We start from the raw sequence: 54523 nt of genomic DNA, 5'->3' as shown, positions 1-54523 counted from the left end.
GACGCGCAGTTCGTGCTGCGGCTGCCCGATCGCTGGAACGGCGGGCTCGTGGTCTCGGGTTCGCCCGGCGTGCGACGGCAGTACGCGAACGACCGCGCGATCGGCGACCAGGTCCTCGCCGCCGGTTACGCGTTCGCCGCGACCGACAAGGGCAACACCGGAGCCGACTTCCACACCGACGGACGGCGGCCCGGCGACGCGCTCGCCGAATGGAACTCACGCGTCACGCAGTTGACCCTCGCCGCGAAGGCCGCCGTCGCCCACCGTTACGGGCGTCTGCCGAGCCGCACGCTCGCGGCCGGGATGTCGAACGGCGGCTACCTCGTCCGCTGGCAGCTCGAGAACCGGCCATGGCTCTACGACGGCGGCATCGACTGGGAGGGCACGCTTTGGCACGAGGACGGCCCGAACCTGTTCACCTTCCTCCCGCCCGCGATCAAGGCCTATCCCGCGTACCTCGCCGGTTCCGCCCGGGCACACCAGCGGATTCTCGACACCGGTTTCGCGCCGGGCTCGGAATTCCTTTGGCCGTACCACAATGACGTCTACTGGGGGCTGACCCAGCGCATCTACCAGGCCGAATTCGACCCGTCGTCCACCGGGACCGACTACGACTACGCCGCTCGTCCGCCGTCGGTGCACCGCGCGGTCGAGCGGATCTCTCTCACCGGCCGGATCGGCAAACCGCTGATCACCCTCCACGGCACCCTCGACACGCTCCTGCCGATCACCCGCGATTCCGACGTCTACCAGCGGATGATCGCCGATCAGGGCCGCGCCGGACTCCAGCGCTACTACCGGATCGTGGACGGCAACCACGTCGACGGCCTTTACGACGCCTACCCGGACAAACTGCGCCCGATCGGCCCGTGCTTCCGGACGGCGTTCACCGCGCTCGAAGGCTGGCTCGACGGCGTCCGCCCGCCGTCCTCGGCGACGATCCCGCGCGCGAGCGGCGACCTCGCGAGCTCTTGCGCACTAAACTGATCTCATGGAATTCCAGGACGTCGTACGACGCCGTCGCATGGTCCGGAAGTTCACCGACGAGCCCGTCGCCGAGGCGAGCCTTGAGCGCATCCTGCGCAACGCGCTGAAAGGTCCCTCGGCCGGATTCTCACAAGGACAAGGATTTCTCGTCCTGACCGGGGAAGAACTCGCCAAATTCTGGGAGTTCGGAGCCAGCTGGGCGCCGGAATCCGTGACCACGGCACCGGTCGCGATCGTGCCGCTCTCGGTCAAGAACGCCTATCTCGACCGCTACGCCAAGCCCGACAAGGGTTTCGCCGAAGGTGACGACTCCTGGTGGCGCGTGCCGTATTGGGACGTCGACACCGGGATGGCGGCGCTGCTGATCCTGCAGACCGCTGTCGACGAGGGTCTGGGCGCGGTGTTCTTCGGCCTCGCCCCCGAAAGCGTGGAGCGCCTCCACGGCGAGTTCGGCGTGCCGGAGGATCACGATCCGATCGGCGTCGTGGCGCTCGGCCACGGCGACGAGCCCGGCCCGTCACCCGGCTCGTCGGCGACGACGGTCGCTCGACGCGACTTCTCCGACGTCATCCGGTTCGGTCATTGGTGAGACGGTGCAGCCTGAGCGCGAGCTGGAGTTCCAGCGCGCGCTCGGGCGTCTGCCACTGCTCGCCCAGCAGCGAAGCGATGCGGTCCAGCCGCTGTACGACGGTGTTGACGTGCACGTGAAGCAGGTCCTTCGCCCGCGTCAAGTTGCCGCCACAGGCGAAATACGCCCGTAAAGTGCCGATCAGATCCGTGCCGCGGCGTTCGTCGTAGTCGAGGACCGGGCCGATCGTGGCCGTCACGTACGCGTCGAGATCGGCGTGTTCACCGAGGAGCAGCCCGACGAACCCGAGGTCTGCCATGCTCGCGCCTTCACCCTCGCGGCCGAGGGCGAGCAACGACGCGACACACCGCGCGGCCTCCGCGTGCGCCTCGGCAAGGGCTCGCGGCGAGGTGGCCGGTCCCGCCGCGCCCACCGTCACCGGGCAGTCCATTGTGGACGCGAGTTCGGCGGCGGCGGACCGGGCCAGCGCGCCGGCGTCCTCGCCGCGGACCAGCAGGACGACCTCGTCGGCGTGGACACCGACCAGGTCCGCGTGCCGGGCGGCGGCCATGGCCAGCCGTCGCCGGGAGACGTCGTCGGAATGCGCGATCAGCACAGCGTGCGACGTCGATAAGTCGACCCCGAGGCGGCGACCTCGCGCCAGCAACGCGGCGGGATTGCGGCCCGGTGCGGTGAGCAGATCGGACAGCAGTTCTCCGCGCACCTCGTCTTCGGCCCGCGCGACGGAACGCCGCTGCATCAGCAGTACCGCGGTGACCACGCCCGCCCGCTCGAACAGCCGCCTGTCGGCCTCACCGAGGGACCGCCCACCACCCAGCACCAGGCTGCCGAGGAACTCTTGCCCTGCCTGGACCGCGCACAACCAGCCGTCCTCAGTGGACACCGCCCGCCCGCTCGCGCGTGATGCGGACACGGCGGCGCGCGAGAGGCTCAGCTCCCCGCCGGTCCTGGCCAGGACGGCACCGTCCGCGTCGTAGACCGCGATCCCGCCGCCGAGCACGTCCGCGACCGCGGCGGCGACCTCGGCCAGATCGCCGCCGCGCAGCACGAGATCCATCAGCCGGTCGTGCGCGTCTTCGGCGCGGCGCATCGCGTCGTTGTGCGCGCTGATCGTCGCGTTGGCGGCGTTCAGCTCGGCGACCGCGCGCCGCGTCTCGTCGAGCAGATGCGCGTTGTCCAGCGCGATCGCCGCGTGGTCGGCCAGCGACGACAGCAGCGCGACCTCTTCCGGCGAGAACTCGCGCGTGGTCCGATCCGAGGCGAACAGCACCCCGATGACCTTGCTGCCGATCGCCAGCGGCACCCCGAGGATCGCTGTCAGCCCCTCGTCGAGCACGCCGGTGTCGATCGACGAAGTGTGGTGGAACCGCTTGTCGTTGAAGTAGTCCGCCGTCGCGTACGGCCGCGCGGTCTGCGCGACCAGCCCGCCGAGCCCCTCGCCCATCCCCAGCACGATGTCCTGGAACAGCGCGGAAACCGAACCGTCGGTCACGCGGACGTAGGTGTTGCCCTCGGTCTCGTCGTTGAGGCTGAGGTACGAGACGTCCACGCCGAGCAGTGCCCGCGCCCGCCGCACGATCGACCGGAGGACGGCGTCCGGATCGTCCAGCCTGGCGAGGTCGCTGGCCGTGTCGAACAACGCGGCCAGCTCCGCCTCGCGCCGCCGGTGCTCGGCGACGGTGTCCCGGATCCGCAGCGCCAGCTCGGTGGCCCTCGGGTCGACGGGGACGTGCGCCAGCCGCTCGCTGCCCGCCCCGGAGGCGAGCAGTTCGAGCAGCCGGTGCAACTGCGCGGAACCGTCCACAGCGGTCATGCTGACACGTGACCGCGCTCCGTGAGAACTTCGGAGTGCAGGGACTCCCCCTTGGTCTCGCGGGCGGCGAGCAACGCGATCACCGTCAGCGCGCACATCGCGACGACGTAGAGCGAGACCGGGACGGTGCTGCCGAATTCCTTGAACAGCGCGACCGCGATGAGCGGCGCCACCGCGCCCGCCGCGATCGACGACAGCTGCCCGCCGACCGAAAGGCCGGTGTAGCGGACCCGCGTCGGGAACTGCTCGGAGAAGAACGCGGCCTGCGGGCCGTACATCGCGCCGTGCAGCACCAGCCCGATGGTCGTCGCGAGAATGATGACACCGGAATTCTTCGTGTCGAGCATCGCGAAGAACGCGAAACTCCACACCGCCATCCCGATCGCGCCGAACAGATAGACCGGGCGGCGGCCGATCCGGTCGGAAAGAATGCCCCACAAGGGAATGGTCAGGAAATGCACGGCCGAACCGATGAGCACCGCGTTGAGTCCCGCGGATTTCGGCAAACTCAATCCGGTGGTGACGTAAACCAGAATGAACGCGGTGATCACGTAGTACGAAACGTTCTCCGCCATTCGTGAACCGATGGTGATCAGCACCGCGCGCCAGTTGTTCCGGAACACCTCGACGACCGGCGCGTGCTCGGGCGCGCTCTTCTCTTGCGCCGCCAGGAAGACCGGCGATTCGCTGACCGCGAGCCGGATCCAGAGCCCGATCACCACGAGGACCCCGGAAAGCAGGAACGGGATCCGCCAGCCCCAGCTGAGGAACGCCTCGTCGGACTGGGTCGCGGCGAGGATCGCCAGGACCGCCGTCGCGAGCAGGTTCCCGCCGGGGGCGCCGCACTGCGGCCACGACGCCCAGAACCCGCGGCGTTTGTCGTCACCGTGTTCGGAGACGATCAGCACCGCGCCGCCCCATTCGCCGCCGAGGGCGAAACCCTGGACCAGCCGCAGCAGCGTCAGCAGGATCGGCGCCAGCACGCCCACGGTCGCGTAGGTCGGGAGGATGCCCATCGCGCAGGTCGAACCGCCCATCAGCAGCAGGCTCAGCACCAGCAGCTTCTTGCGGCCGACCCGGTCCCCGAAGTGCCCGAACACCAGCCCGCCGACCGGCCGCGCGAGGAAACCGACGGCGTAGGTCAGGAACGCGAGCAACGTGCCTGTCAGCGGATCGTTGGTGGGGAAGAACAATTTGCCGAACACCAGCGCCGCGGCGGAGGTGTAGAGGAAGAAGTCGTACCACTCGATCGTCGTTCCGATCAGGCTGGCACTGACCACCTTCGCGATCGAGCCACGGGGTTGCGTGGTCACCGGGGACGTCCTTTCTGGAGGGTTCACGCGGCGGTCCAGCCGCCGTCGAGGGGGATCGAGGTACCGGTGACATGGGCGGCGTGGTCGCCGGAGAGCCAGAGCACGCACGCGGCGACGTCCGCGGGTTCGATGAGCCGCTTGATCGCCGAACGGCGCAGCAGGACCTGCTCGATGACGGCGTCGCGTTCGAGGCCGTGTTCTTCGGCCTGCGCTTCGAGCTGGCCGGTGACCAACGGGGTCCGGACGTAGCCGGGGCTGACGCAGTTGCTGGTCACCCCGTGTTCGGCGCCTTCGAGCGCGGTGACCTTGGAGAGTCCTTCGAGCGCGTGCTTCGCGGTGACGTACGCGGACTTGAACGGGCTCGCGCGGAGGCCGTGGACGCTGGACATGTTGACCACGCGACCCCAGCCGCGGTCGTACATCGGCGGCAGCACGCGGCGGATGAGCAGGAACGGCGCGGTGACCATGAGCGCCTGGAGACGGGTGAACGTCTCCGGCGGGAACTCGTGGATCGGCGCGATGTGCTGGAAGCCGGCGTTGTTGACGAGGATGTCGATCTCGGCCGGGAGGGTCTCGATGGCCCGGGCGTCGGTGAGGTCGGCGACGTGCGCGATGCCGTCGACCTCGGCCGCCGCCTTCTCGACGGCGTCGTCGATGTCGACGAGGTGGACCTTGGCACCGGCGCGGGCGAGCGCTTCGGCGCAGGCCAGGCCGATCCCGCTCGCCGCGCCCGTGACCAGCGCGGACTTACCCGCAAGATCGCTGTGATACGCACCACTCATGCCCGACGACGTTAGGTCGCTCCAGGCACTTAAGCCATGTGGTTACTCGCTACACCTGCTCCAGACTCCATGTCGACTCACCCCACCCCCGCGTTTCGTCCTCTGGTTGCGGTAGTTCGTGCTGCCAACTACCGCAACTAGAGGACGAAACACGCGATGTCCGGTCGCGTCCCGAACCTCAGGCTCGCCCGGTGCCCCCAAGCCCCGCAATGAACGGGCCTTTCCTTGCAAATTTTGCAAGGAAAGGCCCGTTCCTAGCGCCAGCCGGAGGGGCCCGAGGCGGACAGCCGGGGACCCGGGGGTCCGGTTGCGAAGAGGGAGGGAGAGAGGGTGTCTCAAGTCACGCGTTTCGTCCTCTGGTTGCGGTAGTTCGTGGTGCGAAGTACCGCAACTAGAGGACGAAACGCGAGGAGGGAGGGGGGTCAGCCGGCGGCGTCTGAGATGGACTTCGCCTCGCGGGCGCCCGCCTCGAAGGCTTCACAGGAGAAGAGCAGCCAGGACCGGACGCCCTCGGGAGTTCCCTCCGTAAAGGCCGAAGCGGCTTCGAGGTACTTCGGCACGCGCCGGAAGTACGCGACCTCAGGCACCGTCAGCGCCTTCGGGTCCAGCCCCGTCGCCACCGCCGAGAGCCGGGCCGCAGCCCGCGCGACGATCCCGTCCGCCGAGCCGAAAGGCTTCAGCGCCAACAGTTCCCCGTGCACGACGGCGGTGAGCACCGGTCCGGGGACCGACGTCGCGCCGGTGACGAGTTGCGCCAGCATCTCCAGCCGCGGCCCGACGTCACCGGACGACCGCGGCCGTCCCAGCGCGTCGAGATCGGCCACCAGATCCGACGCGGCGAGGACGTGCAAGCGCGCCAACGCCTGCAGCGGCGCACGCCGCCAAGCCGGGAGCAGCCCCTCCAGCGCTTCCGCGACGCGCAACGCGCCCGCCAGCACCGGATCGGTCACTTCGCCGGATTCCGGCAGTTCGGGCGCCGCACCCTCGATCCCGGCCGACGCGCGCGCCGACCGCACGGACGCTTCGGCGGCCGTCGCCGCGCCGCCGCGCAGGTTGGCGGGCAGCCGGTGGACGGCGAACACCGCGTCCTGCGCCGATTTCGCGGCCGCCGCGACACCTTCGAGGTCCAGCAGCGGCTTCAGCGGATCCGTCACGCGTCCAGCACCTGACCCTCGCGGCGCACGACCGGCGCCTGCACCGACCACGGGAAGTTGATCCACCGGTCCGTGTGCTTCCAGACGTATTCGCACTTGACGTCGGAGCGCGGCTTCTCGTAGACGACCGCGCAGCGCACCTCGGCGACGTGGTCCGCGCAGAAGTCGCGGACCAGCTTCAACGTCGCGCCGGTGTCCGCCACGTCGTCGGCGACGAGCACCTTCTTCTTCGTCAGATCGACGACGTTCGGCACCGGCGGCAGCATCACCGGCAGGTCGAGGCGCTGATCGACGCCGGTGTAGAACTCGACGTTCATCACGTGCAGGTTCTTCACGTCCAGCGCGTAGCCGAGCGCGCCGGCGACGAACAGCCCGCCGCGCGCGATCGACAGGATCAGGTCCGGCTCGAACCCGTCGTCGGCGACGGCCTGCGCCAGCTCCCTGCCGGCCGTTCCGAACAACTCCCAGGTGAGCTCTTCCCGCTCCTCGGCCATGCGCGCCTCGCCTTCTCGCTCGTTCCCGCGAGCATAGGCAACGCCTCAGTGGCCTTCTCGAATGCTTCGAAACTGGCTATCCAGCAGGGCCAATGCCGGACGTAGCGTCAAGATCGTGAACGACTGGAACGACCACGCGACCCTGGCGAGCGAACGCGTCCGCCTCGAACCGCTCACCCGCGACCACGCGAAGGGCCTGTTCGAAGCCGGATCCGACCCCGCGATCTGGACCTGGCTCAGCCTCCGACAGCCTCGGGACCTCGCCGAGGCCGAGGCGATGGTCGACGGCATCCTCGCCGACACCGACCGCCGCGCCTGGGCGCAGCTCGACGCGCACACCGGCGAGGTCGCGGGCACGACGTCGTTCTACGCGATGAACGCGCGCCACAAGATCATTTCCCTCGGCTACACCTGGATCGGCTCCGCGTGGCAGCGGACCGGGCTCAACCGCGAGTCGAAACTCCTGTTGCTGCGCCACGCTTTCGACGATCTCGGCGCGAACCGTGTCTCGTGGGAGACCGACATCAACAACCTCAAGTCGCAGAAGGCGATCGAACGCCTCGGCGCACAGCGGGAAGGGGTGCTGCGCGCGCATCGCGTCCGGCCCGACGGAACCGTCCGTGACACCGTTGTCTACTCCCTCACCGGACCAGAATGGCCGGCGGTCCGTACCGCTTTGTCCTCAAGCGGATGAATGCCGCGCGCAACCACGATGCAACCTTTTACTTCGCGTCGTAACGTCGATAGCGTGCCAACGGGCGTGAAGACACGCGAATCACAGGAGGCATCGCACCATGACCGAGCAGTCGCCGGCGCTGGACAATTTGCTCACGGAGAGCAGGACCTTCCCCCCGAGTGAGGCTTTCAGCGCGCAAGCGAATGCCACCGCCGACTTCTACGCCGAAGCCGACGCGGACCGGGAAGCGTTCTGGGCCAAGCAGGCCGAGCGCCTCCACTGGGACACGAAGTGGTCGCAGGTACTGGACTGGACCAATGCGCCGGTCGCGAAGTGGTTCGTGGGCGGGAAGCTGAACGTCGCCTACAACTGTGTCGACCGCCACGTCGACGGAGGACACGGAGACCAGGTCGCCATCCACTGGGTCGGCGAGCCCGGCGACAGCCGTGACATCACTTACGCCCAGCTGAAGGACGAGGTTTCCCGGGCGGCGAACGCCTTCGAGTCCCTCGGCCTCACCGCGGGCGACCGCGTCGCCATCCAGATGCCGATGGTGCCCGAAGCGATTTTCGCGATGCTCGCGTGCGCCCGCATCGGCGTTCTGCACAGTGTCGTCTTCGGTGGTTTTTCCCCGACAGCGCTGCGATCCCGGGTGGACGACCAGGCGGCGAGGATCGTCATCACCACCGACGGCCAGTACCGCCGCGGCAAGGCCGCGCCGATGAAGGTCAATGTCGACGAAGCGCTCGAAGGCGCCGAATCGGTCGAGAAGGTCATCGTCGTCCGCCGCACCGGCGACGAGGTGCCCATCACCGAAGGCCGCGACCTCTGGTGGCACGAACTGGTCGACGGCCAGTCCGCGGAGCACGCGCCGCAGGCGTTCGACTCCGAGCACCCGCTCTTCATCCTCTACACCTCCGGCACCACCGGGAAGCCGAAGGGCATCCTGCACACCTCCGGCGGTTACCTGACCCAGGCGGCGTACACGCACCACAACGTCTTCGACCACAAGGCCGGCGAAGACGTCTACTGGTGCACCGCCGACATCGGCTGGATCACCGGGCACACCTACATCGTCTACGGGCCGCTGGCGAACCGGACGACGCAGGTCGTCTACGAAGGCACGCCGAACACCCCGCACGAGGGCCGCCACTGGGAGATCGTCCAGCAGCACAAGGTCTCCATCTACTACACCGCGCCCACGCTGATCCGCACGTTCATGAAGTGGGGCAACGAGATCCCGGAGAAGTACGACCTCTCCTCGCTGCGCGTGCTGGGCAGCGTCGGCGAGCCGATCAACCCCGAAGCGTGGATCTGGTACCGCGAGAACGTCGGCGCGAACTCGGCGCCGATCGTCGACACCTGGTGGCAGACCGAGACCGGCGGGATCATGATCTCGCCGCTGCCGGGCGTCACCTCCACGAAGCCGGGCTCCGCGCAGAAGGCGCTGCCGGGCATCTCGGCGAAGGTCGTCGACGACCAGGGTGTCGAGGTCGGCAAGGGTGGCGGCGGCTACCTGGTGCTCGACAAGCCGTGGCCGGGAATGCTGCGCGGCATCTGGGGCGACGAGGAGCGGTTCCGCGACACCTACTGGTCGCGCTTCCGCGACCAGGGCTACTACTTCGCCGGTGACGGCGCGAAGTACGACGCCGACGGCGACATCTGGCTGCTGGGCCGGGTCGACGACGTGATGAACGTGTCCGGGCACCGCATCTCGACCACCGAGGTCGAGTCCGCGCTGGTCTCGCACCCTACGGTCGCCGAGGCCGCCGTCGTCGGCGCTTCCGACCCGACCACCGGACAGGGCATCGTCGCGTTCGTCATCCTGCGCGGCAACGCCGTCGACGGTGGCGACAAGGCCGTGCAGGAACTGCGCAACCACGTCGCCAAGGAGATCGGGCCGATCGCGAAGCCGCGGCAGATCCTGGTCGTGCAGGAACTGCCGAAGACGCGGTCCGGCAAGATCATGCGCCGCCTGCTGCGCGACGTCGCCGAGAACCGCCAAGTCGGCGATGTCACCACGCTGGCCGACTCGTCCGTGATGGACCTGATCTCTTCGGGCCTGAAGTCGGGCAAGTCCGAGGAGTAGCCACTCGCGCGTGCAATGAAAGGCCCGTTACTTGCAAATTTTGCAAGTAACGGGCCTTTCATTGCATCGGTCAGGCGGGCTCGACAGCCAGCCAAAGCTCACAAGTGGCGGTCCCGAAGTCGTCCGAGTGCTCCAGGATCGTGACGATCGACGGTCCCGGCCGCAGCCGCCACGGGTTGGACGGGAACCACTCGGTCGCCGTCGCCGCCCACACCTTCTGCAGCGCCTCCGGATGCGGGCCGTCGGTACGGAAGACCGCCCACCGCCCGGACGGCACCTCGATGACGTCGAGATCGCCGGGGGCGTCACCGGTGACGGCGACCCCGTGCAGGTAGGTCAGCTCGGCGCCGTCCGGGTCGAGGGCGTCGCTGACCTGCAGCAGGCCCGGCGGCTCCGTGTCGCTGAGCGCTTTCAGCCGGGCGTGCGCCTCCGGCGGCAGGGCGGTGATGTGCCGCTGGATGTGCGGGTTGACGCCCTCGTGGACCATCGGGACGCGGGTCGCGTGCCCGACGAGCCGGAAAGCGGGCCGATCGACGATACGGGTTTCCATGGGGATGCTCCCTTCGACGCTCAGGCGGATCCTGAGCCGCGGTTGTGTGCGAAGGGGGCCTCCGTCGCGGCGGACGTCACCGGGACCGGCGCCGTGGACCGCCCGGAACGCCCTGCCGAACGCCTCGGTCGAGCCGTAGCCGTACCGGACGGCGATGGTCAGCAGATCGTCCTCACCGCGGACGACGTCGGCGACGGCGGCGGTCATGCGGCGACGGCGGACGTACTCCGACAGCGGCATTCCCGCCAGCGACGAGAACATCCGGCGCAGGTGGTACTCGGTCGTGCCGAGCGCACCGGCCAGCGCCGTGACGTCGAGGTCGTCGGTGAGGTGCTCTTCGACCAGGTCGACGAGCCGATTGAGTGCCGAGATCACGAGGCCTCCCTTCGCCGTCGACTCTGACGGAGCGCGACCGGACCGCGCCCGATCGTCGCGGACCGATCCGATCATGCGACACGCTTAGCACACCCTGCCGCGCGACAGTCGAACGCCTGTTCTAGGATGTGCCGGGTACCACCCCATACCCGGGCAAGGAGACGACACCGACGATGACCGTGGATGCCTTGACACGCACTGACGCCGTGTCCGAAGAAGCGGCTACCGAAGCGCCCGTCGACTCGACGCCGCAGGCGGAGACCACCTCGGACACCACCGAAGCCCCGGCCGAGGCCAAGACCGAGTCCCCGGAAAACCCGGAGGCCCCCGCCGGAGAAGCAGCGGTGGAGTCCCCCAAGCCCAAGCGTGGCCGCCCGAAGGTCGCCACGACGGCGAAGAAGACCCGCACCGTCGAGCTGACGCTCACGGTCACCGGCACCGCCGACGGCGAGTGGCAGGCCGAGCTCAAGAACGGCGCCAAGTGGGTCGCGAAGGGCCTGGAGATCCCGGCCGCCGCCGTGTCCCGCGCCGCCAAGGAACTGCACGCGGACCTGTCTGGCCCGATCGACGAGGTCATCAACGCCGCTCGCGAGCTTCAGGCCGCGAAGGTCGCCCAGCTCGAGGCCGAGCTGGAGAAGGCGAAGCTGGCCCTGGCCGAGCTGGACGCGTAAGACTTTCCTCCCGACCGGGGCGGACGCTGGAACTTCAGTGTCCGCCCCGGTTTCTTTTACCCGCTGATCGGCGGCCGCGACGGCAGCGGCGTCTTGAACTCGACCCATTGACTGTCCACAATGGCCTCGACGCTGTGCGGGACACCGCGCGGGTGGACGATCGTGCCGCCCGCCTCCAGCGTCACTTCCTTGCCGTCGAGCGTGCCGCGCAGCGAACCCGAAACCAGGTACACGATGCTGTCGTGATCGTGGCTGTGCACGGGAGAGGCGACGCCCGCCGGGTAGAAGATCTCGTACGCCAGGCCGCCTTCCGCCGTGGCGGCCGTCCGGAACCGGCCCTGCCCGCCGATCAGCGGCAGACCCTCCACTGTGGACATCGGCGTCCAGGTCATCGCGCGGCCTCCAGGGCTGCGGCCTCTTCCTCGCGGTCCGGGTCACGGGCGAGCAGGACCCCGATGACGGTCACCACCGCGGTCGCCAGCAGGTAGACGCCGATCGCGAGCCAGCTGTCGAAGCCGGCGAGCAGCGCCGTGAACAGCAACGGCGCGGGCGCCCCGCCGATGACCCCGGCGAGGGTGTACGCCAGCGAGCTGCCGGTGTAGCGCAGGCGCGGCGAGAACTGCTCGGTGACGAGCGCGGCCTGCGGCCCGTAGAGCGCGGCGTGCGGCCCGTAGAGCGCGGCGTGGATGACGAGCGCGAGCACGATGCCGATCGCCAGCATCGCGAACGAACCACCGCTGACCATCGGGAAGAACACGAACGGCCAGATCCCGGCGGCGATGGTCGCGAACAGGTACATCTTGCGGCGCGAGACCCGGTCCGACAGCGCGCCGAACAAGGGCATCAGCACCAGCTGGAACGCCGAGCCGATCATCACCGCGGCCAGCCCGGCGCCGCGCGAGAGGCCGGTGTGCGTGGTGACGTAGGTCAGCACGAAAACGGTGAACAGCGCGTAGAGGACGTCCGGGCAGACGCGGATCAGCACGGCCGCGATCAGCGCGCGGCGTTCGGTGCGGAAGACCTCGGAGATCGGCGCCGACGAACGTTCGCCACGCTCCTGGAGCTGCTTGAAGACCGGCGTTTCCTCCAGCTTGAGGCGGATCCACAGGCCGAAGACGACCAGCACGCCCGAAAGCAGGAACGCGATCCGCCAGCCCCAGCTGTTGAACTGGTCCTCGGTCAGCAGCGCGGCCAGTACGGCGAGAACGCCGTTCGCGAGCAGGTTGCCCGCGGGCGGGCCGATCTGCGCGGCCGACGCCCAGAACCCGCGTTTGCCCGGATCCCCGAACTCACTCGACAGCAGGACGGCGCCACCCCATTCGCCGCCGATGCCGACACCCTGTGCGAAGCGCAGCGCCACGAGCAGGATCGCCGCGAAGCCGCCGATGCTCTCGTACGTGGGCAGGACGCCGATGAGGAACGTCGCGACGCCGGTGAGCACGAGGGTCATGACCAGGATGCGCTTGCGGCCGAGCACGTCACCGAGCCGGCCGAAGATGAACCCGCCGAGCGGCCGGGCGAGGTAGCCGACGGCGTAGGTGGAGAACGCCGCCATCGTGCTCGCGAGCTGGTCTTCCGAGGGGAAGAAGAGATGCCCGAAGATCGTCGCGGCCGCCACCGAGTAGGCCGCGAAGTCGTACCACTCGAGCGCTGTTCCCGAGAGGCTGGCCGCGAAGGCCTTGTGCAGCGAGCGCCGGTCACCGGCTGGTGCGGTCATGTCCACTTCCCGTCCGTTCGAGGTCCCTCAACCCCGCCGGGAGGGGTTGAATTGCGGATATACTCCTTGTATACAAGCTGTATGCGCAACCCCCAATTTCGGAGGACAGATGCCTGAGCTGCGTTTCACCCTTCCCGACGGCCAGGAGCGGCGGACCGAGGTCCACACGCTGCTGAACGCCGGATACGCCGGTCGCAGCCAGGAAGACGTCGCCGCCCACGTGGCCGAACTGGCCGAACTCGGCGTCCCGGCGCCCTCGGTGATCCCGGCGCTCTACCCGGTCGCGCCGTACCTGGCGAGCCAGACCGAAGAGGTCCCCGTGCAGCACGAACGGACCTCCGGCGAGGCGGAATGGGCCCTCGTCATCACCGGTCCGGCCCCCGAGGACGTCCTCCTGACCGCCGCCTGCGACCACACCGACCGCGCGCTCGAAGCGCACGGCGTCGCGTGGAGCAAGAACGCCGGCCCCGACGTCCTCGCCGCCAAGGCGTGGCGGCTCGTCGACGTCCAAGACCGGCTCGACGAGCTCACATTGTCCGCCTGGGCCGGGGAAACCCTGATCCAGCAAGGAAAACTCGCGGAACTGCTGCCGCCGTCGTACTGGCTGGACGTGCTGCGCGAACGCGGTCTGCACGCGCCGGGCACGGTGCTGATCTCGGGCACGATCCCGATGGTGCACGGCGTCGACCAGTTCGCCGACTCCTGGCGAGTGGAACTGGGCGACCCGGCGACCGGCGAGACGATCGACCTCGCCTACACCGTGCGGCGGCTGCCCGAACCGATCGGCTGAAGCAGCTCGCCGAGGAAGGCCCGGTATTCGGCCTTCATCGGCAACTCGCGCTCGACGCGGACGCGGCGGCGGGTCGCGGAGACCTCGATCTCGCGCACCGGGTCGAAACCCGTGCGTTCGTACGTCTCCCAGTACAGCCCGACGCCGCGTCGCTGCCAGGTGGGCACTTCGGCGAAATTGACGCCGTGCGCGAAGAGCAGCTCGTTCTTCTCGGCGGTCCCCGCGCCTTCGATGGCGGCTCCGGCCTCACTCGCCGACTTCCCCGCCTTGCGCAGGATCCAGTAGCACCAGCCGTTGAGCGCGCAGCGGGTCGCGTCCGCCTGACGCCACGAGAAGTAGTCGACGACGTCGTCCGCCGTCGTGCCGAGCCAGACCCGGCTGTCGAAGTGCGCGGGCGTCCCCGCCTCGTGGGTGAACGCGGCCGACGCGACCCCCGCGGAGATCGACACGAGCTTCTCGACACCCCGGCCGAAGAGGTCGGTGGCGGGGTCGAGCAGGATCGAGATCTCGTCGCTTTCCGTGTAGACGTAAGGCGAGGCGAACTCCGCCATCAAGGCGTTCGCGGTCTCGACCATGCACTCGCCGAACCGCGGATCGAACGGCTTCTCGAACCGCGCTTCGGTGAACTTGGAGAATCCCCTGCCGTCGACGCGGAGCACCGTCCAGGAGCCGGGCGGCACCGTCAGACCGTGGAACCACTCACGTTCCCGTTGCCGCGCTTCGAAACCGCCGGACTCCACGGTCACCCCCGTTCCACGACGAAACCGCCCTCGCCGTCGAAACCGACGGTGTACAGCTCGTCGAAACCGTCCTCGGCGCCAGGTCGCCTGAGGCGTTTGAGCGTCGCATACAGACCGACGTCCGGCACCAGGGTTTTGCCTTGACGGCACGCGTTGCGCTCCTGCGAACCGACGAAGTCCGGCGGGAACCAGTACCCGGCGACCTTCGCGCCGTACTTCTTGGCGACCTCGATCAGCGGCACCCACTCTTCGGCCGACGGATTGGTGTTGTCCACGACCACCGAACGACCGCCTTCGAGCGCCTCGGCGAGCATCCGCAGCTGGCGGACCTGCGGACGGCGGGCGTTGGGGAAGGTGTCCTTGCTGACGTGGACGTGCGTGTCCGCGAACTCCCGCCGGAAGAACGTCGTCTTCCCGGACGCCTGGAGCCCGATCAGGATCACCACTTCGGCCACCGACACAACTTAGCCGACGAGTTAGGTAAGGCAATAGTCAATAAGGTTCGCCTGCATTGACCGAAAAGGTTTCCTCTCGCCGATTCCCGTTCTTCGTGTTTCACTGAAACGGTGACCGAAACCGTGCCGGCCGCCCATCCGCATGAACCTCATGAGGACCTCGGCGGCAAGCTGAACTGGCTGCGTGCCGGGGTACTCGGCGCGAACGACGGGATCGTGTCGGTGGCGGGCATCGTGGTCGGTGTCGCGGGCGCGACCACCGACTCCACCGCGATCGCGACCGCGGGAATCGCGGGACTGGTCGCCGGCGCGCTTTCCATGGCGGGCGGCGAATACGTCTCGGTGAGCACCCAGCGCGACACCGAACGCGCGCAGTTGCGGCTGGAAAAACGCGAACTGAAAGAGATGCCCGAAGCCGAAGAACGGGAACTCGCGGAAATCTACGAGGCGAAGGGCCTTTCCCCGGAACTCGCCGCCGAGGTCGCCCGCGAACTGACCGAAAAGGACGCGCTGCAAGCGCACGCCGAGGCCGAACTCGGCATCGATCCGGACAATCTGACCAGCCCGTGGCAGGCGGCGTGGGCGTCGCTGGTGGCGTTCACCGTCGGCGCGCTGCTGCCGCTGCTGTCGATCGTGTGGACGTCGACCTCGGCGCGGGTCTGGGCGTGCGCGTCGGCGGTCGTGGTCGGGCTGGTGCTGACCGGGTTCCTGAGCGCGAAACTCGGCGACGCCCGGGTCGGGCGCGCGATCGCGCGGAACGTCGGCGTCGGCGCGCTGACGATGGTGGTGACCTACTACGTCGGCGTGCTGTTCGGCGTCAGTGTCGGCTGAACCGGCGCAAAGAGGCGTCCGTGCCCAGTTCCGCGCGGGCGGCGGGGTTCTCCACGTAGAACCGCACCAGGTGATAGACGACGTTCGGATCGACGGCGAACGAAGTCGTGTCGATCTCGATCATCGGCGCGGGTGGCAGCTTGTCGAGCTTCCAGATCCCGCCGAGCTGCCGTTTGTCCCAGGGCGCGTTCGTGTACGCGATCGCCAGGACCTCGGGTGTCCCGTTGTACGCGGCCTTCGCCCCGGCGAACGCCTCCCACGGCAGGAACGACGAGAAAGCCCTGCCGCGCTGGAAAATACCCTGCTGCGCCAGCACGACCCTGCCGCGTTGCAGCCGTCCGGCCAGCACGAAGCCGAAGAAACTGAGGAAGAACAAGGCGGCCAGCCCGAGTAGAGCGGCCCCGACCGGCGCCGCGGGCACGTCTTCGCCCGCGGACAGGAAATCCCACGCGCCCAGCGCGCAGATCGCCGTCACGCAGGCCATCAACGCGACCAAGACCGTGAAGGCGGCCTGCGAGTACCGGATTTCAGTCGCCGGCCGCCCCTCGTAGGTGGTGATCGCGATGTCGCCCTGGCGATGGCCCGGCCGGACCCTGGTCACCAGCCCGTAGGCCGCCGTCAGCAGGAACAACGCCGCGAACAGCAACGCGTACTTGAGCGCGCCCGCCTTGCCGATCGCGACGAAGCCGAACCCGACGGGCACGCACGCGACCCCGAGGAGCACCACGAAGACCAGCGCCGCCTTGTACTTCGCGCCGTCGCCGGGCGGCCATTCCGCGGGGCGTCCGTTCGGGTCAGAAGATGGCATCCCACGCGTCCTTGGCCAGTCCGCCGATGGCCTTGCCGGCATTGCCCACCGCTTCGGCCCCGTCCTCGATCGCTCCGCCCACGTCGCCGATCCCGTTCGTCCACAGGGAATCGACCATGCCCGATGCGAATACACCTACCACAGCACCGCCGATCGCACCGACCGCCGTTCCGACGACGGGCACCGGGATCAGGGTGCCGATCGCCGCGCCCGCGGCCACCGACGCACCGAAGCCGACCCCGCCGGAGACGATCGCCTGAGCGGCCGGTTTGCCGTTCGCGATGTCGTAGACGACCCCGGCGACGGCCAGCGCGCCACCCGCGCGAAGCCCCCATTTCGCCGCGTTGGCGTCGGTGCTCTTGGCCGCAGCGGCGACGTCGTCGGCCTGCGCGGCCGCCGTCCGGCCGAGGTCGACATCGCGATAAATCTGCGACGCCGGGGTCCCCGCCGGCGCGGTTCGCGCTCGTTCCAGGAACTTCGCGGATTCTTCGGAAAGGAACTTCGCCTGCTTGCCGAGAATCGACGAATGCTTCGCGGCGAGCGTCCCGGCGGCACCACTGGTGAGATCGCCGACCACGAGGAACCACTTCTGCGTGACGTCCTGCCAGACGTTCTTCAACGTGTCACCCGCGAGCTTCGCGATGTGCCGCGCGGCGTCGGATTCGGTTTTGGCGGTGTTGTAGGCGGTGACCTTGGCCGCGTGCGCGCTGGAAGCGGTGACGGCGTCGTTGTGCGACTTCACCGCCTCCGGCGTCGCGGCCTCTCCGGTGGGTGCCGCGCCGGGCGCGGACGGCCCCTTGCCCGGATCCTCGATCGTTTCGCCGTTCACCGTGAGCCCGGCGCCTGCCGCGCGTTCACGGACCTTGCGCATGTCTTCCTGGGCACGGTGCAGGTCCGCGGCGTAGGTGTCGAAGTTCTGCGCGGCCGCTTTCGCGGCTGCCGACAACTGATCGGTCTTCTCGGCGCCGGTGGTCATCTTGGCGCGGAAGGCCTGGCCGCCCTCACCACCCCATCCGGCGTCCGCGCTGTTGCGGGCGTTGTAGATCTGCGTCGCCGCGTCCGAAACGCCTTTCGCCAGCGAGTCCCGCAGCCAGTGGCCCGCGCCGCGGACGCTTTCCGGATTTCCCTCGATCTTGGTGTCGATCCCCATGATCAGCGCCCCCCGGCCGCTTTCTGTACGTCTTCACCCGCGGCATGGTCCTGCTCGCGGTATCCCTTGTTCGCCGTGGCGACGTCGTCACCGGCACCCGCCGCCCCCAGTACGAGCGAACTCGCGTTCTCGACGAAATGCGCGAGGATGCCGGTCACCGCGGGAGTGCCGTCACCCGCGTCCGGGGTTCCCGGGACCGAATTCCCCAGATTGTCGACGTCGGAGCTGGCGTCGCGCAGCGTTTTCGCGATGCCGTCCAGGACGTCGTGATCGACCTTCGGCCCGGTCACGCCGCCCCCTCCTGGCGCTTGTCCTCGGGAATCACGACGTCGAGCAGCAAAAGCTGGAAAGGCTGTGCTTTCTGGAGCGCGTCGAGTCCCGGCGTCGGCATGACGATCCATGGCTGGTTCGGGCCGCAGCAGTCATGCAGACGGTCGAGCGCGGAATACGCGAGGAGCGCGACCCGTCCGTCTCTCGTGGTGCGCATGGCGACTCGGGCTTCACTGGCGTCGGCCACGGCTTCCACGCAGGGCAGATATACGACCGGCGGGAATTCCCGCGGGATCGGCTTGCCGTCCGACTGTGCGTTTTCGGGACTCGTCATCTTGTCAACCCTGTTGGTCCGGTTTGCGTCGTCCGTGATGATCGTCTCAGTTCGTGCACTCGGACGCAGAACATCGCCGACGGGTTCCCGAAAGGCCCGAAATGCGTGAAGGCCCCCTTCCTCGCGTTGTGCGCGGGATGGAGGCCTTCACTTTCGAATCGGAGCGTCTAGTGGACGCCCTTCATCAGCTTGCGGATCATCGGCGTCGCCACCAGAAGGGCCACACCGACCACGATGGCGACCCCGCCGACGATGCTGAAGTACGGCGCTTCGTCGTCCACCGAGTAGTACTCGGCGAGCTTTCCCGACATGGCCGTACCGAGTGAGATGGACAGGAAGTTCAGCGCCACCATCTGCGTCCGGAAGGCCTCCGGCGCGAGTTTGGTCGAAAGCGAAAGACCGACCGGCGAAAGCATCAGTTCCGCCATGGTGAACACGAACAGGATGCCCGCCAGCGCGAGCAGCGGGCTCGCGTTCTTGCCACTGCCGACCATCGGGAGGAACAGCAGGAACGCCAGGCCCATGGTCACCGTGCCGAGCACGAACTTGACCGGCGAGGACGGCTGCCGCGAGCCGAGTTTCGTCCAGATCGCCGCGATCACCGGCGCGAACAGGATGATGAACACCGGGTTGATCGAGTTGACCCACGCCACCGGCATCTCCCAGCCGAAGATGGTGCGGTTCAGTCGTTCGTCGGTGTAGGCCGCGACGACGGTGAACTGTTGCTGGTACAGCGAGAAGAACGCCGCGCTCGCGATGAACATCGGGATGAACGAGTACACCCGGCTGCGTTCCTCGGAGGTGATCTTCTTGCTGCTGATGATCACCACGAAGTAGATCACCGAGATGACCGCGACGGTCCAGACGACGATGTCGACCAGGTTCGCCGGGTTGATCACCCCGAAGACGATCAGGAGCGCGATCGCCGCGACACCGGCCGCGGTACCGACGTAGACCAGCGGACGCTGCGACGCGGGCAGCGGGTTGGGAATCTCGCTCGCCTTCTCGCCGAGGTTCTTGCGGCCGATCGTGTACTGGGTCAGGCCGAGCGCCATCCCGACGGCGGCGAGCCCGAAGCCGATGTGGAAGCCGAGTTCGCTCTGCGCGAGGCCGGTCAGCAGCGGTCCGACGAAACCACCGATGTTCACGCCCATGTAGAAGATCGTGAAACCACCGTCGCGGCGCTCGTCGTCTTTCGCGTACAGCGTCCCGACGATGGCCGTGGCGTTGGATTTCAGCCCGCCACTGCCGACGGCGACGCAGAAGAGACCCACGGCGATACCGGCCAGTCCTGGCAGGATCGCCAGGCTGATGTGGCCGATCATGATCAGGATCGCGCTGTAGAACAGCGTCCGTTCGGAGCCGAGCACGCGGTCCGCGACCCAGGCGCCGATCACCGCCGACAGGTAGACCATGCCGCCGTACGCGCCGACGATGCCGAGCGCGGAGGCCTTCGGCAGCGCGAGACCGCCCTGACTGACTTCGTAGTAGAGGTAGATGGGGAGGATGCCGAGCATCCCGTAATAGGAGAACCGCTCCCACATCTCGACGCCGAAGAGGTTCGCCAGCCCTCGTGGGTGCCCGAAGAACCTCGTGTCTTGCTGGACCTCGGTAGAGGTACTCACCATGCCGTCCTTATCGAAGACATCGTTGTCGGTTTTCACTTGACATGCTAGAAGCCCAGCATGTGGACGGGACACCGACGTCCGGATGATCTTGTGGCACCCGTCATGAAGAGATGAAATCCGCAGCTCAAAGCGTTAAAATCGAGTCAAGGTGCGCCGGGAAGTCTGGTCGGCAACAGTATTCGTGTCGCCGAAAACCGGAGGATGCCTTGTCCGGCCCCAACCGTCCCGCGAAAGCCGTCGTCGCCGACTTCGCCCGCTATCTCCGCACCGAGACCACCGGCGGGCTGATCCTGCTCGGTGCCACCGCCATCGCCCTGCTCTGGGCGAATTCGCCCATCGACGACGTTTACCGCGCGATCCGCGATTTCCGGCTCGGCCCCGAATTCCTGCACCTGAATCTGACGATCGGCGATTGGGCCAAGGACGGCCTGCTCGCGCTGTTCTTCTTCGTCGCGGGACTCGAACTCAAACGCGAACTCGTGGTCGGCGAACTCTCCCGGTTCAAGCAGGCGATCCTGCCGGTGGTGGCCGCGATCGGCGGCATGATCGTCCCGGCGCTGGTCGCCCTCGCCGTCGGCTGGGGGGCGCCGGGCATCGATCGCGCGTGGGCCATCCCGGTCGCCACGGACATCGCCTTCGCGCTGGGCGTGCTCGCCATCACGGCGTCCAACCTGCCGAGCAGCGCACGGGTCTTCCTGCTCTCGCTGGCGGTGGTCGACGACCTCGGCGCGATCCTCGTCATCGCGATCCTGTTCACCGCGAAGTTCGACCTCGTCGCCGCGGGTGTCGCCGTCGCCGCTCTCGCGCTGTACGCCTATCTGCAGCACCGTCGCGTCCGCAGCGCCTGGATCTACGTGCCGCTCGCACTGATCACCTGGGTCGCGGTGCACTCGGCGGGCATCCACGCCACCATCGCCGGCGTCGCGCTCGGCCTGCTCACCCGCGTCCGCGCCGACTCCGGCGAGGAGCACGCGCCCGCGATCCGGCTCGAACACCGGCTGCAGCCCTGGTCGGCCGCCGTCGCCGTGCCGCTCTTCGCGCTGTTCGCCGCGGGGATCACCGTGAACGCCGAGTCGCTCGGAGCCGTCTTCACCACGGCATTGCCACTGGCCGTCCTGATCGGACTGGTCGGCGGGAAGCTCGTCGGGATCTTCGGCGCCAGCCTGCTCGCGGTGAAGTTCAAGCTCGCGGAGAAACCCAGGGGAATGGGCTGGCGGGACATCGGCGCGCTGTCGATGCTCGGCGGCGTCGGGTTCACCGTGAGCCTGCTGATCGCCGACCTCGCGCTCGACGGCGAGTCCGTCGAACTGGCGAAGACGGCGGTCCTGATCGCTTCGGCCATCGCCTCGCTTTCGGCCGCCGCGATGCTCGTGCACCGCAGCCGCGTGCACGCGCGCGAGGATCTCTAGCGCGACACTCGCCGGTCCGCCGCGCCCAGGATGAGGGCACGTGGCACGATGACCGGTGTGAGCAGCCCCAAGCACGAACGCACCGGCCCCGACGGCGTGGGGGCCGTGCCCTACCTCCCCCTGTCGAGCGATGACGACGTGGTAGCGAGCGAGCAGTCCCTCGGGAAACTCGTCGGCGATGCCACACAGCACGTCTCGACGCTGATCCGCGCCGAGGTCGAGCTGGCCAAATCCGAGGTCGTCGCGGAGGCGAAGAAGGGCCTCAAGGGGGCCCTCTTCTTCCTGATCGCGCTGGTCATCGGACTGTACAGCTCGTTCTTCTTCTTTTTCTTCCTCGGCGAACTGCTGTCGGAGTGGTTGCAGCGCTGGGCGGCGTTCGCGATCGTGTTCGGGTTGATGCTCGTCACGACCATCGCCGCGGGCTTCCTCGGCTACCTGAAGGTGAAGAAGATCAAGGCGCCGGAGCGCACGATCAACAGCTTCAAGGACACCGCCGCCGCGTTCAAGCCGAAGCACGACGCGGACGACGTGCCCGCGGATCGCGGCTGAGAAGTCTTCGAATCGGTGCAGGCGACACCGGACCCGTCGATCGTCCGGATCGACGGTCCGTGGACCCATCGTGACGTCTCGGCGAACGGCATCCGGCTGCACGTCGCCGAAGTCGGCGACGGCCCGGTGGTCCTGCTGCTGCACGGGTTCGCCGAGTTCTGGTGGACCTGGCACCACCAGCTGACGGCGCTCGCCGACGCCGGTTTCCGCGCGGTCGCGGTGGATCTGCGCGGCTACGGCGACTCGGACAAACCCCCGCGCGGCTACGACGCCTGGACCCTCGCGGGCGACGTCGGCGGGCTGATCAAGTCACTCGGCGCGCGCAAGGCCCATCTCGTCGGACATGCCTGGGGCGGCATGCTCGCGTGGACGGTCGGCGCGCTGCACCCTCGGCTGGTCTCGTCGGTCAGCGTGCTGGGCGGCGCGCATCCGCTGGCGTTGCGCCGGGCCGTCCGGCGGCCGGGACAGCTGCGTGCTTCCGGACATCTGTTCCGCTTCCAGGTGCCGATGGCGCCGGAGAAATGGCTGGTCAAGGACGACGCTTTCGCCGTCGAGGAGCTGTTCCGGAGCTGGTCCGGTCCACAATGGACGGATACCGCGGACTTCGCCGAAACCGTGCACGCCTTCCGGCAGGCGATGCTCGTGCCGGGAGTGCCGCACAGCGCGCTCGAGTACTACCGATGGGCGTTCCGCGCGCAGTTCCGTGGCGAAGGCCGCCGGTTCAGCGAAGCACTGCGAGGCCGCTACGCCGCCCGAGTGCTGCAACTGCACGGCGAGGACGACCGGTGCGTCCTGCCCGACACCGCGGCGGCCTCCCGCCGCTGGGCCCCGGACGCCCGTCTCGAGCGCTGGCCCGGCATCGGGCACTTCCCGCATCTGGAGGCTCCGGAGCGCACTTCGGCCGCGCTGGTGGACTTCCTCCGCATCTCGGAAGCATGACCGAGCGCGACCGGCAGGCTTCGCGAGTGTCATGAAAGGGGCTTTCAGGACACTTTTCGTCCTGAAAGCCCCTTTCATGACATCCGAGAGCGTGAAACCTAGTTGGCGCAGGGACCGGTGGAAGTGTTCGCGCTCAGCGCCGGGGCCGTGTCCACCACCGGTTTGACCTGTTCGGACGTCAGCGTGAAGCCGGTCTCCGGATCCTCGACGGCCGCGCCGAAGACGACCCCGATGACCTCGCCCTCGGGATTGATCATCGGGCCGCCCGAGTTCCCGCTGCGGACCTGCCCGCGCACGGTGAACACGTCGCGCTGCACGGTGTTGGACTCGTAGATGTCCGGCCCGCGCAGGTTGATCCGGCCGCGCACTCTGGCGGGCGTCGCGGTGTACGGGCCGTCGAGCGGGTAGCCGAGCACGATCGCGTTGTCGCCCGCCCGAGCGACCTTCGGCGTGAACGGGAGCACCGGCGCCTGCAGCCTCGGCACCGCGAGCACGGCCACGTCGGCCTCCGGGTCGAAGTAGACGACCCTGGCCGCGAACTTGCCCGAAGTCGCTTCGATGGCGACCTCGTCGGTACCGGCGACGACGTGCGCGTTCGTCATCACGCGCTGCGGCGCGATGACGAAACCGCTGCCCTCCAGCGCCCGCGAGCACGAAGTCGCGTTGCCGCGGATCTTCACGACGCTGCCGTGCACCTGCTTGACGATCGCGCTCGCCTGCAGCGCGGTGTCCGGCGGGCTGGTGTCCTGGACGTTCGGCTTCTGGAACGGGTCCACAATGGACGGGAAGCCCGACGCGTCCAGCAGTTTGCGCAGTTCGCTCGGGAAACCCTGTGCCGCGTCCGGCATGACGTCGTTGACGCCGCCGAGCACGACAGAGCTGTTGATCGACTTCGCCAGCCCCGGCACTCCTGAGACGGCCGTGAGCGGCGTCGCGATCAACCAGGCGACCACGAACACCACGGCGGCCTGCACCACCGCGCCGAGCGTCTTGTCGACGCCGGAAAGCTTGTCCGGGTTGATCTTCTGGCGCAGTTTCCGCCCGACCCAGACCCCGAGGGTTTCGCCGAGCGCGACCAGGAACACCACGGTCGCCACCGCGAAGGCGACCTTCGCCGCCGGGTGCTCGAAAAGTTCGACGACCAGCGGCGCGATCTTGATCCCCGCGAGCGCGCCCAGCACCACCCCGACCAGCGAGGGGAGGGCGATGATCACCCCCTGGAACGCGCCGGACACGCCCGCCAGCAGCGCGAGCAGGATCACCAGTACGTCGACCCAGTTCACCGGCGCCTACTCCTTCTCCGGCACTTGCCGCCCGCCGACCCGCGCCTGATGTTCGGCCAACGCTACGTCAAGCTCCCTGACGTCGCCGTGGTCCCAGTCCCGTTCCCAGCCGCCGAGCGACAACGTCATCGCCAGCAGCCCGGCCGTGAAGCCCCAGACGAACAGCCCGCCGACGTCGAACGCGGGCCCCTTCCAGTCGTAACCCTCGCGCCTGACCTGGAACCGGTTGGCCGGGTCGGTCAGTTCGGCGACCGGCACCCGCGCCACCGCCGCCGTCTCGCCGGGATCGACGGCGTGCACCGGGGACGGCGTGCGCCAGTAGGCGAGCACCGGCGTCACGGCGAAGGCGGAAACCGGCACGAACAGTTCGGGGAAGACGGCGACCGGCAGCACGCCGGAAGGCTCGACGCCGGTCTCCTCCTCCGCCTCGCGCAGCGCGGTGCCGACCGGCCCGTCGTCACCGGGCTCGGCGCCGCCGCCGGGGAAGGAGACCTGGCCCGCGTGCGAGCCGAGCGTGTCGGCGCGGCGCTGGAGCAGGACGTCCGGCCCCTGCGGGCCCTCGCCGAAGAGCATCAGGACGGACGCGGACCGGTAGCTCGCGTCCGGTGGCACGCTGAACCGGCTGAAGGCGGCCGCGTCGACGTCCCCGCTGATCTTGACGAGCGGTTGCAGCCAGGCGGGCACGGCCTCCGGGTCCACGAGAGGGCCGGTCATGGTGTCCCTTCCACTGCGGCGCGCACCTGCTCAGTGTTCAGGAAGACGCGTGGGTTCTCGATGAGCCGGACGTCTCCCCCCTTCGTGACCAGGTACGTCGCCGGAAGAGAGGGAGGGACCTTTAGTGCCGTCCGCGCGGGACCCGACTGACCGTCACCGTCGAACACCGACGGCAGCCGGATGCCCAGTTCGGCCAGCAGCGCCAGCCCGTCGGCCCCGGAGCTCGCGACTTGGACGAGGAGCACGCGCGCGGCACCGGGCTGGGCGGCGTACTTCTGCAGCAGCGGCAGTTCGGCGCGGCACGGCTGGCACCACGACGCCCACAGGTTGACCAGCACGGGACCGTCCGAAAGCACCCGGGCGAGGTCGACCCGGGAGCCGTCGCCGAGGCATTCGACGTCGACTCCGCGCAGCTTCGCCACCTCGCCGGGGCCAGGCGGCGGGCACGCGGCCAGCCCGGCCTTCGCGCGGGCGGCCGTCAGGTCACCGGAGGTCTTCACCGGACCTTGGCCGTCACGGGTCGTGAGCAACGCGACGATCAGGGCCACCACCAGCACGGCGGCGCCGAGGGCCAGTTTGGTGACCCTGGTCACCGCGCGGCCGCCAGATCCAGGATGTGCTCGCGCTCTTCGCCCTTGACCAGCTTCGCGGCCTCTTCGAAGTCCGTCGGGCCGGTTCCGTACGAGGGGCACATCTTGGCCAGCGGACAGGCGCCACAGGCGGGTTTGCGGGAGTGGCAGACGCGGCGGCCGTGGAAGATCGTCCGGTGCGACAGGAGCGTCCACTCCTTGCGCGGGATCAGCTCGCCGACGGCGTGCTCGACCTTGACCGGGTCTTCCTCCTCGGTCCAGCCCCAGCGGCGGACCAGGCGGCCGAAGTGGGTGTCGACGGTGATCCCCGGCACTCCGAAGGCGTCGCCGAGCACGACGTTGGCCGTTTTACGGCCGACACCGGGCAGTGTGACGAGATCCTTCAGCTTGCCGGGCACTTCGCCGTCGTAGCGCTCCACCAGCGCGGCGCCGAGTCCCATCACCGAGTTCGCCTTGGCCCGGAAAAAGCCCGTCGACCGGAGGTATTCCTCGAGTTCGGTTCGATCGGCGCCGGCGTAGTCGGCGGCACTTCGATAGCGCGCGAAGAGCGCGGGGGTGACTTGATTCACGCGGACGTCGGTGGTCTGCGCCGACAGCACGACCGCGACCAGCAGTTCGAGCGGAGTGGTGAAGTCAAGCTCACAGTGGGCGTCCGGGAACTCGTCGTCGAGGCAACGCTTCATCCGCCTGGCGCGTCTCACCAATGCGAGCCGGCTTTCACCCTTACCCCCCGCACGGGGGGCATTGGTGGGGGCAGGAGGCACCCCGATAGCCTACGGGCGCCATCGGACGAGCCAGTGGGGAGCACCCGCCGGTCGTCGTCCGACACGCCAGAGCACCACCTCGGCGGTTCGATCGAGGACGCCATGAGCGAGGATCTGGAGTAATGCACAACTTTTCGGAATTCCCAGGGCAGGGCTCATGACAGTCTGGTTCGTCATCCTCGTTCCCTTGGTGATCATGTTCTTCGCGCTGTTCATGGAACGCGTGGAGACCCGGCTCAAGCACGTCGCAGTGCAGGAGAACGAGGTCGAGGAGTTCCTCGAGCAGGCGCAGCCCAACGAGGTCCGGGCCCTTTACGGGCACGGCATCGGGCGCGCGCTCGAGCTGTTCCGGCTGCGCAGGCTGGGCGGGAAGGCGGCCAGGCTTCGCGCGCGACGCGTGCGGAGTTAGGCTCCACGTTCGAGCGAGATCGTTTCCGGCACGGACGCGCCTGCGGCGTGCCGACGAGCGATCTCGCGCGCACGACCTAGACTGACGCAAAAGTGAGCGGCGACACGGTCCCCGGCAGTGGGGGATCGACGTCGTATCTCGATGAGGAGGCACCCGAGGTGGACGAAACCCTGGCCCGAGCGGGCATTTTCCAGGGTGTTGAGCCGGCAGCCGCCGAGGCGCTGGCACAGACCTTGGAATCCGTGGAGTTCCCTCGCGGGCATGTCATCTTCAACGAGGGTGAACCCGGCGACAAGCTTTACATCATCCAGTCCGGCAAGGTGAAGATCGGCCGCAAGTCACCCGACGGCCGCGAGAACCTGCTGGGCATCTTCGGCCCGTCCGACATGTTCGGCGAGCTGTCCATCTTCGACCCCGGCCCCCGGACGTCCAGCGCGACGACCGTGACCGAGGTCCGCGCGGTGACGATGGACCGCCCGGCGCTGCGGCAGTGGATCTCCACCCGCCCCGAGATCGCCGAGCAGTTACTGCGCGTGGTCGCCCGTAGGCTGCGCCGGACGAACAACATGGTCGCCGAGCTGATCTTCACCGACGTCCCCGGACGTGTGGCGCGCGCGCTGCTGCAGCTCGCGCAGCGGTTCGGCAGCCAGGAGGCAGGCCTGCTGCGGGTCACGCACGACCTGACGCAGGAAGAGATCGCCCAGTACGTGGGCGCTTCGCGCGAGACCGTCAACAAGGCTCTCGCCGACTTCGCGCACCGCGGCTGGCTGCGGCTCGAGGGCAAGAGCGTCCTGATCCTGGACCCGGAGCGTCTGGCCCGACGCGCCCGGTAGGGAACTGACAGCACCCCTCAACTGCCGCAAGTAGTCCTCTACTTGCGGCAGTTGTGCGTTCAAGTACCGCAACTAGAGGACTACTTGCGGAGAGACAACGAAGAGCCGGGCGCCACCCCCGACGTGGCGCACCGGCTCTTCGCTGTGCGCGGACCATCCCCCGACGATCCGCGCTCCCCGCCCTCCGGATTCAGGCCCCGACCCGTACGCCGGAGGGAGTTGGAGATTGTGTGATGTCGTACAACCATCCACGGCCGTCGGCCGTGGATTCAAGCTCTTTCACTCTCAAGGACGCCATCTGCGTCGATTTGTTGCCCCGAATGACTCAGATTTGACTGACTGTTACCCGATCGTGACGAACCAGTGGGCTCCAGGGCTCGTAGTACCCGAATCCGGTGGTGACCAAACTTACCGGCCGAGATCTGGTACTCGCGTACCAAAGTAGTTCATACTGGTACGCGTGTCCCAGTCTGTGTCCGCTTCCGCCGAGAACCACCGCACCTCCCTCGCCGACTACCGAGCCGCGCTGACGGCGCCCGGTTCCCGCGGGGCGGTCATCGCGTCCCTGCTCGCCCGCCTGCCGATCGCCATGATCGGCATTTCCGCGCTGCTCTACGTCCAGCGCGAGACGGGCTCCTTCGCCTCGGCCGGGCTGGTGTCGGCCGGGTCGCTGATCGGTGTCTCCGTCGGCGCGGTGGTGCAGGGACGGCTCATCGACCGTTTCGGGCCGACGCGGCCACTGCTGACCACGACGGTGTTCTTCGCGCTGGCGATGACCGGGCTGGTGTTCGCGATCGAGGCGCACGCGCCGACGCTCGTGCTGGTCCCGCTCGCCTTCGGCACCGGGATCACCGAACCGATGGTCGGCTCGGCCTCGCGGGCACTGTGGACACGGTTGCTGCCCGCCGGGCCGACGCGGAACGCCGCGTTCTCCTACGAAGCGATCAGCATGGAGGTCTTCTTCATCCTGGGCCCGGGGTTCGCCGGGTTGCTGATCGCCGCGCCGTGGGCGGGCACCGGAATCGTCGTGGGCTCGCTGACCATGATCGCGGGCGCGGTGCTGTTCGCGCTGAGCCCGACCGTGCGGGCCTGGGGACCGGCTCCGTCGTCGGGCGGCAAACTGCTCGGCGCGCTGGCCAGCCCCGGCATGCGCACCCTCGCGATCGCCGCGCTGGGCTTCGGCGCCGTGATCGGCTTCGTCGAGGTCGCCGTCCCGGCGGCCGCCACCGAGGCGGGGAACACCTCCATCGGCGGACTGCTGCTTTCGGCGTGGTCGGTCAGCTCGGTCGCGTTCGGCGTCGCGTACAGCCTGCGCCCGTGGCCGCGTCAGATGGGCCTGCGGCTGCCGGTCCTGCTCGCCGGATTCGGCGCGCTGGTGGCGCTGCTCGCGCTGCCGGGGTCGCTCTGGGGCCTCGCGCTCGCCATGCTCGCCGCGGGTGCCCTCATCACGCCGCAGTCGACGACGCACTCCGCGGCCATCGAGATCGCCGCGCCGAAGGGCACGGCGGCCGAGGCGTTCGGCTGGGTGCTCACCGCGGTGACCCTCGGTCTCGCGTTCGGCCAGTCGATCAGCGGTTACCTCGTCGAGCACGCGGGATACGAAGCGGCGTTCCTCGCCGCCGGCGTCGTCGGATTCGCGCTCGCCGCGGTGGTCTGGCTGCTGCGCGGCACCTTCCGCCCGCAGCCGTCCGGACCCGTCGCCGAGGCCCCCGAACTTGTCGGTGCCGCCCGCTAACTTGCGGGCATGGACCTGACTGCCGCCACCCGCTCCCTCTCGTCCGCCGTTTCCGCCGCCGCCCGGCTGCTTTCCGCCCGTTCCGGCCTGCTCCTGCGAGCCGGGAGGGAAGGCCTGACCGTCGGCGGCAACGACAGCGAACGAGCGGTCCGCCTGACCTGCGACGCCGTCGCGCACACCGACGGTGAGGTCGTCGTCCCCGCCGGGCCGCTCGCGGAAACCCTGCGCATGCTCGACGACGATCAGGTGCGCCTGGTCGTCGAAGGTTCACGGCTGGCCGTGCGGGTCGAAGGCGGCCGGTTCGCGCTGCCGCTGCTGAGCCGCGAACTGCGCTTGCCGGACATGCCACCCCTGGTGTCCGAAGTGGACGGTGCCGCGCTGGTGACGGCGTTGCGCACGGTCGCGGGCACCGCGGCCAAGGACGACGCGCTGCCGATGTTCACCGGCGTCCGCGTGCAGAGTTTCAGCCGTGAACTGCGGCTGACCGCGTCCGACCGGTACCGGATGGCCGTGGCCACCCTGCCGCTGCGCGCCGGCGGCGACCCGATCGACGCGCTCGTCCCGGCGGGCCTGCTCGCCGAGACGGCCAAACAGGCGCGGGGCCCAGTCGGCTTGCACGGCGACGGGACGCGCTTCGGACTGAGCTGGTCCGGCGTCGCCGTCACCACCGCCGTGCTCGACGCGGGATTCCTGTCGGAGAAGCTGATCGAATCGTCCACTGTGGACACGACGGTCGAGGTCACCGCCGACGCGCTGGCCGCCGCCGTGCGCCGGGTGGGCGTCTACGCGGACGAGCGCCGGGTGCTGACGCTGGAGGTCGGCGACTCACACCTGCGGCTGGCCAGTTCCAAACAGGACACCGGCGAGGCCGAGCAGACCTTGAAGGCCGAAGTGTCCGGCGGCCGGACGTCGCCCTCGTTCCAGGCGCGCTACCTGCTGGACGCGCTGCAGGGTTTCGCCGGGGAGCGGGTGCGGCTCGACATCCAGCCCGGGATGCGGGCCTGCGTCATCCGCTCGGTCGAGCCGAGCGAAGTGGACCTGACGTACTACGTGATGCCGATGCTCCCGCGCTGACCTGACCTCACCTGAACGCTATGAAAGGCCCGTTGCTTGCAAATTTTGCAAGCAACGGGCCTTTCATAGCACTCTCGCGAGCGCGAAACAGGTCAGGCGGAAGCGGCCTTCACCGCGGCCTCGATTTCGCCGAACGAAGGGTTCACCATCGCCGTCGAGCCCACGAACACCGTCGGCACGACCTCGTTCCCGTCCGCCACCGAGCGCACGCGCGCGGCCGCTTCCGGGTCCTCCCAGATGTTGACCCGCTTCACCTTGAAACCGCTCTTCGAGAGCGGCCGCTCCAGCGCGGCGCAGAACCCGCATCCGGGGCGCCAGTAGAACTCGACCTCGACGTCACTCATTCGCCGTCCTCCGACCTCAGGTAGTCCAACTGCGCCCGCACACTCCACTCGGCGGGCGCCCACAAAGCCTTGTCGACGTCGGCGTAGACGACCTCGACCACCTGGCGCGGAGTGGCTTCCGCGCCGAGGACCTTCAGTGCCGAACGCACCTGGTCCAGCCGTTCTTCCCGGTGCGCCAGGTATTCGCGCGCCGTGGCGGCCAGATCGGGCAGTTCGGGGCCGTGCCCCGGCAGGCCGGTGGTGCCGCCGGGCAGCTCGATGAGTTTCCGCAGCGAGCGCAGGTAGTCGCCGAGGTCGTGCAGCACGGTGGTGCCGCGGCCGAGGATGGTGTCACCGGTCAGGATCTGCCCGTCGGACACCAGGCAGATCGAGTCACCGGTGTGCCCGGGCGTGTGCAGCACAGAGAGCGCCAGCCCGGCCGCCTCGACCACTTCACCGTCCACAAGGGACTTTCCGCCGACGCAAAGCGAATCGTCGAACGCCCGCACCGGTGCGCCGACGCGGTCGGCGAACCAGGGCGCGCCCTCGGCGTGGTCGGGATGGTGGTGGGTCAGGATGATCAGCTCGACGTCGCCGGTTTCCGCCAGCAGCGTCAGGTGTTCGACGTCCTCGTGGCCGGGGTCGACGACCACCGAACCGGCCGCGCCGGGCCCGCGGAGCACCCAAGAATTGGTGCCCTCCAACGTCATCGACGACGGATTGTGCTCCAGCAGCACGGAGGCCGTGGGCGTGACCCGGCGCAGCACGCCGTACGCGGGGGCGCTCACGCCGGGTCCAGTACGACGCGGACCTTGTCGCCGTCGCGCACCAGCGTCGGCATGATCTTCTTGATCTCGCGCTCGACCGCCTGCGCGGTGGCCGCGGAGTCGAACGCGCCCAGTTCCGCGAGGGTGATCCAGGTCGGGGGCATGAGCATGCGGCGCCCTTCCTTGGCGTCGGCGATGGCTTCCTCCGGCCGCTGCCAGCCGGAGCTGACGGCCTCGGAGGTGGCGCCGTCCGCCTGCTGCCCCTCGGGCAGCACGGCGACGAAGAAACAGGTGTCGTAGCGGCGAGGTTCCTGGGGCGGGGTGACCCAGTTCGCCCACGGGCGCAGGAGATCCGAGCGCAGGGTCAGGCCGTTCGCCTCGAGGAACGCGGCGAGCGAGAGTTCGCGGGAGACCAGTTTTTCGCGAGCGTCGTGATACGGCGTCGCGTCGGTGACGACCTCGTCCCCGACACTCGCGAGCAGCACGCCCGACTCTTCGAACGTCTCGCGCACGGCCGCGCACACCAGGGCGCGGGCGAGCGATTCTTCGCAGCCGAAGCGCTCCGCCCACCAAGCGGGCTGCGGGCCCGCCCAGCTCACCGAAGCGTCGACATCACGGGAATCCACGCCACCGCCGGGGAAAACGGTCATCCCGCCCGCGAACGGCATGCCCTTCACGCGGTGCTGCAGGAAGACCTCGACGCCTTGCGCGCCGTCACGGAGGAGGATCACGGTCGCCGCGTCCTTGGGCGTCACCGGCTCGCCGTCGGCGTTGGCGCGGGTGCCCACCCCGGCCCCCACCGGGATGTCGAATGTCAGTTCTTCAGCCACACCACGCAACCTAACATCGCGTTTCGTCCTCTGGCTGCATCGCGTTTCGTCCTCTGGCTGCGATAGTTGCGCGTGCAACCACCGCGTCCAGAGGACGAAACGCTTAGAGCTTGCTAGGACCAGCTGGAGCCGCTGCTGCGCGAAGCCCCGTTCAGCCGGATCTTCGCCGCTTCGGCGCGCTCCCGTTCGGCGAGCTCGGCGTGCAGCTCGCGAAGGAGCGCACGATCGCGCTCGCTCAGGCTGGGGTCGTCGAGGTCGAGAGCGGGCAGCTCGACGACCTCGTGCATGCTCGGCTTGCCCGAGGCGATCTCACGGCCCTTTTCGGGGTCCTCTTTGAGCGCCTGCCGCAGCTGCGCGACTTCGGCCGGGGTCAGGTCCGCCGTGCGCTCGGCGCGGGTCTCCGCCCGCGACTTGCGCGGCGGCGCCGGCTCCGGTGAAGGCGGCGGCGAAACCGGCGCGGGCACCTGCTGCACGATCGGCACCACCGGTGCGATCGGCTCGGCCGGTTCGTGGCCACCGCTGCCCACCGGGCGCAGCCCGTGCCTGCTCGGCTGCTCCTTGGCCGGCTCGGGAGCCGGGGCCGGAGCGGCCGGTGGGGTCACCGGCTCGGACCGAAAGTCACTGGAATGGGTACTCCCGGTGACCCAGACAGGACTCGCGGCCGACGAAGCGGCCTGGTGGTAGGCGGACCGGGCGACACCGGGTCCCGCGACCTCGACGACCGAACGGATCCCCGCGCGGCGAAGCGCGGTGTCCACGCGGAACGCGACCGCGGGCGGGTTGCCCTCCGGGCCGATCTCGACCAGGACCACCCGCTGCGGCAACGCGCCGGGCACGCTTCCGGCGGGCGTGTTCCGCCACACCGCGTGCACCGACCGGACGTCCGGCAGCACCTGCAGGGTGCGGTCGAGCGCCTCGGCGAGGCCGAATTCGGGCGTGTTCTCTCCGGTGAACCGGTGGGTGAGCACCGACTCGTCCTCCTCGACGAGCAGGTCGTTCGCCAGCGTGGCGTCGGACCGGCTCATCTCGAGGACGAGCGCGAGTTCACGTTGTTCGGACGAGCTCACCGGGATCTTCCCCGCGATCAGGGTGCCGGTGGTGAGCTCCACCGCTTCGTCGATGTGCGCACGCGCGATCAGCTCACGCGCTTCGGTCAAAGCACTGTCGTCGATACGACCCGCCAGGGCCAGTAACAGGTTGTGCAGGCGCAGGGGCACCGAGAACCCGTCCATGGGCGGGCCGTCGTGGACCTCCACCATTGCTCTGCTCCCTCCCGGCTCGCCTGGTGGTGCGAGCGTTAAGCGGCGACCAGCCGACTTCCGGTGTCCACCGCGCCCACACAGACCAGTTCGGAACTGGCGAGCGCGGTGCGGTGATAGCCGGTGAGATCGATGCTCGGCGGGAGGACCTCGACGCCGGGCTCCTCGTCCCCCAGCACGCGCAGGACGCGCTGCAGTTCGCCCGTCAGCCTCGGCAGCCCGTTGAGCGCCGTGACCAGGAGGACTCGTTTCGCCCCACCCTCGCCGACCACACCAAGGTGTCGCCAGCTTTGCCGCACCTCACCCACATCCGGCCGCCCCCGCAACGTTGCGTGGATCAGTACGGACACAGAGTCGACGGAGTTCACCCATTCGGGCGCACTCTGCGTGAATGTGTACCTGGTCTCGGTGACGTCGTCTACCCCCAGGGTGGAACTCACCTGATGCCAGTCCGCCCCGTGAGGAATGAGCCCGGCGACTAGCAGGCGATACTCGGTTTGGTCCAGATCGATCCTGTGCTTAAGCAAAGACCTGGGGAGCGTCCGCGCGAGCGTCCCCATCGCGCCCTCGCCCAGCCAGTCGCGGAACCGCCACAAGAGCTGATCCGGCAGCCGTCCGGCCAGCCGGAGCAGAAGCTCGTGCGAGGACTTCTCGATGTCCGGGTCCATCACTTCACCTCCACGATCAGTTCGATCTCGACCGGCGCCCCGATCGGCAGCTCGGCGACCCCGACGGCCGAGCGGGCGTGGATGCCCGCGTCGCCGAAGATCTCGCCGAGCAGCTCGGACGCCCCGTTGATCACCGCGGGCTGACCAGTGAAGCCCTCCGCGGACGCCACGAACCCGACGACCTTGACCACGCGCACGATGTTGTCGACGCCCGCGATCGAGTCGACCGCGGCGAGCGCGTTGAGGATCGAAGTCCGCGCGTACTGCTTCGCCTCTTCGGGGCTGACCTCGGCGCCGACCTTGCCGGTCGCTTCGAGCTCACCCTTGACGAAGGGCAGCTGCCCCGACGTGTAGACGTGCGAACCGGTGCGGACGGCGGGCACGTAGGCCGCCAGCGGGGCGGCGACGCCGGGAAGTTCGATACCGAGCTCGGCGAGTCGATCGCTCCAGGTCATGGCTTCAATCCCTCAGTTCTTGGCTCGTTTGAGGTAGGCGACGTGCTGCTCGCCGGTCGGGTTCGGGAGCACGGTGACGAGCTCCCAGCCGTCCTCGCCCCACTGGTCGAGGATCTGCTTGGTGGCGTGGATCAACAGGGGGACGGTCGCGTACTCCCACTTGGTGGCGCTCATGTCGGGGAGCGTAGCCAAACCGGCAAGAGCGCCCGACACACATGCGGAAAACCCTCTCGCGACCGGTTCGCCGATTTCCCGTCGATGTGGTTCACTTCACACCTACTCGTGAGTAGATAGGACGTTGACATGCGGACAACGAAGTCCCTTGCCGCCGCCTGTGCGGCCGCGGCCCTTGCCCTGATCTGCGCCGCACCGGCGAACGCCGACCAAAAGCTTCCCGTTCCGTGGACCCTCGCCGCCGCCCTGCCCGCGCAAGCGGCAAATCCCGGGGGCCCGCCACCCGGGTCGAATGATTTCGACTGCAGTCCGAGTACCGCCCACCCGAACCCCGTGGTGCTGACGCACGGCCTCGGCGCCAACCAGACGGTGAACTGGCAGACGTTCGGCCCGCTGCTCAAGAACAACGGGTACTGCGTCTTCTCCCTGACCTACGGAATTCCCGGCAAGCCGCTGCCGATCTACCAGCCCGGCGGGCTCTTGCCGATGGAACAGAGCGCGAAGGAACTGTCGGCGTTCGTCGACAAGGTCCTCGGTGCGACCGGAGCGTCCAAGGTGGACATCCTCGGGCACTCCGAGGGCACGCTCATGCCTTCTTATTACGTGAAGTTCCTCGGCGGAGCGTCCAAAGTGGACAAGTACGTCAGCCTGACCCCGCTGTGGGACGGCACGACCCTGTTCGGCGCCTCGCACCTCTACGCGCTCGCAGGCGCGCTGGGGCTCGCACCCGGGATCAACGGCATCCTCGACCCGGCCTGCGGCTCGTGCCGCCAGTTCCTCCGCGGTTCGGAGTTCCTCACGAAGCTGCGCGCCGGGAACGGCGTCTTCCAGCCGGGCGTGACGTACACGAACATCATGACCCGCTACGACGAGGCCGTCGTCCCGTACACGAGCGGCATGGGCAAGGGCCCGAACGTGAAGAACATCGTCCTGCAGGACAGCTGCCCGCTGGACCTGGCGGAGCACGCCGGGGTCGCCGCCGACCGCAACGCGGCCGGGCACGTCCTCAACGCCCTCGACCCGGCGCACGCGAAGCCCGTCCCGTGCGTGCCCGCGACGCCGATCGGGAGCTAACGTGGCCGGGTGGAGACCTGGCGCGTGGTCGCGACCGTCCTGCTCGCCGCGGCCGGGCTGCCGCTGGTGCTCGTCCTGATGGCGAAGGCACGGGACCGCACGGACAGCTCGGGGACGGTCGCGATCACCGGCGCGGTGGCCTTCGTGGTCCTCCTGCTGCTCGGTGTGGTGATGCTCACGGTCTTGTCCGGCGTCCTGACCTGGGTCATCGTCGCGGTGGTCGCGGCTGCGCTCGGCGTCATGATGCTGGCGAGCTGAACCCTCAATTAGGGTGGGACCGGTGAGCACATCCCTTGCCGGCTGGACCGACGAACTCGCGAGAGCCAGGCTGCATTTCGTCACCGGCAAGGGCGGGACGGGCAAGACCACGCTCGCCGCCTCGCTGGGCCTCGCGCTCGCCAAGGGCGGGCGCCGAGTGCTGCTGATCGAGGTCGAAGGCCGCCAGGGCATCGCCCAGCTCTTCGACACCGAGCCGCTGCCGTACGCCGAGCAGCGCATCGCGGCCGTGCCCGGCGGCGGTGAGCTGCGCGCACTGCACATCGACGTCGAGGCCGCGCTCCTCGAATACTTCGAAATGTTCTACAACCTCGGCTTCGCGGGGCGGACGCTGCGGCGGATGGGCGCGATCGAGTTCGCCACGACGCTCGCGCCGGGGCTTCGCGACGTCTTGCTGACCGGCAAGATCAAGGAATGCGTCGGCCGGACCGAATCGGACGGCCGCCACACCTACGACGCCGTCGTCGTCGACTCGCCGCCCACCGGCCGGGTCGTGAAGTTCCTCGACGTCACCAAGGCGCTGACCGATCTCGCCAAGACCGGACCGATCCGCGGCCAGGCCGACGGCGTCGTCCGGCTGCTGCACTCCGGCGAGACCGCCATCCACCTGGTGACGCTGCTGGAAGAGATGCCGGTGCGGGAGACCGTCGAAGCGGTCGCCGAACTCGACGGCGCGGATCTGCGCCCCGGCGCGGTGCTGGTCAACCGGGTCCGCCCGCCGAGGCTGCCCGCGCGTTCGGTGACGGCCGCCGCGGACGGCCGCGTCGACGCCTCGCGCGTCCGCGCCGGGCTCGCGTCGGCAGGGCTGAACCTGCCCGACAGCACTCTCGACGCGCTGGTCGAGGAGACCGTCGAGCACGCCGTCCGGGTCGCGGCCGAACAACGCGCCCGCGAGCAACTGTCCGAAGCGGACCTTCCCGGCCTCGAACTGCCGGACCTGACCGACGGGGTCGACGTCGCGGCGCTGTACGACCTCGCCGAAGCGCTGACCGAGCAGGGAGTGCGCTGATGTCGGACATCCTGGAGATCGACAAGCTGATCGACGATCCGGAGAGCCGGGTCATCGTCTGCTGCGGGTCCGGCGGGGTCGGCAAGACGACCACCGCGGCGGCGCTGGCGCTGCGCGCGGCCGAACGCGGACGGCAGACGGTGGTGCTCACCATCGACCCGGCGCGGCGGCTGGCGCAGGCGCTCGGCCTGCGTGAACTGGGCAATCACCCGAAACAGGTGCACGTCGAAGGCTTCGAACCCAAGGGCGAACTCTGGGCGATGATGCTCGACATGCGCCGCACCTTCGACGACATGGTGCGGGTGCACGCGGGCCCGGAACGCGCCGAGCAGCTGTTGCAGAACCCCTTCTACCAGACCATTTCCACGTCGTTCTCCGGTACGCAGGAGTACATGGCGATGGAGAAGCTGGGGCAGCTCGCGGCCACCGACGAGTGGGACCTGATCATCGTCGACACCCCGCCGAGCCGGTCCGCGCTGGACTTCCTCGACGCGCCGACGCGGCTTTCCAGCGCGCTCGACGGCCGGATGATCCGGCTGCTCACCGGTCCGGCCAAAGCGGGCGGCTGGGGACTGCGCAAGGTCGTCAACGCCGGGTTCTCGATGTTCGCGAAGGCCGTCTCGACGATCATCGGCGGCCAGCTGCTGACCGACGCTTCGGCGTTCATGCAGGCCTTCGACAGCATGTTCGGCGGCTTCCGCGAACGCGCGCGCAAGACCTCCGAGCTGTTGCGGTCCGGCGGGACGTCGTTCCTCGTGGTCGCCGCGCCGGAGCCGGACGCGCTGCGCGAGGCGTCCTACTTCGTGGAGCGGCTTTCGGAAGAGAGCATGCCGCTGGCCGGGCTGGTCGCGAACCGGACGCATCCGGTGCTCGCCGCGCTGACCGGCGCGGAGGCCATCGCGGCCGCCGAGCAGCTGGCGAAGGGCGAGACCGGCGCACCGCTGGCCGAAGCCGTCCTCCGCCTGCACGCGGACCGGGTCGCGCTGGCCGAGCGAGAGACGCGGCTGCTCGCCAGGTTCACGCGGGCTCATCCCGAGGTCCCGCTGGTGCGGGTGCCCGCGCTCCCCAGTGACGTGCACGATCTCGAAGGCCTGCGCGACATCGGCACAAGACTCGCCACACAGTCCTGAAAGTCCGTGAAGGACTCCTTCCCTACCTTGGACTCAGGGAAGGGGTCCTCCACGGATTCCTGATCACGAGACTCGGACGCGTACGTCTTCCTCTTCGTCGATCCCGGTGAAACTGCGCTTCGCCGCTTCAAGCAGGTCCGCCCAGCTGGTCACGTCCGGCCGCCGTCGCAGCAGCGCCCGCCGTTCCCGTTCGGTCATACCTCCCCAGATGCCGAAGTTGATCCGGCCATCGAGCGCTTCGGCGAGACATTCCGTCCTGACCGGGCAACCGAGGCAGACCGCCTTGGCCCGGTTCTGTTCCGCCCCCCGGACGAACAAACCGTCCGGATCGGTGTCGCGGCACGACGCATTGATTCGCCAGCTCGACTGGTTGGTTTCCATACCCCCAGCTCCCTACCCTGGTGTTCGACACACCACGGGGGGACGAAAAGCGTGCGCTCCTGCCCCCATGAGCGTGTCTCCCTTGTGCTCACGTCGGTTCGGCCGGCACCTCCCCGGTGCCGGTGCCTCCGTTCGGTCGAATGCGACTGCCGCTCGCACTCACCCGTCTGTCGGCTTTTTCATACGTGAGACGTTGACGGACTGTAAGGGCCCTCGGTTCCCTCCGCCAAGCCCTAGGATGCCTCCCATTACCAGCCGTCACCACATGGGGTCGATTTCGTGACCGAATCCGCACCGACAGCGAGGTGACGTCACGGTGGGCTAACGGGATCCGCGTACCCTGGTCCGCGTGCGCAAAACGGACGGTCTGCTGAAGCTCATTGGCCTGTGTGTGCTCGCGGGGGTGCTGGTCGCGGGAATGTTGTTCCCGGTGGCGGGCGCCGCGGGTGTGATCTCCAACCAGGCGAGCGAGACCGTCGACAAGACATCTTCGGACCTCGCGGACATTCCGCCACCCCTGGTGACGACGATCACCGACAACACCGGCAAGCAGATCGCGACGCTGTACAAGCAGTTCCGCATCCCGACCAACGAGACACAGATCAACGACGCCATGAAGTGGGCGCTGATCTCGGTCGAGGACAAGCGCTTCTACGAGCACAACGGGGTGGACTGGAAGGGCACGCTGCGTGCCGCGGTCAGCAACAGCACCGGCGGTGACACGCAGGGCGCTTCGACGCTGACCCAGCAGTACGTCAAGAACTACCTGATCAACGTCGTCTACCGGGACGACAAGCCGGGCCAGAAGCGCGCACAGGAACAGTCGGTCGCCCGGAAGCTGAAGGAAGCCCGGATCGCGATCCAGCTGGAAACCAAGCTGAACAAGATGCAGATCTTGACCGGCTACCTGAACGTCGTCGAGTTCTCGCGCGAGATCTTCGGCGTCGGCGCGGCCGCGCAGGCGTACTTCAACACCCCGGTCGAGAAGCTGACGGTGCCGCAGGCCGCGCTGCTGGCCGGTCTGGTGAACAACCCGATCGTCAACGACCCGTGGAAGTCCCCGGCGAAGGCGACCGAGCGCCGCAACCTGGTGCTGGACCGCATGGTCGACAACCACAAGCTCGCGAAGGTGGACGCGGACCGGTTCAAGGGCGAACCGCTCGGCGTCGTCGAGGGCGGCCCGCAGAAGCCCGCGTCGAACTGCACCGGCGCCGGAACGGAAAACGGTTTCTTCTGTCAGTACGTCGAGGACTATCTCCTCAAGAACGGCATGACGAAGGACGATCTCTACACCGGCGGCTACCAGATCAAGACCACTTTGGACGAACGGGCGAACCACGAAGCCAAGATGTCGGCCGAGGCACAGGTCAAGAAGACGCAGGACAACGTCGCGAACACGCTGTCGCTGGTGAAGCCGGGCAAGAACCGGCACGAAGTCGTGGCGCTGGCGGCGAACCGTGACTACGGGCTGCACGAAGACCAGGGCCAGACGACCTTCGCGTTGCCTTCCGGCGTCTACAACACCGGTGGCGCGGGCTCGGCGTACAAGGTCTTCACCGCCGCCGCGGCCTTGGAAGCGGGCGTGGCCGGGATCAACAGTTCCCTTCCGGTGCCCGACTTCTACACCTCGAGTGTGTTCGCCGGTGGTGGCCCCAAGTGCGCCCCGACCGGGCCGCCATTGCGCTCCCGCTGGTACTGCCTCGGCAACGCGGGTGACTACAACCCCGCCGGCGGGGCCATGTCGATGCAGCAGGCGCTGGCGACCTCGCCGAACACCGCGTTCGTGGCCCTCGAGGAGAAGGTCGGGAGCACCGGGCCGATCGTGGAGATGGCGCGCAAACTCGGCATGCGCGACACCATGACCAGCAACCTCGGCGGCGGCGCCGTCGATCCGAAGTCCGATAATCCCGGCGCCAACGCCAGTCAGCTCCAGGCCTTCGGCCCGAGGCCCGGCTGGCCCGGAAACGCGTCGTTCACCCTCGGCCCGGCCCCGCTGAGCGGCCTGGAACTGGCGAACGTCGGCGCCACGATCATGAGCGGCGGTGTCTGGTGCCCGCCGACCCCGCTGGCCGGTGTCACCGACCGGGACGGAAAGCCGGTGTCCGTCAAGGAAGCCGCCTGCGAGCAGGTGGTCCCCGAAGGTCTCGCCAACACCCTCGCGGTCGGCCTGAGCAGGGACAGCCAGCCCGGCGGGACGTCGTTCGGCGCCGCGAACGGTGCCCGGTGGACCCGCCCGGTGATGGGCAAGACCGGAACGACGCAGAGCAACGGCTCGGGGACGTACCTCGGGGCCACCCCGCAGCTCGCGGGCGCGGCGATGGTGTTCCGCCCGAAGGGTGGAAACGGCGGTCTGTGCTACCTCGGCCCGGGTAACGTGAACACCCGCTGCGAGAACATGTTCGGCGGGAAGACGCCGGCGCAGACCTGGTTCGGGGCGATGTCGAAGATCCTCGAAGGCCAGGAACCGCTGCCGTTGCCGCAGCCGGACCCGAAGTACATGGGCGGCGGACGCTGATCGGTCAGGGCCATGTCAACCAGCGCAAATCACGATGAGTCACATGTATCTAACTTTGAGTGAGCAGCTGGCGGCCTAACGGGGAACACTGGTCGACGGGATCATGTCGGCTGATCACCACACCCCGCGCCGACCACGGAAAGTGAAGAAAAGAGGCCATTCCAGCGATTCTTCGGGATCGCCGGAATGGGGGCGGACGATCACCACCGATGAGCACGTAAACTGGACGTTGTGAGCACGCTCAGTAACAGCAACACCTCGAGGGCGACGGTACGGCGCTTGGCCGTGGGAACCGTCGCCCTGGGAGCCGCGACCCTCGGTTACGCGGTCGGCATCGAAAGGCGCCGGTGGACGCTTCGCACCGCGGAGCTCCCGGTCCTCGCCGCGGGGGCGAAGCCCTTCACGATCCTCCACATCTCGGACCTGCACATGCTGCCCGGGCACGTGAGCAAGCAACGCTGGGTAGCCGCGCTCGACGAGCTCGAACCGGACCTCGTCGTCAACACCGGTGACAACCTGTCACATCAGCAGGCCGTCCCGTCGGTGCTGCGCGCACTCGGCCCCCTGCTCGAGCGGCCCGGCGTGTTCATTTTCGGCAGCAACGACTACTACGCACCGAAACCGAAGAACCCGGCGCGCTACCTCATGCCGAAGGGCAAGAAGAAGCGGATCCACGGCGAGCACCTGCCTTGGCGCGACCTCCGCGCGGCCTTCGTCGAACACGGCTGGGACGACCTCACACACGTCCGCCGCACCATCGAGGTCGCCGACCAGTACGTGTTCACCGCCGGCGTCGACGACGCCCACCTCCGGCGCGACCGGTACGCCGACATCGCGGGCCCGGCCGACACCGGCGCCGCCGTCCGCATCGGCGTCACGCACTCCCCGGAACCGCGCGTCCTCGACGAGTTCGCGGGCGACGGCTACGACCTCGTCCTCGCCGGCCACACGCACGGCGGGCAACTCCGCGTCCCCGGCTACGGCGCGCTCGTCACCAACTGCGAACTCGACCGCACCCGCGCCCGCGGCGCGTCCCGCTGGGGCGCCCAGATGTGGCTCCACGTCTCCGCCGGACTGGGCACCTCGCCATACGCCCCCGCGCGCTTCGCGTGCCCTCCCGAGGCCAGCCTGCTGACCCTCGTCCCACGGGGTACGACCAGCGGCGATCACCGGAAAGCAGCCCCCCGCAAAGCGCGAAACACCGTCCGCTAAACTTCTCCACGACCCGCTAAGAAGTATCCGGGGTGTGGCGCAGCTTGGTAGCGTGCCTCGTTCGGGTCGAGGAGGTCGTGGGTTCGAATCCCGCCACCCCGACGCTAGATCAAGAAGGTCCCGCTCGCAGAACACGCGAACGGGACCTTCTTGCGTTGCGTCGTGGGCTGAAGGGCCCCTTACCCACGTCGCATGCGGCGAAGGGCGCTTTCCCTGCATGGCATGCGGGCATGGTCCCCTTCAGCTCCCCAAACGCATCTAGAGGACTAAACGCGGGCAACCCCGGAAACCCCAAGACTCCCGCATGTCTTGAAGGCCACCTTTAGGATGTTGAGCGTCTCAAAGGTGGCCTTCAGGGCATGCACCCCTCCCCACCGAGACCGCGCGGGCAGCCCCCGCCGCTCCCAGGGGGGCGACCCCGGACCCAGCGTATCGGCGAGGGGCGTCGGGACCGGGTGAAAGCGGGGGTGACGGGGTCGGTTGTCCACAACGGCGGGCGGGTGTGGACAACTGGCCGCAGGGGTTTCCGATGTCGCATTTGAGTCGCTGAGTGTCCCCGATGAGGCATTGGGGACACCGGAGAGCGACACCGAGAGCAGGGAAACCAGAGAGCCAGAGCCAGAGAGAGGGCGTCAGCGGATGGCGAGGAGTTCCGTCCAGCATTGGGCGAAATCGCCGTCCCCGGAGCGCGCCCACGACCACGCCGAGCGGGCGGCCGAGGCGAGTTGGTCGCGGTCCGGGGTGGTCGCGGTTTCCAGCGCCGTCACCAGGCGCGCCTCCACCGATGTCGCCAGCGCCCGGTACGTCGCGTCCGCGCGGTAGCGGGTTTTCGTTCGCACGTCGGTGAAACCGGCGGCCGCGACCGCGGCGGGAATGGAGCGTCCGGCGAACGGATCGCCACCCGCGCGACGGCACAGCAGATAGTGCCCGCGGAGCGCGGCGTCGACGTTCGCCGTCTTCGGCCGGAGCCGCGCCCGGCTCCAGTCCGATGTGGACAGTGCGAGGGCGCCACCCGGTTTGAGCACCCGCCGCAGCTCCGCCAGGGCGGCCCCTGGTTCCCTCAGGTACTCGAAGATGGCGTGCGCGAAGACCACGTCGACCGACGCCTCGGCGAACGGCAACGCGCGAGCGTCGGCCCACAGAAAGTCCACTGTGGACTTTCTGTGCCCGTCGCCGATACCGAGGGTGATCGAACCCGGGCCGCAGCCGACGTCGACGACCCCCATCCCCGGCCCGAACAGCGGTTGCGCGAACACGGCCCGTTCGACCGCTTGGCGCGCCGACCGCGCGGACACCGCGGCGCGCGGCGTGTTTCCCTCCAGCACCCCGCACACAGTACGGCTCCGGGGTGGCAGGATCGAGGGGTGAGCACGCAGCCAGGCAACAAATATCCGTCCGCGGCGGTCCCGGACCGCCTGTTCGACGACGCCGAAGCCGAGGCCAGGTGGCGGGCCCGCTTCCACGCACCGCGCATCTCGGTCCCCGAGTGGGCCATCGACGCCCCGGACGCGAACATCTACGTCTCCAACGCCAGCGGCGTCTGGGAGGTCTATTCCTGGGACCGGTCGACCGGCGAGCACCGCCGCGTCACCGACCGCCCCGCCGGCACCATGCACGCGACCCCGTCCCCCGACGGCCGCTGGATCTGGTGGTTCAACGACACCGACGGCGACGAATTCGGTTCCTGGGTCCGCGAACCGTTCGCGCCGGGAGCCGCCGCCGAGCGCGCGGTGCCGGACGTCCACGACGGCTACCCCGCCGGGCTCGAGATCGGCACCCGCGTGATCGCGGTCGGCGTCTCGACCGACGACGGCAGCGAACTCTTCGCCCATATCGACGGCGAGACCACCAGCTTCTACCGTCATGACGACGACGCCGGGATCTCCTCGCTCTCCCGCGACGAGTCGCGGCTCGCGATCTCGCATTCCGAGCACGGTGATTCGCGACACCCCGCACTGCGCGTCTTGTCGACCGACGGCTTCACCACGGTCGCCGACAAATGGGACGGCGAAGGCAAGGGCCTCGGCGCACTGGAGTTCTCGCCGGTCGCGGGCGACCAGCGGTTGCTGGTGCTGCACGAGCGGCGCGGTCGCGAAGAACTGCTGATCTGGGACACCGCCGCGGACACCGAGCTGGAGATCGAGCTCGATCTGCCGGGCGAAGTGATCGCGGGCTGGTACCCGGACGCGCATGCGCTCCTCGTCGTCCACTTCCACCAGGGCCGCAGTTCCCTGCACCGCTACGACCTCGCGAGCGGCGGATTGTCCTCTTTGGACACCCCGCCGGGCCGGATCGGCGGCGCCGGGGTGCGGCCCGACGGCACCGTCGAGTACTCGTGGTCCAGTGCCGCGCAGCCGACCGCCGTCCGCGCCAGGACCGCGGACGGCACCGACTCGGTCCTCCTCGAACCGCCGGGCGAGCGGGCTCCGGAGTCCGCGCCGGTCACCGACGCGTTCGTCGACGGGATCGGCGGGCAGATCCACGCGCTCGTCTCCCGTCCAGCAGACGCGCCCGAAGGCCCGCTCCCGACGGTCTTCTCCCTGCACGGAGGGCCGCATTCGGCCGACGAAGACCGGTTCTCCGCCTACCGCGCCGTCTGGCTCGACGCCGGATTCGCCGTCGTCGAGGTCAACTACCGCGGCTCGACGGGCTACGGTTCGGCCTGGCGCGACGCGATCGAAGGACGTCCCGGCCTGACCGAACTCGAAGACGTCGCCGCCGTGCACGACTGGGCCGTCCAAAGTGGACTCGCGGACCCGGAGAAGTGCGTGGTGAACGGCGCTTCGTGGGGCGGCTACCTGAGCCTGCTGGCGCTGGGCACCCAGCCCGCGCGCTGGGCCGCGGGGATCGCAGGGGTTCCCGTCGCGGACTACGTCGCCGCGTACGAGGACGAGATGGAGCAGCTCCGCTCGTTCGACAGGGCGCTGTTCGGCGGTTCGCCGGAGACGGTGCCCGCGGTGTACCGGGAATGCTCGCCGATCACCTACGTCGAGGCCGTGACGGCGCCGGTGCTGGTGCTCGCCGGGGACAACGATCCGCGCTGCCCGATCCGGCAGGTCGAGAACTACCTCGACAGGCTCGAGAAGCGGGAGATCTCGTTCGAGTTCTACCGTTTCGACGCGGGCCACGGGTCGCTGGTGATCGCCGAGACGATCAAGCAGACGGCGATCGAGGTGTTCTTCGCGCTGAGGGCCGTCGGGCTTCGCTGACCCCGGCGAGCGGGGTCAGCGCTCGGAGAAGAGAGTCCCGCCGGACGCCCAGTGTTCGGCGGGAATCTCGTTGATGGTCACCCAGATTCCCTCGGGATTGCCGCCGCAGGTGCGGACGAAGGCGTCGGTCACCTCGCGCACGAGGGCCTGCTTCTGTTCGGCCGTCCGGCCGGGGAACATCGAAACACTGATCATCGGCATGGCCGAACTCTAGAGCCCGCGGTCGTGCTTCCGGAGCCTGTCCACCGCGTAGGCGTCACCTTCGAAGGTGACCCGGGCGGCGTCGCGACCGAAGACGAACAGCAGCAGCTCGATCGGGGCGCCGACCACGGTCACCGTGTCGGGGCCTTCCTTGACCCGCGCTTCGCGGGCTTCGGGGGTCTTCAGGATCACGCCGACCGGCGATTTCCGCAGGTTCAGCTTCGACGCCTGCTTCGCCGACTTCCACGCCGCCGCGTCCCGCGCGGGGTCCGCCGGACGGGGCTCCCAGCCGGGCTGCCCGCGACGGACGTCCTCGTGGTGGATCAGGAATTCCGCGCTGTTCGTCAGCTCGTCGACGGCGCCGATCGACGTCGGCCAGTACCAGGCGGGGCCGGACCGGACCTTGCCCACGACGTCGGCCCACGGCCGCGCGGCGTAGGAGTCCTGCACCCGCTGCGTGTACGACGCCAGCGCGGGCACCAGGATCCCGGGCATCGCGTCCGGCCTGCGCTCACGCACCAGCAGGTGCGCCGCGAGATCCCGCGTCTTCCAGCCCGTGCACAGGGTCGGCGCGTCCGGGCCGACCTCTTCGAAAAGCTCGCTCAACGCTTGACGTTCGTCTCCGGCGACTCCCATACCCCCCGACGTTACGCGCCGGTAGGGCCAGGGGAAATCCGGCGTGACGCAGGGCACCCGGCTCAGTGATGGAACGCCGTCCGCCGTCGCGGACCGTGGTCGAGCTCGGGCAGCAGGCGCCGGAGGTCGGCGAGCAGCAGATCCGCGAGGTCGTGGGTGAAACCGTTGCGCACCACGATCCTCAGCACCGCGAGATCGGTCCTGTTCTCCGGGAACGTGTACGCCGGGACAAGCCAGCCACGTTCGCGAAGCCGCCGTGACACGTCGAAGACGTCGAAGCCCTCGACGTCCGCCTTCGTCGTGAAGGCGAAGACGGGCAGCTGGTCGCCGCGGGTGAGCAGTTCGAACGGGCCCAGCCCGGCGATCCCGTCGGCCAGCTGGGTCGCCACATCACGCGAAGCCTGTTGCACAGCACGGAAACCTTCGCGTCCGAGCCGGACGAACGTGTAGTACTGCGCGGCCACCTCGGCGCCGGGGCGCGAGAAGTTCAGCGCGAAAGTGGGCATGTCGCCACCGAGGTAGTTGACGTTGAAGACGAGTTCCTCCGGCAACGCCGCCTTGTCGCGCCACACCACCCAGCCGACGCCGGGGTAGACCAGCCCGTACTTGTGCCCGGAGGTGTTGATCGACGCCACCCTCGGCAACCGGAAGTCCCAGACCAGCTCCGGATCGAGGAACGGCGCGATCATCGCGCCCGAAGCGCCGTCGACGTGCACCGGAATGTCCCAGCCGGACCGTTCCTGGAGCCCGTCGAGCGCGGCCGCGATCTCGGCGACGGGCTCGTAACTGCCGTCGAAAGTGGACCCGAGGATCGCGACGACGCCGATGGTGTTCTCGTCGCACCGGGCGATCGCCTCGGCCGCGGTGAGGTGGAAGCGGTTCCCGTCCATCGGCACCAGCCGCGGCTCGACCTCCCAGTACTCGCAGAACTTCTCCCAGCAGACCTGGACGTTCGCGCCCATCACCAGATTCGGTTTGCCGGTGCGCCCGAGTTTCGACCAGCGGCGCTTCAGCGCCATCCCGGCGAGCATGCAGGCTTCCGAGGAACCGGTCGTGGAGCAGCCCATGATCGCGTTCTGATCGGGCGCGTGCCACAGGTCGGCGAGGATGTTCACGCAACGCCGCTCGAGCTCCGCCGTCTGCGGGTACTCGTCCTTGTCGATCATGTTCTTGTCGACGCATTCGGCCATCAGCTCGCGGGCCTGCGGCTCCATCCACGTCGTGACGAACGTGGCGAGGTTGAGCCGGGCGTTGCCGTCGAGCATCAGCTCGTCGCGCACCAGCTGGAGCGCGGTGTCGGGCGGCAGCGGATCTTCGGCGAGGCTGTCGTGCGGGAGGCGGATGCTCGCGGCGAGCGCGGGGTACGCGCCGGCGTACAGCGGGTTGGTCCCGCCTTCGCGGTCCGGGTCGGTCGCTTTCCCCTTGTGCAGCACCATGGACCGAACGTAGCCCCGGGAGCTTTCGAGGGCACCTTGATCGACCTCCGAGTGTCATGAAAGGGGCTTTCAAGACGAAAAACGTCTTGAAAGCCCCTTTCATGACATGCGCGGGACCGGAGAGGGTCAGGCCTGCTGCGCCTGCCACATCCAGTGCGCCTTCTCGAGCTCCTGGGTGATCGCGATCAGGAGGTCCTGGGTCACCAGGTCGCTCTTGTCGGTCTCGTCGATGCGCTTGCGCAGACGCTGGATCAGCGCCGCGAGGATGTCGACGATCGCGGCGACCGTGGACTCGACGGACTGCCAGTTGTCGGGATACGACGGGAGGCCGGAGCTCTCCACGACGGCCTTCGCCTGGCCGTTCGGCGAGACGCCGATGGCGTTGGCGCGCTCGGCGACCTCGTCGACGTACTGGCGCGCGGTGGCGACCAGCTCGTCGAGCTGCAGGTGCGCGCTGCGGAAGTTCGAGCCGACGACGTTCCAGTGGGCCTGCTTCGCGATCAGCGACAGATCCACGAGATCGACCAGCGTGGCCTGCAAGGCGTTACCGGTGATCTCCTTGTCGGCTTCGCTCAGCGGACTCTGGATCGGAGACTTGCCCATCTTCGGTCTTCCTTTCAGAAAATAGCCGGTTCGGGAGTGGACCTGCCGCGTCCGGGATCAGACCGACGCGGACAGCGCGACCTCGATGTTCCCTCGGGTCGCGTTCGAGTAGGGGCACACCTGGTGCGCCTGCTCGACGAGCTGATCGGCCTGCGCCTGCTCCAGGCCGGGAAGAGAAACGTTGAGTGCGACGCCGAGGCCGAAGCCCTCGCCCTGCTTGAGCACGCTGACCTCGGCGGTGACGGTCGAGCCGTCCAGCTTCACCTTCGCCTGGCGCGCGACGAGCTGCAGCGCGGAGTGGAAGCAGGCGGAGTAACCGGCGGCGAAGAGCTGCTCGGGGTTGGTCTTGTCACCACCGGGGCCGCCCATCTCCTTCGGGATCGCCAGCGATTCGTCGATGACGCCGTCAGAGGACGTGACCTCACCGTTGCGGCCGTCGCCGCGAGCGGTGGCCACCGCGGTGTACAGAGCCTCAGCCATTCTTCGCCTACCTCCTGGTCTCAAGACACGCCCCGTTGAGCGTCTCTGTGGTGCCAACGTCCCGCAACCGCGAAACCTTGCCACCCCATGGCAGGCATCACTTCCGGGAATTACCCGGACGAAGACCGACGCAAACGAATCAGTGACCGGCGCGACTCAGCGCGAACTCGGCGACCTGGGTACCGATCAGGCGGAGGGTGCGGACGGACTTGTCGTCGGAGGCGCCGCCGCCTTCGTCGAACTTGGTCTCCGCGGTGTTGATCGAACCACCCAAAGGGGTGGCCCAGCCGCGCAGTGCGTGCGTGATCGTGCGCAGCTGCTCCAGTGTGGTGACCGCGGCTTGCCAGCCGTACGCGACGGCGGCGAGGCCGACCGCGCGGCCGTCGAGGTACGGGCGGGCGTCGTCGCGCAGGTCCTCGACGTAGTCCAGGGCGTTCTTGACCAGGCCGGACAACGCGCCGTGATAGCCGGGCGAGACCACGATGATCCCGTCGGCGCGGCGGATCGCCTCGACCAGCCGCACGGCCTGTTCGTGCCGCTCTTCCAACGCGGTGTCGTAGAACGGCAAAACCAGCTCCGGCCCCGAGATGAGCTCGGTGGTGACCCCGGCTTCGGCCGCGCCGCCCAGCGCGATGCGCAGCGCGCGCTCGGATTGCGAGCCCTCCCGCAGGGAGCCGCCGATACCGAGGACATGAACCGCGTTCGTCGAAGTCACGCTTTCGAGGCTAACCCCTCTACTTAAGTGGAGGACCAGGATCTGGAACGGAGGCTTGCGTCACACCCGTTCGCCGCAAAGGCCCGGTTCCCGCTGGACGGCATACCTACTCGTAAGTAACCTGGCGAGAAGCCCTCAGGAGGAAGCATGGCGATACCGCTCCAGATCCGTGCCGAAGCCGCGTTTTCGCAGCTGGCGTTCTGGCTCCCGAGGCCGGCCAGAAGGGCCATCGCCGGACCGCCGCTCCGCCTGGACGGACAGGAGCTCGCGCTGGACGCCCAGCTCCTGCTTCGTCTGCAGAAGCTCGCGAAGGCATCGCTGGTGCGAGGGAGCGTCGAAGAGTCGCGCAGCCTGCTCCTCGCGAGCAGGCATCTGGTCAGCGGGAAGACCATCGAGCCGGTCGCCACCAGGGAGCTGCTCATCCCGACGGGTGACGGCGACGTCCCCGCCACGCTCTACACCCCGGCCGGGCTGCCGGATCCGTCCGCGCTGCTGGTGTTCTTCCACGGCGGCGGCTGGGTGGTGGGCAGCCGCGTCTCCCACGACAACACCGTCCGCTACCTGGCGAAACAGGCCGGCGTGCGGGTGCTTTCGGTGGAGTACCGGCTCGCGCCGGAAACGCAGTTCCCCGGCGCCACCGAAGACGCGATCGCGGCCTTCGAGTACGCCTTCGCGAAGGCGCGGGACCTGGGCGCCGACCCGGCCCGTATCGCCGTCGGCGGCGACAGCGCGGGAGGGAACCTCGCGGCGGTGACCGCGCAGCAGGCGGTGAAACGCGGCGGCGGGGTCCCGGCGTTCCAGCTGCTGTTCTACCCGGCGACCGATTTCACCGTGCGCCGCCGTTCCCGGGAATTGTTCGCGGAGGACCTGTTCCTCACCGACTCGGATATGACCTGGTTCGAAGGACATTACGTGCCGAAGGGCACCGATCTGTACAACCCGAAACTGTCCCCGCTGCACGGTGACGTTTCCGGATTGCCGCCCGCGTATATCGCGACCGCCGGTTTCGACCCGCTGCGCGACGAGGGTGAGGCTTACGCGGAGAAATTGCGGAAGGCCGGGGTCCCGGTGGCGCTCAGCCGCCAGCCGGACCTGATCCACGGGTACATCAACTTCCTCGGGGTCGGTCAGCGGTTCCGCGAGGCGACGGCGGAAGCGGCGGGCGCCCTCCGGCTGGGGCTCGCCCCGAAGTGACGGCCAGAGCCCGAGTGAGGAGAAATGTCCCCACTCGGGCTCCGGCCCCCATTTCGTGGCCCGCCGCCCTGCACGGCGAAACCAGACGACTCCTCTAACGGCCCACGCCTGTCTCTCGGAAGCGCGTCAGCGCGACGAGAGACTTCATCCCGCGCGCCTCTTTTGGCCGAAGGCCACGGAAACCTTTTGTAGGGCGCCCCTACCTGCCAGCGTGAGCTGGTCGCGATCCCGCGCCCTGCGAAAGGTTTCCGTCGGCGCGCGGCGATATTACGGCGTGGGGAGCGGCACCGGCGGTAGCGGCAGCGGCGGGACAGGGAGTCCGCCGAGCAGGCCGGCGAGGATGCCGGTCACCGCGGTCAACAGGGCTTTCACCAGGTCACTGACGATCTTCAACGGTCCGGGCAGGTCCGGGAGCGAGGGGATCGGTACCGGCAGCGGCGGGAGCTGGCGTGCCTTGGCCTTCGGGTCGGCCAGCAGCCTGCTGGATTCGTCGGAACGACCCTTGGCCAGGTCGCCGAGCTTCTGTGTTTCGGTCTGGATCTGGTAGCGCTTGCCTGCGGCGATGTCACCGAGGACGGGGCTCAGCTTGTCCAAGTCCGCTCGCGTCTTGGAGACGTCACCGGCATAGGCGACCTTGGTGAGCCCGTCCCGCATCTGCAGCACCTGAGCGGCGAGTGCCTGCGTGTTCGACGAACCCTTTCCACCATCGGTACTAGCCGTTGCGGCGCCGGCTGAGGCCACCGCCAACAGACTGCCTGCGGCGACCGCGGCAATCGTCCGGGCAATGTTGCCTTTCATTCCCTTACCTCCTGGCCTCTGGGACCTGACGAGGTAAATCGATACCCGCCGTATCGGCCGAACACCACCCGATCACCGGTTTGAACCGTTTTCTAACCCTTACGTGCCGGATTCATTCCCGGCGAAGAACCCCACAATTGATTAACGGTGAAATCTTGTGCGTCCCCCTGAAGATCATCCTTTTCGCACAATTTTATGACCACCTGTGACCGGTCGACACGGGAGAACGGTTCGTTCACCCACAGTGGTGTAAATGGTGATCGTTTGGCTTCATCACTCCGTCGGACAAGCGTGTCGCACTGCTCCACTCGGGTTATCCCCCACGCACGCCACGCCACCTTCTGGTTTCACATGCGAGTGGGGACATGGAAACGCACCCGGTGCGCGGGGGATGACGCGCGCCGGGTGCGTTCGGTGGTGGGAGCAGCCTCTTGGAGAGGTCGTTCTACTTGCGGAAGGCGTCCGCGACCTTGTCGCCGAGGTCCTTGTCGACGTTCCGCCAGTACTCGAAGACGCGCTCGAGCACCGGCTGCGAGACGTCGTTCGAAGCGTGGCCGATGATGTTGTTCGCGAGCCGCTCACGCTGCGCGTCGTCCATCACCTCGCGCACGAGCGTGCCCGGCTGGCCGAAGTCGTCGTCCTCGGCGTGGAGCTTGTACGCCGACCGGATGACCTCGTCCTCGACGCCGTAGCCCGACGCGGTCTCGGAGGCGATCTCCGCGTTCGCGTGCGGTCCGCCCTTGGAGTTCGGCGCGTACACCGGGTCGCCCGGGTTGTTGTAGCGCATCGCGCCGTCGCGCGAGTAGCTGTTCACCGGGGACTTCGGCGCGTTGACCGGCAGCTGCGTGTAGTTCGCGCCGATCCGGTAGCGGTGCGCGTCCGGGTACGCGAACAGGCGGCCCTGCAGCATCTTGTCCGGCGACGGGCCGATGCCCGGCACCAGGTTGGACGGCTCGAACGCGGCCTGCTCGATCTCCGCGAAGTAGTTCGCCGGATTGCGGTCGAGCACCCAGCGGCCGACCTTGATCAGCGGGTAGTCGCCCTTCGGCCACACCTTGGTCAGGTCGAACGGGTTGAAGCGGTAGTCCGCGGCTTCGGCGTAGGGCATCACCTGGACGTACAGCGTCCAGCTGGGGTGGTTGCCCTTCTCGATGTTCTTGAACAGGTCGCGGATGTAGTAGTCGGAGTCCTCGCCCGCGATGCGGTCCGCGTCGGCCTGGGGCAGGTAGCCGATGCCCTGGTCGGTCTTGAAGTGGTACTTGACCCAGAACTTCTCGCCGCCCGCGTTCTCCCACAGGTAGGTGTGCGAGCCGAAGCCGTCCATCTCGCGCCAGTTCGACGGGATGCCGCGATCGCCCATCAGCCAGGTGACCTGGTGCGCCGACTCGGGCCGCAGCGTCCAGAAGTCCCACTGGATGTCGTGGTCGCGCAGGTGGTTGTCGGCGCGGCGCTTCTGCGAGTGGATGAAGTCCGGGAACTTGATCGGGTCGCGGATGAAGAACACCGGCGTGTTGTTGCCGACGAGGTCGTAGTTGCCCTCGGAGGTGTAGAACTTCACCGCGAACCCGCGGGGGTCGCGCCACGTGTCGGGCGAGCCGTTCTCCCCCGCGACCGACGAGAAGCGGACCAGGCTCTCGGTGCGCACGCCGGGCTGGAAGAGCGCGGCCTTCGTGAACTGGCTGACGTCCTCGGTGACCTCGAGGAAGCCGTGCGCGCCGCCGCCCTTGGCGTGGACGACGCGTTCGGGCACGCGCTCACGGTTGAACTGGGCGTTCTTCTCGATCAGGTAGTGGTCCTGGAGCAGGATCGGACCGTTGGCACCCAGCGTCAGCGAGTCGTTGTCGCTCGCGACGGGGATACCCACGTTGTTCGTGGTCGGCAAGGTCACGCCGGTGCCTCCTGTTTCGTGGTGGTACCGCCACCCTCTCGCTTATTCTGGAATCAGTCAAGAAAACACCCCGGACCGGGTGACCACCGGCGTGAAAAAAACTTGCACGCGCGTACCAAGTTAAGTTCTCATCGGACGTATGGCCCTCGCTCCGTACCGTCGTGTGTTAGCCGTGCCCGGGGTTCCCAGCTCGATGATGCTGATGTTCCTGGCCCGGCTCCCGATGACGGCCATGGGCGTGACGATGACGCTGTACGTGGTCAACGACCTCGGCCGCGGCTACGGCGCGGCCGGGCTGGTCGGCGCGGCCACCACGCTCGGCAGCGCGATCGGGGCGCCGCTCGTCGGCCGGTACGTCGACCGCTACGGCCTGCGGCCGGTGGTCGCGATCTGCGGCCTGGCCTCGACGACCTTCTGGATCAGCGCGCCGCATCTGCCGTATCAAGTGCTGCTGGCGGTCGCGCTCCCCGCGGGCGTGCTGTCGGTGCCCGCCGGGACGCTGGCGCGGCTGGTGCTCACCGCGCTCGTGCCGCTCGAGCAGCGGCGGGCGGCCTACTCGCTGGACACGATCCTGGTGGAAGCGTCGTTCATGATCGGGCCGTCGGCCGGGATCATGGCGATCACGCAGCTGCCCGCGGTGTACGCGCTCACCGGCATCGGGATCTGCTTCGCGCTTTCGGCGGCGCTGATCTACCGGCAGAACCCGCCGATCCGCGCCGAGGCCGACGCCGAGGTGTTCACCGGCGAGCGGCCGCCCGTGCGGAGCTGGCTCACC

General features: G+C 68.6%; 58 protein-coding genes, 1 tRNA gene and 1 pseudogene (2 of these 60 only partly in view). 24 read left to right on the top strand and 36 right to left on the bottom strand.

Features of this window, described 5'->3' with window-relative positions:
* A protein-coding gene (locus tag ACZ5IK_RS00545) for a tannase/feruloyl esterase family alpha/beta hydrolase (protein ID WP_465485928.1) crosses the window boundary here: on the top strand, window positions 1–987 show its 3' portion. The gene continues 288 nt to the left of window position 1, outside the view; only the last 987 of its 1275 coding nucleotides appear in the window; its start codon lies beyond the left edge, outside the window; the stop codon is at window positions 985–987.
* A 4-nt stretch (window positions 988–991) separates the two neighbouring features.
* Window positions 992–1576 (top strand): nitroreductase family protein, encoded by a 585-nt coding sequence (locus ACZ5IK_RS00540; protein ID WP_465485927.1) that lies wholly within the window; start codon window positions 992–994, stop codon window positions 1574–1576.
* Here ACZ5IK_RS00540 and ACZ5IK_RS00535 read toward each other — a convergent pair.
* From ACZ5IK_RS00535 to ACZ5IK_RS00515, 5 genes are all read right to left on the bottom strand, one after another.
* Window positions 1554–3389, bottom strand: coding sequence for a helix-turn-helix domain-containing protein (locus ACZ5IK_RS00535; protein WP_465485926.1), 1836 nt, complete (start codon window positions 3387–3389; stop codon window positions 1554–1556). The genes ACZ5IK_RS00540 and ACZ5IK_RS00535 overlap by 23 nt on opposite strands.
* Window positions 3386–4702 (bottom strand): MFS transporter, encoded by a 1317-nt coding sequence (locus ACZ5IK_RS00530; protein ID WP_465485925.1) that lies wholly within the window; start codon window positions 4700–4702, stop codon window positions 3386–3388. Before ACZ5IK_RS00530 ends, ACZ5IK_RS00535 begins: the two co-directional genes overlap by 4 nt.
* Window positions 4703–4725: 23 nt before the next feature.
* A complete protein-coding gene (locus ACZ5IK_RS00525; protein WP_465485924.1) occupies window positions 4726–5484 on the bottom strand; it encodes a 3-hydroxybutyrate dehydrogenase in 759 nt (252 codons plus the stop codon).
* A 422-nt stretch (window positions 5485–5906) separates the two neighbouring features.
* On the bottom strand, window positions 5907–6638 hold the full coding sequence (locus ACZ5IK_RS00520) for a Fic family protein (protein WP_465485923.1): 732 nt from the start codon (window positions 6636–6638) through the stop codon (window positions 5907–5909).
* Window positions 6635–7132: a phosphoribosyltransferase gene (locus ACZ5IK_RS00515; RefSeq protein ID WP_410662899.1), complete on the bottom strand. Its 498-nt coding sequence runs from the start codon at window positions 7130–7132 to the stop codon at window positions 6635–6637. The genes ACZ5IK_RS00520 and ACZ5IK_RS00515 overlap by 4 nt, the downstream gene beginning before the upstream one ends.
* A 115-nt stretch (window positions 7133–7247) precedes the next feature.
* Between ACZ5IK_RS00515 and ACZ5IK_RS00510 the strand changes: the two genes are divergently transcribed.
* The gene (locus ACZ5IK_RS00510) at window positions 7248–7826 is read left to right on the top strand and encodes a GNAT family N-acetyltransferase (protein ID WP_465485922.1); all 579 of its coding nucleotides are present in this window, start codon (window positions 7248–7250) and stop codon (window positions 7824–7826) included.
* Window positions 7827–7926: 100 nt separating this feature from the next.
* Window positions 7927–9897, top strand: coding sequence for an acetate--CoA ligase (gene acs, locus ACZ5IK_RS00505; protein ID WP_410604965.1), 1971 nt, complete (start codon window positions 7927–7929; stop codon window positions 9895–9897).
* A gap of 70 nt (window positions 9898–9967) precedes the next feature.
* Here acs and ACZ5IK_RS00500 read toward each other — a convergent pair whose 3' ends face one another.
* Complete coding sequence (locus ACZ5IK_RS00500; RefSeq protein WP_465485921.1) at window positions 9968–10822, bottom strand: AraC family transcriptional regulator; 855 nt, start codon at window positions 10820–10822, stop codon at window positions 9968–9970.
* Between the two features lie 173 nt (window positions 10823–10995).
* Between ACZ5IK_RS00500 and ACZ5IK_RS00495 the strand changes: the two genes are divergently transcribed.
* Complete coding sequence (locus ACZ5IK_RS00495) at window positions 10996–11493, top strand: DUF6319 family protein (protein ID WP_465485920.1); 498 nt, start codon at window positions 10996–10998, stop codon at window positions 11491–11493.
* Between the two features lie 56 nt (window positions 11494–11549).
* On the opposite strand, the gene ACZ5IK_RS00490 is transcribed toward ACZ5IK_RS00495, so the two are convergent.
* Window positions 11550–11885 (bottom strand): cupin domain-containing protein, encoded by a 336-nt coding sequence (locus tag ACZ5IK_RS00490; protein ID WP_465485919.1) that lies wholly within the window; start codon window positions 11883–11885, stop codon window positions 11550–11552.
* A complete protein-coding gene (locus ACZ5IK_RS00485; protein WP_465485918.1) occupies window positions 11882–13210 on the bottom strand; it encodes an MFS transporter in 1329 nt (442 codons plus the stop codon). The genes ACZ5IK_RS00490 and ACZ5IK_RS00485 overlap by 4 nt, the downstream gene beginning before the upstream one ends.
* A gap of 109 nt (window positions 13211–13319) precedes the next feature.
* Between ACZ5IK_RS00485 and ACZ5IK_RS00480 the strand changes: the two genes are divergently transcribed.
* Window positions 13320–14000, top strand: a complete 681-nt coding sequence (locus ACZ5IK_RS00480) for a DUF2848 domain-containing protein (RefSeq protein WP_101611132.1) — start codon at window positions 13320–13322, stop codon at window positions 13998–14000.
* On the opposite strand, the gene ACZ5IK_RS00475 is transcribed toward ACZ5IK_RS00480, so the two are convergent.
* Window positions 13964–14746 carry a tRNA(His) guanylyltransferase Thg1 family protein gene (locus ACZ5IK_RS00475; protein ID WP_465485917.1) on the bottom strand — a complete coding sequence of 261 codons (783 nt, stop codon included), beginning with the start codon at window positions 14744–14746 and terminating at the stop codon, window positions 13964–13966. The two genes, ACZ5IK_RS00480 and ACZ5IK_RS00475, sit on opposite strands and share 37 nt — an antisense overlap.
* Window positions 14743–15195 (bottom strand): AAA family ATPase, encoded by a 453-nt coding sequence (locus ACZ5IK_RS00470; RefSeq protein ID WP_465485916.1) that lies wholly within the window; start codon window positions 15193–15195, stop codon window positions 14743–14745. Before ACZ5IK_RS00470 ends, ACZ5IK_RS00475 begins: the two co-directional genes overlap by 4 nt.
* A 111-nt stretch (window positions 15196–15306) precedes the next feature.
* On the opposite strand from ACZ5IK_RS00470, the gene ACZ5IK_RS00465 reads away from it, so the two are divergent.
* Window positions 15307–16026 (top strand): VIT1/CCC1 transporter family protein, encoded by a 720-nt coding sequence (locus ACZ5IK_RS00465; protein ID WP_465485915.1) that lies wholly within the window; start codon window positions 15307–15309, stop codon window positions 16024–16026.
* Here ACZ5IK_RS00465 and ACZ5IK_RS00460 read toward each other — a convergent pair.
* From ACZ5IK_RS00460 to ACZ5IK_RS00440, 5 genes are all read right to left on the bottom strand, one after another.
* Window positions 16013–16834: a hypothetical protein gene (locus tag ACZ5IK_RS00460; protein WP_465485914.1), complete on the bottom strand. Its 822-nt coding sequence runs from the start codon at window positions 16832–16834 to the stop codon at window positions 16013–16015. The two genes, ACZ5IK_RS00465 and ACZ5IK_RS00460, sit on opposite strands and share 14 nt — an antisense overlap.
* Window positions 16821–17984, bottom strand: a complete 1164-nt coding sequence (locus tag ACZ5IK_RS00455; RefSeq protein WP_465485913.1) for a hypothetical protein — start codon at window positions 17982–17984, stop codon at window positions 16821–16823. The genes ACZ5IK_RS00460 and ACZ5IK_RS00455 overlap by 14 nt, the downstream gene beginning before the upstream one ends.
* 2 nt (window positions 17985–17986) lie before the next feature.
* Window positions 17987–18274, bottom strand: a complete 288-nt coding sequence (locus ACZ5IK_RS00450; RefSeq protein ID WP_465485912.1) for a hypothetical protein — start codon at window positions 18272–18274, stop codon at window positions 17987–17989.
* A complete protein-coding gene (locus tag ACZ5IK_RS00445; protein ID WP_465485911.1) occupies window positions 18271–18588 on the bottom strand; it encodes an SAV_915 family protein in 318 nt (105 codons plus the stop codon). The genes ACZ5IK_RS00450 and ACZ5IK_RS00445 overlap by 4 nt, the downstream gene beginning before the upstream one ends.
* Window positions 18589–18755: 167 nt before the next feature.
* Window positions 18756–20216: a peptide MFS transporter gene (locus tag ACZ5IK_RS00440; RefSeq protein WP_465485910.1), complete on the bottom strand. Its 1461-nt coding sequence runs from the start codon at window positions 20214–20216 to the stop codon at window positions 18756–18758.
* A gap of 206 nt (window positions 20217–20422) precedes the next feature.
* Between ACZ5IK_RS00440 and nhaA the strand changes: the two genes are divergently transcribed.
* Genes nhaA through ACZ5IK_RS00425 form a run of 3 tightly spaced genes read left to right on the top strand, consistent with a single transcriptional unit; the run spans window position 20423 to window position 23113 of the window.
* Window positions 20423–21625: a Na+/H+ antiporter NhaA gene (gene nhaA, locus ACZ5IK_RS00435; protein WP_465485909.1), complete on the top strand. Its 1203-nt coding sequence runs from the start codon at window positions 20423–20425 to the stop codon at window positions 21623–21625.
* 48 nt (window positions 21626–21673) lie between these two features.
* The gene (locus ACZ5IK_RS00430; RefSeq protein ID WP_101611136.1) at window positions 21674–22174 is read left to right on the top strand and encodes a phage holin family protein; all 501 of its coding nucleotides are present in this window, start codon (window positions 21674–21676) and stop codon (window positions 22172–22174) included.
* A 15-nt stretch (window positions 22175–22189) separates the two neighbouring features.
* Window positions 22190–23113 (top strand): alpha/beta fold hydrolase, encoded by a 924-nt coding sequence (locus tag ACZ5IK_RS00425; protein ID WP_465485908.1) that lies wholly within the window; start codon window positions 22190–22192, stop codon window positions 23111–23113.
* A gap of 98 nt (window positions 23114–23211) precedes the next feature.
* On the opposite strand, the gene ACZ5IK_RS00420 is transcribed toward ACZ5IK_RS00425, so the two are convergent.
* From ACZ5IK_RS00420 to nth, 4 genes are read right to left on the bottom strand one after another with little or no spacing between them, the layout of a single operon-like run.
* Window positions 23212–24396 carry a MarP family serine protease gene (locus ACZ5IK_RS00420; protein WP_410604949.1) on the bottom strand — a complete coding sequence of 395 codons (1185 nt, stop codon included), beginning with the start codon at window positions 24394–24396 and terminating at the stop codon, window positions 23212–23214.
* Window positions 24397–24402: 6 nt separating this feature from the next.
* On the bottom strand, window positions 24403–25110 hold the full coding sequence (locus ACZ5IK_RS00415; RefSeq protein ID WP_465485907.1) for an NUDIX hydrolase: 708 nt from the start codon (window positions 25108–25110) through the stop codon (window positions 24403–24405).
* Window positions 25107–25703 carry a TlpA family protein disulfide reductase gene (locus ACZ5IK_RS00410; RefSeq protein WP_465485906.1) on the bottom strand — a complete coding sequence of 199 codons (597 nt, stop codon included), beginning with the start codon at window positions 25701–25703 and terminating at the stop codon, window positions 25107–25109. The genes ACZ5IK_RS00415 and ACZ5IK_RS00410 overlap by 4 nt, the downstream gene beginning before the upstream one ends.
* Window positions 25700–26383 (bottom strand): endonuclease III, encoded by a 684-nt coding sequence (nth, locus tag ACZ5IK_RS00405; RefSeq protein WP_465486674.1) that lies wholly within the window; start codon window positions 26381–26383, stop codon window positions 25700–25702. The genes ACZ5IK_RS00410 and nth overlap by 4 nt, the downstream gene beginning before the upstream one ends.
* A 238-nt stretch (window positions 26384–26621) precedes the next feature.
* On the opposite strand from nth, the gene ACZ5IK_RS00400 reads away from it, so the two are divergent.
* From ACZ5IK_RS00400 to ACZ5IK_RS00385, 4 genes are all read left to right on the top strand, one after another.
* Entirely contained in the window at window positions 26622–26873 is a 252-nt protein-coding gene (locus ACZ5IK_RS00400) for a hypothetical protein (RefSeq protein WP_005166943.1), read from the top strand.
* A gap of 158 nt (window positions 26874–27031) precedes the next feature.
* Window positions 27032–27706, top strand: coding sequence for a Crp/Fnr family transcriptional regulator (locus ACZ5IK_RS00395; protein ID WP_003081747.1), 675 nt, complete (start codon window positions 27032–27034; stop codon window positions 27704–27706).
* Window positions 27707–28178: 472 nt separating this feature from the next.
* A complete protein-coding gene (locus ACZ5IK_RS00390) occupies window positions 28179–29441 on the top strand; it encodes an MFS transporter (RefSeq protein ID WP_465486673.1) in 1263 nt (420 codons plus the stop codon).
* 9 nt (window positions 29442–29450) lie between these two features.
* Entirely contained in the window at window positions 29451–30515 is a 1065-nt protein-coding gene (locus ACZ5IK_RS00385) for a DNA polymerase III subunit beta (protein ID WP_465485905.1), read from the top strand.
* Window positions 30516–30607: 92 nt separating this feature from the next.
* On the opposite strand, the gene ACZ5IK_RS00380 is transcribed toward ACZ5IK_RS00385, so the two are convergent.
* The 7 genes from ACZ5IK_RS00380 to ACZ5IK_RS00350 all read right to left on the bottom strand — a co-directional run bounded on the left by ACZ5IK_RS00380 (window position 30608) and on the right by ACZ5IK_RS00350 (window position 34991).
* On the bottom strand, window positions 30608–30859 hold the full coding sequence (locus tag ACZ5IK_RS00380) for a glutaredoxin family protein (RefSeq protein ID WP_101611145.1): 252 nt from the start codon (window positions 30857–30859) through the stop codon (window positions 30608–30610).
* Complete coding sequence (locus ACZ5IK_RS00375) at window positions 30856–31626, bottom strand: MBL fold metallo-hydrolase (protein WP_465485904.1); 771 nt, start codon at window positions 31624–31626, stop codon at window positions 30856–30858. Before ACZ5IK_RS00375 ends, ACZ5IK_RS00380 begins: the two co-directional genes overlap by 4 nt.
* Window positions 31623–32435 (bottom strand): NUDIX hydrolase, encoded by an 813-nt coding sequence (locus tag ACZ5IK_RS00370; RefSeq protein WP_465485903.1) that lies wholly within the window; start codon window positions 32433–32435, stop codon window positions 31623–31625. The genes ACZ5IK_RS00375 and ACZ5IK_RS00370 overlap by 4 nt, the downstream gene beginning before the upstream one ends.
* A gap of 113 nt (window positions 32436–32548) precedes the next feature.
* Complete coding sequence (locus ACZ5IK_RS00365; protein ID WP_465485902.1) at window positions 32549–33694, bottom strand: hypothetical protein; 1146 nt, start codon at window positions 33692–33694, stop codon at window positions 32549–32551.
* Window positions 33695–33732: 38 nt separating this feature from the next.
* Window positions 33733–34362: a hypothetical protein gene (locus ACZ5IK_RS00360; protein ID WP_101613579.1), complete on the bottom strand. Its 630-nt coding sequence runs from the start codon at window positions 34360–34362 to the stop codon at window positions 33733–33735.
* Window positions 34362–34817 carry a RidA family protein gene (locus ACZ5IK_RS00355; RefSeq protein WP_101611148.1) on the bottom strand — a complete coding sequence of 152 codons (456 nt, stop codon included), beginning with the start codon at window positions 34815–34817 and terminating at the stop codon, window positions 34362–34364. Before ACZ5IK_RS00355 ends, ACZ5IK_RS00360 begins: the two co-directional genes overlap by 1 nt.
* 12 nt (window positions 34818–34829) lie before the next feature.
* Entirely contained in the window at window positions 34830–34991 is a 162-nt protein-coding gene (locus tag ACZ5IK_RS00350; protein ID WP_005166970.1) for a DUF4177 domain-containing protein, read from the bottom strand.
* 129 nt (window positions 34992–35120) lie between these two features.
* Between ACZ5IK_RS00350 and ACZ5IK_RS00345 the strand changes: the two genes are divergently transcribed.
* The 4 genes from ACZ5IK_RS00345 to bagB are packed head-to-tail and all read left to right on the top strand — an operon-like array spanning window position 35121 to window position 38480.
* Window positions 35121–36065, top strand: a complete 945-nt coding sequence (locus ACZ5IK_RS00345; protein ID WP_465485901.1) for an esterase/lipase family protein — start codon at window positions 35121–35123, stop codon at window positions 36063–36065.
* 9 nt (window positions 36066–36074) lie between these two features.
* Window positions 36075–36323: a hypothetical protein gene (locus ACZ5IK_RS00340; protein ID WP_465485900.1), complete on the top strand. Its 249-nt coding sequence runs from the start codon at window positions 36075–36077 to the stop codon at window positions 36321–36323.
* Window positions 36324–36345: 22 nt separating this feature from the next.
* Window positions 36346–37350, top strand: a complete 1005-nt coding sequence (bagA, locus tag ACZ5IK_RS00335) for an ATPase BagA (protein ID WP_101611151.1) — start codon at window positions 36346–36348, stop codon at window positions 37348–37350.
* Window positions 37350–38480, top strand: coding sequence for an ATPase BagB (gene bagB / locus ACZ5IK_RS00330; protein WP_465485899.1), 1131 nt, complete (start codon window positions 37350–37352; stop codon window positions 38478–38480). Before bagA ends, bagB begins: the two co-directional genes overlap by 1 nt.
* 63 nt (window positions 38481–38543) lie before the next feature.
* Here bagB and ACZ5IK_RS00325 read toward each other — a convergent pair whose 3' ends face one another.
* Window positions 38544–38861: a WhiB family transcriptional regulator gene (locus tag ACZ5IK_RS00325; RefSeq protein ID WP_181775132.1), complete on the bottom strand. Its 318-nt coding sequence runs from the start codon at window positions 38859–38861 to the stop codon at window positions 38544–38546.
* A gap of 349 nt (window positions 38862–39210) precedes the next feature.
* Between ACZ5IK_RS00325 and ACZ5IK_RS00320 the strand changes: the two genes are divergently transcribed.
* The 3 genes from ACZ5IK_RS00320 to ACZ5IK_RS00310 all read left to right on the top strand — a co-directional run bounded on the left by ACZ5IK_RS00320 (window position 39211) and on the right by ACZ5IK_RS00310 (window position 42690).
* Window positions 39211–41376 carry a transglycosylase domain-containing protein gene (locus tag ACZ5IK_RS00320; protein WP_465485898.1) on the top strand — a complete coding sequence of 722 codons (2166 nt, stop codon included), beginning with the start codon at window positions 39211–39213 and terminating at the stop codon, window positions 41374–41376.
* A 285-nt stretch (window positions 41377–41661) separates the two neighbouring features.
* On the top strand, window positions 41662–42588 hold the full coding sequence (locus ACZ5IK_RS00315) for a metallophosphoesterase (protein WP_465486672.1): 927 nt from the start codon (window positions 41662–41664) through the stop codon (window positions 42586–42588).
* Window positions 42589–42616: 28 nt separating this feature from the next.
* A tRNA-Pro gene (locus ACZ5IK_RS00310) sits at window positions 42617–42690 on the top strand.
* A 530-nt stretch (window positions 42691–43220) separates the two neighbouring features.
* On the opposite strand, the gene ACZ5IK_RS00305 is transcribed toward ACZ5IK_RS00310, so the two are convergent.
* Window positions 43221–43913: a methyltransferase domain-containing protein gene (locus ACZ5IK_RS00305; RefSeq protein WP_465485897.1), complete on the bottom strand. Its 693-nt coding sequence runs from the start codon at window positions 43911–43913 to the stop codon at window positions 43221–43223.
* Between the two features lie 39 nt (window positions 43914–43952).
* Between ACZ5IK_RS00305 and ACZ5IK_RS00300 the strand changes: the two genes are divergently transcribed.
* Window positions 43953–45797 (top strand): S9 family peptidase, encoded by a 1845-nt coding sequence (locus ACZ5IK_RS00300; protein WP_465485896.1) that lies wholly within the window; start codon window positions 43953–43955, stop codon window positions 45795–45797.
* 15 nt (window positions 45798–45812) lie between these two features.
* Here the strand turns inward: ACZ5IK_RS00300 and ACZ5IK_RS00295 are convergent, their stop codons facing one another.
* The 6 genes from ACZ5IK_RS00295 to ACZ5IK_RS00270 form a co-directional block, all read right to left on the bottom strand.
* Window positions 45813–45998, bottom strand: a complete 186-nt coding sequence (locus ACZ5IK_RS00295; protein WP_465485895.1) for a 2-hydroxymuconate tautomerase — start codon at window positions 45996–45998, stop codon at window positions 45813–45815.
* Between the two features lie 9 nt (window positions 45999–46007).
* Entirely contained in the window at window positions 46008–46634 is a 627-nt protein-coding gene (locus ACZ5IK_RS00290) for a TIGR03085 family metal-binding protein (RefSeq protein WP_465485894.1), read from the bottom strand.
* 62 nt (window positions 46635–46696) lie between these two features.
* On the bottom strand, window positions 46697–48070 hold the full coding sequence (locus tag ACZ5IK_RS00285) for a glutamate decarboxylase (protein WP_465485893.1): 1374 nt from the start codon (window positions 48068–48070) through the stop codon (window positions 46697–46699).
* Between the two features lie 126 nt (window positions 48071–48196).
* A complete protein-coding gene (gene dps / locus ACZ5IK_RS00280) occupies window positions 48197–48673 on the bottom strand; it encodes a DNA starvation/stationary phase protection protein Dps (protein ID WP_465485892.1) in 477 nt (158 codons plus the stop codon).
* Window positions 48674–48730: 57 nt separating this feature from the next.
* Window positions 48731–49153 (bottom strand): organic hydroperoxide resistance protein, encoded by a 423-nt coding sequence (locus ACZ5IK_RS00275; RefSeq protein ID WP_076156049.1) that lies wholly within the window; start codon window positions 49151–49153, stop codon window positions 48731–48733.
* Between the two features lie 139 nt (window positions 49154–49292).
* Window positions 49293–49868, bottom strand: coding sequence for an NADPH-dependent FMN reductase (locus ACZ5IK_RS00270; protein ID WP_465485891.1), 576 nt, complete (start codon window positions 49866–49868; stop codon window positions 49293–49295).
* A gap of 147 nt (window positions 49869–50015) precedes the next feature.
* Between ACZ5IK_RS00270 and ACZ5IK_RS00265 the strand changes: the two genes are divergently transcribed.
* On the top strand, window positions 50016–51062 hold the full coding sequence (locus ACZ5IK_RS00265) for an alpha/beta hydrolase (protein ID WP_465485890.1): 1047 nt from the start codon (window positions 50016–50018) through the stop codon (window positions 51060–51062).
* A 267-nt stretch (window positions 51063–51329) separates the two neighbouring features.
* On the opposite strand, the gene ACZ5IK_RS00260 is transcribed toward ACZ5IK_RS00265, so the two are convergent.
* Together ACZ5IK_RS00260 and ACZ5IK_RS00255 are read right to left on the bottom strand one after the other, a co-directional pair.
* Window positions 51330–51860: a hypothetical protein gene (locus ACZ5IK_RS00260; RefSeq protein WP_465485889.1), complete on the bottom strand. Its 531-nt coding sequence runs from the start codon at window positions 51858–51860 to the stop codon at window positions 51330–51332.
* 445 nt (window positions 51861–52305) lie between these two features.
* Window positions 52306–53748, bottom strand: a complete 1443-nt coding sequence (locus ACZ5IK_RS00255) for a catalase (protein ID WP_465485888.1) — start codon at window positions 53746–53748, stop codon at window positions 52306–52308.
* 193 nt (window positions 53749–53941) lie between these two features.
* Between ACZ5IK_RS00255 and ACZ5IK_RS00250 the strand changes: the two are divergent.
* A pseudogene (locus ACZ5IK_RS00250) lies at window positions 53942–54523 on the top strand (MFS transporter) (it continues 564 nt past the right edge of the window).

This window comes from Amycolatopsis sp. NPDC031561 (genome assembly GCF_055580625.1).
The sequence above is the reverse complement of the archived record's forward strand: the minus strand, read 5'-3'. Positions and strand labels throughout refer to the sequence as shown.

Excerpts from the sequence above, each read along its gene's own strand:
- ACZ5IK_RS00480 (WP_101611132.1), top strand. The coding sequence starts at position 13,320 with ATGCCTGAGCTGCGTTTCACCCTTCCCGACGGCCAGGAGCGGCGGACC.
- ACZ5IK_RS00485 (WP_465485918.1), bottom strand. The coding sequence starts at position 13,210 with ATGACCGCACCAGCCGGTGACCGGCGCTCGCTGCACAAGGCCTTCGCG.
- ACZ5IK_RS00445 (WP_465485911.1), bottom strand. The coding sequence starts at position 18,588 with ATGACGAGTCCCGAAAACGCACAGTCGGACGGCAAGCCGATCCCGCGG.
- ACZ5IK_RS00535 (WP_465485926.1), bottom strand. The coding sequence starts at position 3,389 with ATGACCGCTGTGGACGGTTCCGCGCAGTTGCACCGGCTGCTCGAACTG.
- ACZ5IK_RS00430 (WP_101611136.1), top strand. The coding sequence starts at position 21,674 with ATGACCGGTGTGAGCAGCCCCAAGCACGAACGCACCGGCCCCGACGGC.
- ACZ5IK_RS00415 (WP_465485907.1), bottom strand. The coding sequence starts at position 25,110 with ATGACCGGCCCTCTCGTGGACCCGGAGGCCGTGCCCGCCTGGCTGCAA.
- ACZ5IK_RS00400 (WP_005166943.1), top strand. The coding sequence starts at position 26,622 with ATGACAGTCTGGTTCGTCATCCTCGTTCCCTTGGTGATCATGTTCTTC.
- bagB (WP_465485899.1), top strand. The coding sequence starts at position 37,350 with ATGTCGGACATCCTGGAGATCGACAAGCTGATCGACGATCCGGAGAGC.
- nth (WP_465486674.1), bottom strand. The coding sequence starts at position 26,383 with ATGAAGCGTTGCCTCGACGACGAGTTCCCGGACGCCCACTGTGAGCTT.
- dps (WP_465485892.1), bottom strand. The coding sequence starts at position 48,673 with ATGGGCAAGTCTCCGATCCAGAGTCCGCTGAGCGAAGCCGACAAGGAG.
- ACZ5IK_RS00350 (WP_005166970.1), bottom strand. The coding sequence starts at position 34,991 with ATGAGCGCCACCAAGTGGGAGTACGCGACCGTCCCCCTGTTGATCCAC.
- ACZ5IK_RS00385 (WP_465485905.1), top strand. The coding sequence starts at position 29,451 with ATGGACCTGACTGCCGCCACCCGCTCCCTCTCGTCCGCCGTTTCCGCC.
- ACZ5IK_RS00345 (WP_465485901.1), top strand. The coding sequence starts at position 35,121 with ATGCGGACAACGAAGTCCCTTGCCGCCGCCTGTGCGGCCGCGGCCCTT.
- ACZ5IK_RS00275 (WP_076156049.1), bottom strand. The coding sequence starts at position 49,153 with ATGGCTGAGGCTCTGTACACCGCGGTGGCCACCGCTCGCGGCGACGGC.
- ACZ5IK_RS00365 (WP_465485902.1), bottom strand. The coding sequence starts at position 33,694 with ATGGTGGAGGTCCACGACGGCCCGCCCATGGACGGGTTCTCGGTGCCC.
- ACZ5IK_RS00325 (WP_181775132.1), bottom strand. The coding sequence starts at position 38,861 with ATGGAAACCAACCAGTCGAGCTGGCGAATCAATGCGTCGTGCCGCGAC.
- ACZ5IK_RS00515 (WP_410662899.1), bottom strand. The coding sequence starts at position 7,132 with ATGGCCGAGGAGCGGGAAGAGCTCACCTGGGAGTTGTTCGGAACGGCC.
- ACZ5IK_RS00495 (WP_465485920.1), top strand. The coding sequence starts at position 10,996 with ATGACCGTGGATGCCTTGACACGCACTGACGCCGTGTCCGAAGAAGCG.
- ACZ5IK_RS00355 (WP_101611148.1), bottom strand. The coding sequence starts at position 34,817 with ATGACCTGGAGCGATCGACTCGCCGAGCTCGGTATCGAACTTCCCGGC.
- ACZ5IK_RS00440 (WP_465485910.1), bottom strand. The coding sequence starts at position 20,216 with ATGGTGAGTACCTCTACCGAGGTCCAGCAAGACACGAGGTTCTTCGGG.
- ACZ5IK_RS00455 (WP_465485913.1), bottom strand. The coding sequence starts at position 17,984 with ATGGGGATCGACACCAAGATCGAGGGAAATCCGGAAAGCGTCCGCGGC.
- ACZ5IK_RS00525 (WP_465485924.1), bottom strand. The coding sequence starts at position 5,484 with ATGAGTGGTGCGTATCACAGCGATCTTGCGGGTAAGTCCGCGCTGGTC.
- ACZ5IK_RS00380 (WP_101611145.1), bottom strand. The coding sequence starts at position 30,859 with ATGAGTGACGTCGAGGTCGAGTTCTACTGGCGCCCCGGATGCGGGTTC.
- ACZ5IK_RS00290 (WP_465485894.1), bottom strand. The coding sequence starts at position 46,634 with ATGGGAGTCGCCGGAGACGAACGTCAAGCGTTGAGCGAGCTTTTCGAA.
- acs (WP_410604965.1), top strand. The coding sequence starts at position 7,927 with ATGACCGAGCAGTCGCCGGCGCTGGACAATTTGCTCACGGAGAGCAGG.
- ACZ5IK_RS00285 (WP_465485893.1), bottom strand. The coding sequence starts at position 48,070 with ATGGTGCTGCACAAGGGGAAAGCGACCGACCCGGACCGCGAAGGCGGG.
- ACZ5IK_RS00540 (WP_465485927.1), top strand. The coding sequence starts at position 992 with ATGGAATTCCAGGACGTCGTACGACGCCGTCGCATGGTCCGGAAGTTC.
- ACZ5IK_RS00490 (WP_465485919.1), bottom strand. The coding sequence starts at position 11,885 with ATGACCTGGACGCCGATGTCCACAGTGGAGGGTCTGCCGCTGATCGGC.
- ACZ5IK_RS00260 (WP_465485889.1), bottom strand. The coding sequence starts at position 51,860 with ATGAAAGGCAACATTGCCCGGACGATTGCCGCGGTCGCCGCAGGCAGT.
- ACZ5IK_RS00295 (WP_465485895.1), bottom strand. The coding sequence starts at position 45,998 with ATGCCGATGATCAGTGTTTCGATGTTCCCCGGCCGGACGGCCGAACAG.
- ACZ5IK_RS00460 (WP_465485914.1), bottom strand. The coding sequence starts at position 16,834 with ATGCCATCTTCTGACCCGAACGGACGCCCCGCGGAATGGCCGCCCGGC.
- ACZ5IK_RS00360 (WP_101613579.1), bottom strand. The coding sequence starts at position 34,362 with ATGGACCCGGACATCGAGAAGTCCTCGCACGAGCTTCTGCTCCGGCTG.
- ACZ5IK_RS00265 (WP_465485890.1), top strand. The coding sequence starts at position 50,016 with ATGGCGATACCGCTCCAGATCCGTGCCGAAGCCGCGTTTTCGCAGCTG.